Origin of the sequence: Streptomyces sp. NPDC087300 (genome assembly GCF_044744425.1) — a bacterium.
Lineage (GTDB): Bacteria > Actinomycetota > Actinomycetes > Streptomycetales > Streptomycetaceae > Streptomyces.
In genome coordinates this window covers 1-56,735 of record NZ_JBIUYI010000009.1, presented here as the reverse complement: position 1 = coordinate 56,735, position 56,735 = coordinate 1, and the positions used below count along the sequence as shown (strand labels likewise).

Below are 56,735 nucleotides of genomic sequence, written 5' to 3'. Positions count from 1 at the left end.
CTTGAGGAGCATCTCGTCGACCTGGTCGACCATCGCGTCGGTGGACTCGACGTGCGGGCCCAGGAAGGTCTCCACACCCCAGGTGAGGTTGAGCTGGGAGCGGGTGGCCGCGTCCGGGGTGAAGGCGAGCAGCGGGATGGGCGAGCGGTAGCGGGACAGGCGCCGCACGGTGTCGCCGGACTGCGTGAAGGCGACGAGGAACTTGGCGCCGAGGAAGTCGCCCATCTCGGCGGCGGCGCGGGCGACGGCGCCGCCCTGGGTGCGGGGCTTGTTCCGCTCGGTCAGCGGGGGCAGGCCCTTGGCGAGGATGTCCTCCTCGGCCGCCTCGACGATGCGGCCCATGGTGCGGACCGTCTCGATGGGGTACTTGCCGACGCTGGTCTCGCCGGAGAGCATCACGGCGTCGGTGCCGTCGATGACGGCGTTGGCGACGTCGCTGGCCTCGGCCCGGGTGGGGCGGGAGTTGTCGATCATCGAGTCGAGCATCTGGGTGGCGACGATGACCGGCTTCGCGTTGCGCTTGGCGAGCTTGATCGCGCGCTTCTGGACGATCGGGACCTGTTCGAGGGGCATCTCGACGCCGAGGTCGCCGCGGGCAACCATGATCCCGTCGAAGGCGGCGACGATGTCCTCGATGTTGTCGACGGCCTGGGGCTTCTCGACCTTGGCGATGACGGGGAGGCGGCGGCCCTCCTCGTCCATGATGCGGTGGACGTCCTCGATGTCGCGTCCGCTGCGTACGAAGGAGAGGGCGATGACGTCGAATCCTGTACGCAGGGCCCAGCGGAGGTCCGCCTCGTCCTTCTCGGAGAGCGCGGGGACGGACACCGCGACGCCGGGGAGGTTGAGGCCCTTGTGGTCGGAGACCATGCCGCCCTCGATGACGGTGGTGGTGACGCGGGGCCCGTCCACCGCGGTGACCTCAAGGGTCACTTTGCCGTCGTCGACGAGGATGCGCTCGCCCGTGGTGACGTCCTCGGCGAGACCGCTGTAGGTCGTCCCGCAGGTCTGCCGGTCGCCCTGGACGCCCTCTTCGACGGTGATGGTGAACTCGTCGCCCCGTTCAAGGAGTACGGGACCTTCGCTGAAGCGGCCGAGGCGAATCTTCGGGCCTTGAAGGTCGGCGAGGATGCCGAGGCTGCGCCCGGTGTCCTCGGAGGCCTTGCGTACGCGCTGGTAGCGCTCCTCGTGATCGGCGTGGGTGCCGTGGCTGAGGTTGAAGCGGGCTACGTCCATTCCGGCTTCGACCAGTGCCTTGATCTGGTCGTACGAGTCGGTGGCGGGGCCCAGGGTACAAACGATTTTTGCTCGGCGCATGGTTCGACCCTAGGGCTTACCCGTCGGTAGAGAATTGGTCGGGCATGACTACTCAACAACCTTTGCGTGAAGGGTTATTGACAAGTGTTGAATTGTGCGGGTGGCTGCTCCGATGAGCGGCCGGGGGCGTTCTCAGGGTGAGCGGCCGATCTCGTCGAGGCGTGCGTCGAGTGCGGCGAGGCCGGGGTGGTCGAGGATGCGGTCCAGGGTGCGCCGGCGCCGCTCCGCGGAGTACGCGGCGGTGACCTCCTCGGGTGTCACGGCCAGTGCGTGCGCGAGGCCGGTGGTCTGCTCGGGGGTCAGCCCCGCGTCGAGCGCGACGGCCGCGACGCCGATGAGCCGGATGTGGGCGTCGATGTCGTCGGTGTCGTATCCGGCCAGCCGGTAGTGGTGGAGCAGCCAGCGGGCGAAGGCGCCCCTGTCGTCGTCCATTCCGCTCATGCCGTTCGGGTGGCTCATCGCTGGATCCACCAGACGACGAGGCTGGCGAGGCTGGTGCCGAGGCCGTAGCAGGTGCCGCGCAGCAGGTGGGTGACCGCGTCTCGGCGACGGCTCGGCGGGGGTTTCCGTTCGGGCGGGACGGTGGTCGTGCGGGCGCGCTTGCGCCTACGCTTCGGCATGGGAAGTCCTTTGAGGGTGTTCCTGGCGAGGAGCCTGTCGGGGCGGTCGGTGGCCTAGGAACCGGAGACCGCGGGACAGGCTCTTCGCTCGTGTACGGGGCGGGAGTTGGGGTGCCGTCGGTCGCGCCGGGTCAGTGCTCCTGCGCGCAGTGCTGGAGCCGGTCGGCGATCTCCCGTTCGGGGCGGCAGACGAGTACCGCGTCCGTGTCGTCGCGGGCCGCCAGGCGTTCGACCTCCGCGGTGATGCCGGGTTCTCTGGCGCCCTGCGGGGGGAAGTTGCGGCGTACGTAGACGGCGAACTCGCCCATTACCTTGACGAACGCGTCGTCGGGTCCGCCCAGGCAGTGCTGGAGCTGGTCGAGCCAGTGGTCGGCCTCGAAGTTCTCGCCGCGGCCGAGGTGGTGCAGGTAGAGGCAGTAGGCGGCGATGCGGTTTCCGGCGCCGGCGGCCAACTGCCACCAGAACTGGGCACTTTCGGGGTGGTCGGCGAGGTGGAGCATGCAGGCGAAGACCTGGGCGCCGTCCACGTCGAGGTCCTTGAGGGGTGCGCACTTCCCGTCGAGTCCGTCCTCCCCTATCTCCTGGGCGAGGCGTTCGACGTGGACGGCGGCGCCCGTCTGGTTGAGCGCCCAGCGCACCACTACGGAGAGTTGCTGTCGGGCGCGCGAGACGGGCGGCACCTCTTGGGAGGGCGGCACATATCCCGCGTCCTCGGCCAGGCGGCGCAGCCCGGCTCCCACGTCGAACGGCCGGCGCTGGCTGCGCAGTTTCCGTCCTGCCTGTGTCAGTAGCATCTCCACGCTCGTCATTCCCGGTCCCCCTCGGTCTTGATGTGTGTGGCAACGGCGGGCTCCAGCCGCTCCTTCGCCTTGCGGCAGTGGTAGTCGACGGTGCTGGCGGTGACGCCCATGTACCAGCTGATCCGCTTCGTGTCGTACTGCAGGACGTGGCGCAGGACGATCGCGTCGAACTGGCGCGGCGGAAGATTGCCCATGGCCTGGAAGAGGCCTATCTCGCTGCGGAGCAGCACCAGACGTTTGCGGAAGGCCTCCAGGGTCTGGGATATGACGACCCGTCGCAGGATGGCCCAGGTCTGCTGCTGCAGGTTGCTCTCCTCCAGGAGTGCGTCCCAGTGCCGCAGGATCTCCAGGAACGCCCGGTGCACGGCGTCTTCGGCAGCGCCGTTGCTGCCGAGCTGGATGAACGCGTAGGAGTGAAACGCTTCCTGGTTGGCCAGGTACAGCGCCTCGAATTCCAGCGGCAGAGGCAGCACCGCCTCGGCCACCGGACTGCTGCCGTCCTCCGCGTGGAAATCTTCGGTCATGAGTCCTCTTCATGAGGGCTTGATGCGAAGGGCGGCCGTCAATTTCTGTCCCGTCGCCCACTGGTGAGGGTTACTCAATCGGGTGACGGGGGCGAACACGCATGCGCTCGAAATCGAAAATTACGCAGTGATCATTGAATGCTGCACAACGTCACCACATACCGGCGGGTAACGGAGCGTGACCACGGGGTTCGCGAACGCCCCTGAAGTGAGGTCTACGCCAATCACCGAGCATGGAGTGACTCAAGTCACATGCGGGGAACGGCACTTGACTACGCGCCCAGGTCCGGCGGCGTCATGGTGAACCGCGCATTGACCGTCGCGTACACGTGCTGGCGCTGCGGTTCGAGGTCCAGCGGCGGGGCGTCGCCGAGGTCGGGTGCCCCGCCGTACGAGGCGGCGCGCATACCGCCGGCGGGTCCCCCGTAGCCGTACGCCGGGGCGCTCTCCGCGCCGATGTCGGCGAGTTCGACGAGGGAGGCGAGCCCGGTGCCGAGCGCCTGTGCGTACTCACGGGCGCGCTGCACCGCTTCGCGGACGGCCTGCTGCCTGGCCTCGCGATGGACGGGCGAGTCGAGGCGCAGGGACCACCAGGGACCGTCGACGCGGGTGAGGTCGAGGTCGGCGACGCGGGTGGTGAGCTCGCCGAGTGCGGTGAAGTCGGTGAGCTCGACGGTGATGTGGACCCGGCCGTGGTAGGCGCGGACGCGTTCGGTGCGGCCCTGCCGGGTGAGTTCGGGGGTGACGGAGAAGGCGCCGGTCTCGATCCGCTCGACGGCGTCGCCGTAGCTCTTCACGAGGTCGAGGGCCGTGGCGTTGCGGCGGGTGAGGTCGTTGAGGGCGTCGCGACGGTCGGTGCCGCGGGCGCTGACGGTGACGCCGATGCGGGCGATCTCGGGGTCGACTTCGAGGTGGGCCTCACCGCGGACGGCGAGGCGGGGGGCGTCGGGAGTGCCGTAGGGCGTGGGGGTCGTCTCCATGCGGCCACTTTCGCATCGCGCGGACGTACCGGACAGTCACCGGATCGCAACCTGTGGGGTCTGTCGCGGGAATGGCGGTCGGGGCCACAATCTACGCGCGTTACATCGGTCGACTGAGGAGTACGGAAATGCCGCTGAACCGCCGGAAGTTCCTGGGTACGTCTGCCGCCACCGGCGTGGGGGTCGCGCTGACGGGGGCGGCCGCCACGCCCGCCGCCGCGCACGGACACGGCCACGGGCACGGGCACGGGAAGCCGGGCCGGCGCGAGAAGCGGTACTCGTTCACCGTCCTCGGCACGACCGACCTGCACGGCAACGTCTTCAACTGGGACTACTTCACGGACAAGGAGTTCGACGACAAGGACCACAACGACGTGGGCCTGGCGAAGATCTCCACGCTGGTGAACGAGATCCGCGAGGAGAAGGGCCGCCGCAACACGCTCCTGATCGACGCGGGCGACACCATCCAGGGCACGCAGCTGTCGTACTACTACGCCAAGGTCGACCCGATCACCGCATCGCGCGGCCCGGTGCATCCGATGGCGCAGGCGATGAACGCGATCGGCTACGACGCCGCGGCGCTCGGCAACCACGAGTTCAACTACGGCATTCCGGTCCTGCGCAAGTTCGAGGAGCAGTGCGATTTCCCGCTGCTCGGGGCTAACGCGCTGGACGCCAGGACGCAGAAGCCGGCCTTCCCGCCGTACTTCATGAAGCGGCTGCGCACCCCGCACGGCCGCGACGTGAAGGTGGCGGTCCTCGGCCTGACGAACCCGGGCATCGCGATCTGGGACAAGGCGAACGTGCAGGGGAAGATGACGTTCCCCGGTCTTGAGGAGCAGGCCGCGAAGTGGGTGCCGAAGCTGCGTTCGATGGGCGCGGACGTGGTGATCGTGTCGGCGCACTCCGGGTCGAGCGGCACGTCCTCGTACGGCGACCAGTTGCCGTACGTGGAGAACGCGGCGGGTCTGGTGGCCGAGCAGGTGCCGGGGATCGACGCGATCCTGGTCGGGCACGCGCACACGGAGATTCCCGAGTACTTCGTGGAGAACAAGGAGACGGGCCAGAAGGTCGTGCTCTCCGAGCCGCTCAAGTGGGGCCAGCGGCTGACCCTGTTCGACTTCGACCTGGTGTGGGCGAAGGGCCGCTGGACGGTGGCGAAGGCGGGCGCGAAGGTCCTCAACTCCAACACGGCGGCGGAGGACAGGAAGATCACGCGGCTGCTCGCCGACGAGCACAAGAAGGTCGTCGCGTACGTCAACCAGGTCATCGGCACGTCGACGGCGGCGATGAGCACGGCCGAGGGCCCGTACAAGGACGTCCCGATCATCGACCTGATCAACCAGGTGCAGAAGGAGACGGTGGCCGAGGCGCTCAAGGGCGGCGCGTACGCGGCGCTGCCGGTGCTCTCGCAGGCCTCGTGCTTCTCGCGTACGGCGCGGATCCCGGCCGGCGACGTGACGATCAAGGACGCGGCGGGCCTTTACCCGTTCGAGAACACGCTGGAGGCGCGGCTGCTCACGGGTGCGCAGCTCAAGGAGTACCTGGAGTTCTCGGCGCGCTATTACGTGCGGACGCCCGCGGGTGGTCCGGTCGATCCGGCGAAGCTGACCAACGCGGAGAACACCCCGGACTACAACTACGACGCGGTGAGCGGTCTGACGTACGAGATCGATGTCGCCAAGCCGGTGGGGTCGCGGATCGCGAAGCTGGCCTTCGAGGGCAAGGAGCTCGATCCGAAGGCGCAGTTCGTGCTCGCGGTGAACAACTACCGGGCGAGCGGCGGCGGCAATTTCCCGCATGTGGCGGGCGCCAAGCAGGTGTGGGCGAATTCGGAGGAGATCCGGAACACCATCATCGGCTGGGTGAAGGCGAAGGGGACGGTCGACCCGGGCCAGTTCGCGTCGGTGGACTGGAAGCTGACCCGGGACGGTACGCCGGTCTTCTAGGGAGGACCTTTCCGCCGGGCGCGGGCCTCGGTCAGACCTTCAGGTCCAGGAGGTGGACGGAGTCGGCGAGCGCCTGCGCCCCCGCGTCGTTGACGTGCAGTCCGTCGCCGCTGTCGTAGACGTCGTGGATCCGGTCGGGGTCGGCCGGGTCCGCGACGGCGGTGACGAAGTCGGCGTAGGCGTCGAACGGCGATTCGGCGCCGCGGATCCAGTCGCTGACCTCGCGGGCGATCGCGACGCCCTCCGGGGTGGCGTAGCCGTCGTAGAGGGTGTCTTTGTAGGGGCCGACGGTGGCGGCGATCACGGTGAGGCCCGCGGCGTGCAGACGCTCGGCGAGGGTGGTGAAGCCCGCGATGAGGTCGGCGGCCGTGGGGACGGGCGCGGTGGCGGGGTAGGCCTCCTGGCCGGGAATGCCGAGGTCGTTGAGGCCGAAGTGGATCAGTACGTGGGTGACGCCCGGCACGTCGAGCACGTCGCGTTCCAGGCGGGCCAGGGCGTGTTCGCCGATCTCGTCGGTGAGCAGCCGGTTGGCGGAGAGCCCCTGGTTGACGACCCAGTCGACGAGGCCGGTGGTGGCGCTGCTCCCGGCCTCCCGCAGGCGGCGGTTGAGCAGGTCGGGGAAGCGGCGGTCGGTGTCGTTCGTGGTGCCGGTGCCTTCGAACCAGGAGTCGCCGAAGGCGACGGCGACGGCGGTGCCCGCGGGGGCGAGGACGTCGGCGCCGCTGATGAAGTGGCGGGTGACGAGCTCTTCGAGGCCGTCGGCGCCGTCGAAGGCGGTGGCGGAGAGTGCCTCGCCGGGGACGGCCCAGCCGGTGCGCAGGGGCACGGCGGAGTAGGTGGTCAGGCCGGTGTCGGCGGGCAGCCAGAGGCTGACGGCCAGTTCGTCGCCCGCGGCGACGGCCAGTTCGACGGGGTCGGTGATGACGTCCTGGCCCGCGGGGACGGTGAACTCCTCGGCGCCTGCGACGCGTAGCGGGGTGTCGCTGCCGGAGTCGATGCCGCTGCCTTGGGTGCGTCTGGCGAGGCGGGCGCCCCCGATGTGGAGGGGTTCCTTGCCGTAGCGGTTGGTGAGGCGGATGCGGACGGCGCTGCCGCCGCCGTCGAGGCGGAGGACCTGGCGGACGGTCTGGGCGGAGAAGCCGCGGAGCGCGAAGAGCTCGATGTCCTCGTAGGGGCTGATGACGGCGGAGCGGAAGGCGGCGGCCCAGGAGGCCGTGGTGTCTGTGGTCATGGTCGTCTGAACCGGGCGTGCGGGTCGGGTATTTCGCCGCGGCGCCCCTTTTTCGATGGAATATTCGCCGCGGTCAGGGCGCTTGGGGCCGGACATTCCACCTGTTTCCCACCCTCGCCCCGGCCGCTTCCGCCGTCGGCCGGGGCGGGGGTGGCACGCGTCAGGTCTTGAGGCGTACGAGGTTGCCGCGCTGTTCGCCGATGCGCCCGGCGGCGCCCTGCCGGCTCTCGGGGGGCGTCAGGCCGAAGCTGGTGAAGGCGGTGCGGCCGGGCAGCGGGTAGGGGTTCTTGCCGGTGAGGGAGTTGAGGATGGTGGCGCTGCGCCAGGCGGCGAGGCCGAGGTCGGGGGCGCCGACGCCGTGGGTGTGGCGCTCCGCGTTCTGCACGTAGACGGCGCCGGTGACGGAGGGGTCGAGGACGAGGCGGTACTGCTCGTCGACGCGGGGCCTGGCGGACGCGTCCTTGCGGATGTAGGGGTCGAGTCCGGCCAGGAGCTGGTCGAGGGGGCGCTCGCGGTAGCCGGTGGCGAGTACGACGGCGTCGGTGGTGAGCCGGGAGCGGGTGCCCTGCTGGAGGTGTTCCAGGTGGAGTTCGACGCGGGTGTTGGCGACGCGGCCCGCGGTGCGCACGGAGACGCCGGGGGTGAGGACGGCGTCGGGCCAGCCGCCGTGCAGGGTGCCCCGGTAGAGCTCGTCGTGGATGGCGGCGATGGTGTCGGCGTCGATGCCCTTGTGCAGCTGCCACTGGTGGGGGACGAGTCCGTCGCGTACGGCTTCGGGCAGGGCGTGGAAGTAGCGGGTGTAGTCCGGCGTGAAGTGTTCCAGGCCGAGCTTGGAGTACTCCATGGGCGCGAAGGCCTCGGTGCGGGCCAGCCAGTGGATCTTCTCGCGGCCCTCGGGGCGGGCGCGGAGCAGGTCGAGGAAGATCTCGGCGCCGGACTGTCCCGAGCCGATGACGGTGATGTGCTCGGCGTTCAGGAGCAGTTCGCGGTGGTCGAGGTAGTCGGCGGCGTGGAGGACGGGGACCGTGGGGGCCTCGGCGAGGGGCTTGAGGGGTTCGGGGACGTACGGGGCGGTGCCGACGCCGAGGGCGATGTTCCTGGTGTAGGTGCGGCCGAGCGCCTCGGCCTCGCCGTCCGCGTCGAGCTGGGTGAAGTCGACCTCGAACAGGGCGCGTTCGGGGTTCCAGCGCACGGCGTCGACCTGGTGGCCGAAGTGGAGTCCCGGCAGGTTCTCGCTGACCCAGCGGCAGTAGGCGTCGTATTCGGCGCGCTGGATGTGGAAGCGCTCGGCGAAGTAGAAGGGGAAGAGCCGCTCGCGGGTCTTGAGGTAGCTGAGGAAGGACCAGGGGCTCGCGGGGTCGGCGAGGGTCACCAGGTCGGCGAGGAAGGGCACTTGGAGGGTGGCGCCGTCGATGAGGAGGCCGGGGTGCCAGTGGAAGGCGGGCCGCTGTTCGTAGCAGGCGGTGTCGAGTTCGCCCAGGGGCGCGGCGAGGGCGGCGAGGGAGAGGTTGAACGGGCCGATGCCGATGCCGACCAGGTCGCGGGGGTCTTCGGGCGTGGTGAGCGGCGTGGGGTCGGGGTGGTCGGGCGTGCCGGTCATCGGGGGGTGTTTCCTTCCGGGGGTGTGGACTGGGTGTTCGCCGTGGCGGGCGGGACGAGTTCGACGAGTTTGAGGAGTGCGGCCAGGTCACCGGGTGTGGTGTGCGGGTTGAGCAGGGTGGCCTTGAGCCAGCGGCAGCCGTCGAGGTCGGCGCGGCCGAGGACGGCGGTGCCTTCGGCGAGCAGGGTCCTGCGCACGTGGGCGATGTGGTGGTCGTCGGCGTGGGCGGGCCGGAAGAGGACGGTGCTGATGGCGGGGGTGTCGTAGAGCTCGAAGCCGGGGTGGGCCTCGATCAGGTCGGCGAACTCGGCCGCCTGGTCGCAGACTTGGTCGACTAGGGCGCCGAGCCCCTGGCGGCCGAGCGCCTTGAGGGTGACGGCGATCTTGAGGATGTCGGGGCGGCGGGTGGTGCGCAGGGAGCGGCCGAGGAGGTCGGGCAGGCCCGCTTCGGTGTCGTCGTCGGCGTTGAGGTAGTCGGCGCGGTGGGTGAGGGCGTCGAGGTCGCGGCGTTCGCGGACCGCGATGAGTCCGGCCGCCGCGGGCTGCCAGCCGAGTTTGTGCAGGTCGAGGGTGACGGTGTCGGCGCGCTCCAGGCCGCGCAGCAGGTGTTTGCGGGTGTCGCTGAAGAGCAGGCCGCCGCCGTAGGCCGCGTCGACGTGGAGGCGGGCGCCGTGCGCGGCGCACAGGTCGGCGATCTCTTCGAGGGGGTCGATGAGCCCGGCGTCGGTGGTGCCCGCGGTGGCTGCGACCAGGAAGCGCCGTGGCGGGCCGCCGAGTTCGGTGAGCGCCTCGTCGAGCGCGGCGGGGTCGAGGGTGCCGGCCGGGGCGGGTACGGCGACGGGTTCGGGCAGGCCGAGGAGCCAGGCGGCGCGGGCCAGGGAGTGGTGGGCGTTGTCGCCGACGAGGAGCTGGACGGGGCCGCGGACGGGGCCGTGCCCGGTGGCGGCCTCCCGGGCCAGGAGCAGGGCGAGCTGGTTGGCCTCGGTGCCGCCGGTGGTGACGAGGGCGTCGCCCGCGTCGTGGATCAGGGCGGCGACGGCGCGGGTGACCAGGGCTTCGAGCGCGGCGGCCGCGGGCGCCTGGTCCCAGGAGTCCATGGAGGGGTTGAGCGCGGAGGCGGCGAGGTCGGCGGCGGCCGCGACGGCGAGCGGCGGGCAGTGCAGATGGGCCGCGCACAGCGGGTCGGCGGGGTCGGCGGCGCCCGCGGCGACGGCGTGGACGAGGGTGCGCAGGGCGTCGTCGGCCCCGGTGCCCTGCTCGGGCAGGACGGGGTGGGCTGCGGCGTGGACGCGGTCGGTGACGGTGCCGGGTCCGCCGGTGGGGAGGGGGCCGCCGCGTACGGTCGCTCCGTCGTGCAGGGCGTCGAGTGCGACGGCGAGCAACGGGCGGAGTTCTCGCGGGCCTTGGGCGCCTCCGGCGAGCGGCGGCAGGGTGCGCGGGGTGCTCATGGGGCGGGTGTCCTTCGGGTGCGCGCGTACAGGGGCACCAGCCTGTCCGTCGTGCGGGCGGCGCGCCCTGATACCTCAACGATCCGAACCCGAAAGTGGTACTGCCGTGCGGAGAAAGCGTGTTGGGGCGCTCCGGATGCTAGGACCGTCCCCCTGGAGCGGTCCGCGGCGCGTCCGGGTCTGCTTCGCGCGGCCGCACGCGGTCACGCGGCCGCACGCGGTCAGTCGTCGAAGGCGCGCGACCGCGCCCGGCCGGCCCACGAAGAGCGAACCGGCCGGATCTGGCGGGATCCTCAGGCGCGGAAGTCGTCCTTGTGGTCGCGGGCCCACTCCTCGAAGGTGCGGGCGGGGCTGCCGGTGACGTCTTCGACCGTGGTGGTGATCTCGGGCCGGGAGCCGACGGCGGCGGCGAACGAGGCGAGGATGGCGGGCAGCATCTGCGGCGGCACGTGCGGGAAGAGCTCGGGTCCGACCTCCTCGGGCGGTATGTCGACGAACCGCAGGGTCCGGCCGAGCGCGGCGCCGATGGCGTGGATCTGCTCCTCGGTGGTGACGGCGTCGGGTCCGCTGAGGCGGTGGGCCGCGCCGACGTGTCCGTCGTCGAGGAAGGCGCGGGCGGCGACCGCCGCGATGTCGGCCTCGTGGACGGGGGCGGTGACGGCGCCGGCGAAGGGGCCGCGGACCGTGTCGCCCGCGCGGGTCTGGGGCGCCCACTGAAGGGAGTTGGTGGCGAAGGCGCCGGGGCGCAGGAACGTCCAGTCGAAGCCGGCGTCGCGTACGGCCGATTCGAGCGCGCTGTGGGCGATGTGGATGGGGTGACTCTCGTCGGCGCCTTCGCCGATGATGCTGGAGGAGAGGACGACGACGTGCCGGACGCCGCCGGCGCGCGCCGCTTCGAGGAGCGCGGCGGTGTGCCGGCCGCGCTCGCCGACGGCGTGCAGATGGAGGAAGAGGCCGCTCGCGCCGGTGAACAGCGGAGCGAGGGAGGCGGCACCGGCCGCCGGGTCGAGCCGCGCGGTCTCGGCACCCTCGGGGAGGTGGGCGCGGGCGGGGTCGCGGGTCAGACCGCGTACGGGCACGCGCGCGGCGGCGAGTTGGCCGACGAGGGCGCGGCCCACGTTGCCGGTGGCACCGGTCACGACGATCACTGGGGCTCCTGGTGTTCCTGATGCGACGGACCGGCGGACCCGGCCCAGGGCTGTTGTTCGAGCCTAGGCAGGGTCCGCCGGTCGACGGATCGTCGTTTGGGACCAGGGGCGGGGACGGCGGGACCAGGTCCCCGGACCTAGGACCCGCTGCCCTCCCGCACCTTCAACGCGCGCGCCAGGTCGTCGAGTTGGTCGACGAGCTTGCGGCGCAGGGCGGGGGTGGGTGCCGCGTCGCGCAGGCACTCCTCGCCCAGGCGCAGCGTCTCGGCGTCGACGTACGGCGTGGGGAAGGCGTGGCGTCCCGCGGCCTCGGCCATGGCGGGTCCGCGCCGGTCGGCGACGGCCACCGCGTCCCGGTAGAACCGGGGGACGTACTCCCTGGTCAGGTCGGCCTGTTCGGGCTGCCAGAAGCCCTGCGCGGTGGCGGTGAAGAGGTAGTTGGACAGGCCGTCGGAGGCGAACATGGCCTCCCAGGCGGCTGCCTTGGCGGCCGGGTCGGGCAGTGCGGCGCGGCAGCGGGCGGCGCCTTCCTGGCCGGTGGCGCTGGGGTCCCTGTCGAGTTCGGCGGCGATGGCGGCCTCGTCGGTGGCGCCGAGCACGGCGAGCCTGGCGAGGGTGCGCCAGCGCAGCTCGGGGTCGAGTGCGGGGCCGCCGGGCACGGTTCCCTCGGTGAGCCAGGCCTGGAGCGGCTCGGCCTGCGTGGCGACGTCGATGGCGCCGCGCACGGCGGTCAGGCGCAGCCCGGGGTCGGAGCCGTCCTCGGTGCGGCGGATCAGGTCGCGGCAGAGCGCGCCGAGGGTGGCGAGGGCGGCGGGCCGCTCCTCGGGGGTGGTGAAGCGGTCCGCGATGTGGGCGGTGGCGAAGGTGAGGACGCCCTGGACGAGGGCGAGGTCGGTCTCCTCGGGGAGGTGCGCGAGCGCCGTCCGGAGGTAGTCGCCGCCGTCGAGTTCGCCGTCGCGGACCATGTCGCGCAGGCTGTTCCACAGGACGGCGCGGGTCAGTGCGTCGGGGACGCCGGAGAGGCCGCGCAGGGCGGTCTCCAGGGAGGTCTCGTCGAGGCGGACCTTGGCGTAGGTGAGGTCCTGGTCGTTGGGGACGATCAGGGCGGGGCGTCCGCCGTCGCGGGATTCGGCGGCGGCGGTGGGCGCGGGCAGGTCCGTCTCGAAGCGTTCGCGCAGGACGAGGGTGCCCGCGTCGGCGAGGTCGTGGTCGTAGACGCCGACGGCGATGCGGTGCGGACGGCTGCCGGTGCGCTCGACGTCGAGCGTCCAGCCGCGGCCCTCGTGCGCGACGCGCGAGGTGAGGGTGTCGACGCCGGTGGTGCGCAGCCAGTCGGCGGCCCAGGCGTGCACGTCGCGGTCGGTGGCGTGGGCGAGGGACTCGATGAAGTCCGCGAGGGTGGCGTTGGCGAACTTGTGCCGGGCGATGTGGGTGTTGATGCCGGCGAGGAAGTCCTTCTCGCCGAGCCAGGCGACGAGCTGGCGCAGCGCGGAGGCGCCCTTGGCGTAGGAGATGCCGTCGAAGTTGAGCATGGCGGACGCGGTGTCGGGCACGGCGTCCGGGTCGGGTGCCACCGGGTGGGTGGAGGGGCGCTGGTCGGCGTCGTACCCCCAGGACTTGCGGGCGACGCCGAAGTCGGTCCAGGGGTCCTTGAAGCGGGTGGCCTCCGCGGTGGTCTGGAAGCCCATGTACTCGGCGAAGGACTCGTTCAGCCAGATGTCGTCCCACCACCTGAGGGTGACCAGGTCGCCGAACCACATGTGGGCCATCTCGTGGGAGATGACCATGGCGCGGGTCTGGCGCTCGGTGTCGGTGACGGCGGAGCGGTAGATGAACTCGTCGCGGAAGGTGACGAGTCCGGGGTTCTCCATGGCACCGGCGTTGAACTCGGGGACGAACGCCTGGTCGTAGGAGTCGAAGGGGTAGGGCTCCTCGAACTTCTCGTGGTAGCGGTCGTAGCACGCGCGCGTGACGTCGAGGATCTCGTCGGCGTCGGCGTCCATGAAGGGGGCCAGCGAGCGGCGGCAGTGGATGCCGAAGGGCAGCCCGCGGTGTTCGGTGCGCACGGAGTGCCAGGGGCCCGCGGCGACGGCGACGAGGTAGGTGGAGATGAGCGGGGTGGCCGCGGCCTGCCACTGCCCGTCGCCGAGGTGCTCGGTGACGCCGTTGGAGAGGACGGTCCAGCCCTCGGGCGCGGTGACGGAGAGGTCGAAGACCGCCTTCAGGTCGGGCTGGTCGAAGGCGGCGAAGACGCGCTGGACGTCTTCCATGAAGAGCTGGGTGTAGGTGTAGGTCTCGCCGTCGGTGGGGTCGGTGAAGCGGTGCATGCCTTCGCCGGTGCGGGAGTAGCGCATGGTGGCGTCGACGCGCAGCTCGTGTTCGCCCGCGGTGAGGCCGTCGAGCGCGAGACGGTTGTCCGCGAGGCCCGCGACGTCGAGGGGCTGCCCGTCGAGGGTGACGGAGCGCAGCTCGGCGGGCTTGAGCTCGACGAAGGTGGCGCCGTCCGCGCGGGCGCTGAACCGGATGACGGTACGGGAGCCGAAGGTGTCGGCTCCGGGGTCCGCGGCCTGGGTGAGGTCGAGTCGGACCGTGTACCGGTGGACGTCGATGAGCTGGGCTCGGGTCTGCGCTTCGTCGCGCGTCAGTACGGGCATGGGCCCATGCTGCCCGATGGCACCGGCATCGGTGTAGGACCGGGGTCCCGGGGCCGGTGGCGCGCGGGTCGGGCCGCTACGACGACTTGGCGATCGTCTCGTGGTGGCGGATGACCTCGGCGATGATGAAGTTGAGCAGCTTCTCGGCGAACGCGGGATCGAGTCGGGCGTTCCCCGCGAGTTCGCGCAGGCGGGCGATCTGGCGGGCCTCGCGGGCCGGGTCGGCGGGCGGCAGGTGGTGGTTGGCCTTGAGGTGGCCGACCTGCTGGGTGCATTTGAAGCGTTCGGCGAGCATGTGGACGACGGCCGCGTCGATGTTGTCGATGCTCTCGCGCAGGCGGGACAGTTCGGCGCGCACGTCCTCGTCCGGGCCGTCGGGGGCGGCCGCGCCGTTCGTGTCGCTCGTGTGGCTGGTGGTCATGGTCCCTGAGCCTACGTGGCGCCCGCGGTGCCGCCGGTGGCGGATGAGCGCAAAATCGGCGGGTGCTCGGGGTCGGGTATCTGCTGCGACCAGCCGCCGGGTACGGCCCTTCCCTGCTGTTCGCGGAAGCGGACGGGGGCCATGCCGACCCGGCGGGTGAAAAGGCGCGAAAAGTACGCCGGGTCGTCGTAGCCGACGCGGCGGGCGACGGCGGCGACGGGCAGTTCGGTGGCGGCGAGGAGTTCCTTGGCGCGGCCCAGGCGGATGCCGAGGAGGTAGTCCTTGGGGCTGCACCCGGCGCCCCGGCGTACGGCGGTGCGCAGTTCGGCGGGGGTCATGCCGTGCCGTGCGGCGTGCTCGGCGACGGACAGCGGCTGGAAGGCGTCGCGGGCCAGGGCCTGGAGGACGGGGTCGCCGTCGGGGGCGATGTCGGCGCGGGCGCGGCGCAGGGCGACGAGGAGTTCGTGGACGGCGGCGCCGGTCTCGACTTCGAGGAGCGGGTTGCCGCGGCGGGCGGCGCGGGCGATGCGGCCCACGGCGGCGCGGGCGCCCGCGGCGTCGGACAGCGGCACGACGGGGCGGGTGGGCTCGATGTAGCCGAGTTCGGTGTACGTGGCGGTGGCGGGTCCGGTGAAGTCGACGAAGCACTCGTCCCAGCCGGTGTCGGGGTCGGGCCCGTAGTGGTGGCGGACGCCTGGGGTGAGCCAGATCAGGGCGGGCGCGGTCACCGTCGTGCGCCTGCCGTCGGTGCCGCGGAACCAGCCGCCGCCCGCGCTGACGACGACGGCGACGTGGTGGTCGAGGGTGCGCGGGCCCACCGTCGGCAGGAGGCCGTGCTGGAGGCCGACGCCGAGACAGGCCAGGCCGAGCCGGTGGTGGGCCGGGCTGGGAGTGAAATACCGCATCCACGTGTGGTACATCCGCTTCCGCCCCTTTCGTCCGGCCGCTGGTCCGCTCCTTGCGTCCAACCCGACTCGATCTTTGTCCATGGACCGTGCCGCCCGCCAGAGGTGATCGTGGGCGAGCAGTACGTGAGCGAGAGGACACGATGGACGGGTTCAGGGTCGGCGAGGACGATTTCGAGCTGGACGGGCGGCCGGTGCGGCTGCTGTCCGGCGCGCTGCACTACTTCCGGGTGCACGAGGCGCAGTGGGGGCACCGCCTCGCCATGCTGCGGGCCATGGGGCTCAACTGCGTGGAGACGTACGTCCCGTGGAACCTGCACGAACCGCGCCCCGGCACGTTCCACGACGTGGAGGCGCTCGGCCGATTCCTGGACGCGGCGCACGAGGCGGGCCTGTGGGCGATCGTGCGCCCGGGGCCCTACATCTGTGCCGAGTGGGAGAACGGCGGCCTGCCGCACTGGCTGACCGGTGCGGTGGGGGCACGCGCGCGTACCCGCGACGCGGAGTACCTGCGGCATGTGGAGCGCTGGTTCCGCCGGCTCCTTCCGCAGGTGGTGGCGCGCCAGCACGGGCGGGGCGGGGGCTCTGGTCCGGGCGCGGGCGCGGGTGGCGGGCCGGTCATCATGGTGCAGGTCGAGAACGAGTACGGCAGCTACGGCTCGGACCAGGTCTATCTGCGCCACCTCGCCGACCTGCTGCGCGCCGAGGGCGTGACCGTACCGCTGTTCACCTCGGACGGCCCCGAGGACCACATGCTGACCGGCGGTTCGGTGCCGGGCGTCCTCGCGACTGCCAACTTCGGGTCGGGGGCGCGCACGGCGTTCGAGACGCTCCGTGCCCATCGCCCCAAGGGGCCGCTGATGTGCATGGAGTTCTGGTGCGGCTGGTTCGACCACTGGGGCACCGACCACGTCGTACGGGACGCCGACGACGCGGCGGCCGCGCTGCGCGAGATCCTGGAGTGCGGCGCCTCGGTGAACCTCTACATGGCGCACGGCGGCACGAACTTCGCGGGCTGGGCGGGCGCCAACCGGGGCGGGGGCGCGCTGCACGACGGGGAGCTCCAGCCGGATGTGACGTCGTACGACTACGACGCGCCCATCGACGAGTACGGCCGCCCGACGGAGAAGTTCTGGCGCTTCAGGGAGGTCCTGTCCGCGTACGCGACGGGCCCGCTCCCCGACGTCCCCCCGCCCCCGCAGGGCCTCTCCTCCCCGGCCTCCACGGCCCTCACGGACTGGTCCTCCTTGGACACCGTCCTGGAGTCGCTCGGCGGCCCCGAGACGGAGCACGCGGTGCCGCCCACGTTCGAGGAACTGGACGTGGACCGCGGCCTGGTCCGCTACGCGCTGACCGTGCCGGGCCCGCGCCGCCCCTACCCGCTGAGCGTGCGCGGCCTGCGGGACCGGGCGGTGGCGTACATCGACGGGCGGCGGGCCGGCGTCCTGACCGAGGACGCACCGGCCCTGGAGACACCCGTGGCCGGGCACGCGCGCGTGGAGCTGTGGGTGGAGTCCCTGGGGCGGGTCAACTACGGCCCCCGTACGGGCGAGCCCAAGGGGATCACCGGCGGCATCCTGCACGAACGCCAGTACCTGCACGGGGTGCGGGCTCGTGGCCTCCGGCTGGACGCGTTCGACGTGGCGCCGGCCGTACGGGGCGTTCCGGCGACCGGTGCGGCGGAGGGCCTTCCCGGTCTGTACCGGGGCGAGATCGAGGTCGTATCCCCCGGTGACGCTTCCCTCGAACTGCCGGGCTGGACGCGGGGGTTCGTGTGGGTGAACGGGTTCAATCTGGGGCGGTATTGGGCGGTGGGCCCGCAGACGTCACTGTACGTTCCCGGTCCGGTGCTGCGGGCCGGGGCGAACGAGGTGTGGGTGCTTGAGCTGGAGGGGGGCGGGGAGCGGGTGGAGTTGAGCTGAGCTCCATGACCGGGGCTCCGCCCCGGACCCCGCTCCTCAAACGCCGGAGGGGCTGAATTCCCAGCCCCTCCGCCGACCCCTACAGCTCCGTGACGGTGAACCCGTCCAACACGAACTCCGCCGTCCCGTCCTCCCCCACCTTCCGCAGCCCGACCCACGCCTCCCCCTCCGCGGGGGCCGTGAACTCGTAGGACAGCGTGGTGGGCCCGGTCGCCACCGGCAGTTCCTTGCGGTCCAGCTCACGGGGACCCGGCTCATCGACGGCCGAAACCCACACGTACTGGCCCGCCTTCTCGTTCTCGTACCGGAACGCCACCCGGTACCGCTTGCCCGGGGCGAAGCGGACGGTGTGCGGGACCGTGCGGTAGACGAGGCCGGTGTTCTCGCCGCGCGACTTCAGGGAGTTCGACCCGTCGATGACGTCGTCGATCTCCTTGCCGTTCCAGCCGCGCTGGGTGAAGGGCGCGTGGCGCTGCGCGATGTGCGTGCGCGGGTCGGTGACGTCGCCCGCGTCGCCCTTCACGAAGGGGCCCCAGCCCTGGGGCACGTGCTCGAAGTCCTCGCTGACGACGACGGCACGGGGCCGCTTGGCGGGGCGGCCCGCCTCGGTGACGCGGACGTTGTCGAAGCGCACGCGCGCGTCGCCCGCCTCGGCCCGCAGCGTCAGCCGGACCGCGCCGCCGCCCTCCGGGACGGTGAAGAAGGCGGACATGCGCTGGAAGCGGGTGCCGTGCTTGCGGTCGGCCGCGACGTAGTTGGCCGCGGTGGACGTCTCGGTGAAGTTCGCCGCGGTGACGCCGTCGGCGGTGCGCACCTCCAGGGCGGCCCTGCGCCGCTCGCCCGGCTTCTCGCCGACCTCGACCTGCACGGAGGCGACGTAGGAACCGGCCTTGAGCCGGTTCAGGCGCTGCGCGACGGATGCCGCGCCGCCCGCGCCCATGACCAGTTCGTAGTCGCCGAGCTCGCTGCGCCGCACGGTGGCGGGGCCGCTGACCTGCCAGCCCTTGAGGGAACCCGCGTGGAAGCCGGGGTCGTGCAGCGGTGTCGCCTCGCCCCAGCGCGGGTCGGGCAGCGCGGCGGCGCGCTCGCGGTAGACCACGTAGGGCTGCTTCGCGGTGGCCTTGAGGGTGACTTTTCCGCCCGCTACGGAGACGTACGAATCGAAGACGCGCCCCTGGTCGGTGAGCCGGTACAGGGCGACCCGGGACCGGCTCGCCCACGCGCGCGGGAGCTGCCAACTGCTGGTGCCGCCCGCCGGGTTGTAGTGGTACAGCTTGGCGGGGTCGTGGGCCTTGCGGGGCTCCCAGGGCAGCAGATAACGGCCGTCTTCGTAGACGACGCGTCCGTCCGTGGTCACGCGGCGCTTGCCCGAGGCGTCGGAGACCGTCGTCGCCGCTCCGGAGCGGGTGTCTCCGAAGAAGGCGATCTCGTGCTCACCCCACGTCTTGATGGGGTACGCCTGGAGGTACTTGGCGGGCAGCGAGTGGGTCCAGATCAGGTCGTAGAAGTCGTTCCAGTCGGTCTTGCCGACCCAGCCCTCGAAGTTGCCCATGCGGGCGATGCCGAGGAGGGTGGGCCACTTGTCGGCGAAGACGTCCTTCTGGTGGTTGCGCACGAACCGGATCAGACGGGAGTTGATGCCGCGGGACGTGTCGCCCCCGTAGTCGGGCTCGGTGGCCCAGTGCGACCAGATCGCCGAGCGCTCGAAGCCGTGGCCCCACTCCGTGGTGATGGTCCAGCCCTGCTCGCGGAAGGCCCGCTGGAGCCGGTCGGAGGTCCAGCCGGACTCCCGGAACACGTCGATGTAGAGGGTGTTGAGGCCGTCGTCGGTCTGGTCCCGCAGGTCGGCGAAGCGCTTGACGACGTCTCCGGAGACCAGGTCGCGGCGCTGGTCGATGCGGTAGCTCTGGTCCAGCCAGTCCCACTGCTTGTTCGACTTGTCGACGAGCTTCTCGGAGAAGGCGTTCGCCACGGGGTAGGACTCGGTGGTGTTGACGTGCACGCTGAAGTCGCTGTTCCACTTCCTGCCCGCGCGGACCAGGGTGTTGAGGTCCTTCAGGCCGCCCGCCCGCTCGTTGTAGTTGTCCGCGTAGTCCGGGTGGGCGGAGTCGTGGCCCTCGGACTGGTAGCCCTTGAGCAGCGTGTACTGGCGCAGGCCGTCGGTCGCCAGATGGATCCGCTTGACGTTGTCGAGCGTGGCCAGGAAGGGATTGGTGGCCTGCGAGGCGAAGTTGAAGGGGATGTGCGGGACGACCCGCAGATGCTGCTCGTCGGCGCCGAGCGGCGTCACCATGATGTCGCGGAAGGCGATCGCGGCGTCCTGCCAGTCGACCTTGCCGTCGCCGTTCCGGTCCCCGGTGATCACCACGGTGGCGTACGGCAGCGGCTCGGTGGCTCCCACGGGCGCGGTCGCCGCGCGGTACGTCCACTGTCCCGGGGTCAGCCGGGCCTCTACGTAGTCACCCGTTTTCACCGTCTCCCGCCACAGGCGGCCGTTCTCCCAGGTGGTGCCCGCCTCGGTGGTGGGCTTGTCGTAGACGGTGTTCGTCTCGACCGCGCCGCCGAGGCCGTCGTGCGCGACGACGGCGTAGGCACAGCCGGTCGCCGCCTCCGTAGGCGTGTCCTTCGTGGGCCGTACGAGGGTGTCGCCGCTCTTGGCCTTGTCCAGCTGCACCTTGGCGGCGAGCAGGGCCGCGCCCGGCTGGTCGCTGCGGACGGAGAGCAGGGCGAGGCCGGGGACGCGCAGGGTGCCCACGCGCAGCGCGGCGGTGTCCGCGATCTTCGTGACGCGCCAGTGGACCCGCCGCCCCTCGACGGCGATCTCCACCTCGATACGGGTGCCGCCGTCGAAGGCCAGTACGTACGCGACGCGGGACCTGCCCGGTGCCGCGGTGACCTTCGGGGTGTGCTCGGCCTCGTCGATCAGGACCGTGGTGACGGCGTCCGTACGGCCGTGCAGGACCGCGCCGCTCTCGCGGTCGGTGTAGGAGACGACGCGCGGGAAGGCGGTCGCGACGCGCACGTCCAGGTCGGCCGAGCGCAGGACCACCTCGTCGGCCGCGCGGCCCGCGGCGCCCGGCGCGGCGAAGGCGCTGCCGCCCGCCCCGACGGCGACGCCCATCCCGGCGATCGCGCCCGTGGCCACCACGGCCCTGCGGCTCGGTCCGGACGTGTCTGACGGCAGCATGCGGCACTCCTCGATGGAACGGAATTCGTGCCGATCACGATGCGCCGGGCGAGGTGAACGCGCCCATGGACAAAGGAGGGACAGGTGTTGGACTTCCCGCGTACCGGGCCGTGGACACGACGACGCGGGGCGCCTGCCGTCGCAGACGCCCCGCGCCGGGGGCCGTTCAGATGCCGATCGGATGCCGCTCAGATGCGGGCAGCGGGGGCCGTCAGAGCCCGGACGCCGCCTTCTCTATGTCGGCGGCGAAGGTCGACACCTCGGTGTAGACACCGGGGAACTTCGGCCGCGCGCAGCCGTTGCCCCAGCTCACGATGCCGACCTGGATGTACTCGCCGGCCTCGTCCTTGCGGAACATGGGGCCGCCGGAGTCGCCCTGGCAGGTGTCCGTGCCGCCCTCGGCGAGCTTGCCCGCGCACAGCTCCTCGCCGGGCGTCAGGTCGTCGCCGTACGCCGCCTCGCAGTCGGCGTCGTTGACGAACGGGACGGTCGCCTTGAGGAGGTAGCGCTGCTGGTCGCCACCCTCCTTGTCGGCGCCCCAGCCCGCGATGGTGAAGTCACCCTCGTTGAGCTTGTCGTCCTTGGCGATCTTCAGCGTGGGCTGGTCGATCGGCTTCGCGAGCTTGATGAGCGCCCAGTCCTTGCCCTTGCCGTTGTAGCCGGGGGCCTGGAGCACCTTGGTGGACTTCACGCTGATCGCGTCGGGGCTCTCGAGGTCCACGACGCCACCGGTGGCGGTGATGCTGGTGTTGTCGCCCGAGCCGTCCACACAGTGGGCGGCGGTCAGCACGACGTCCTTGGCATACAGAGCGCCGCCACAGCCCATCGACAGACGGACCATGAACGGGAATTCACCCTGCTCGGCAGGGGTGCCGCCGACGACGCGCTCGCCCGGCTGGGGGCCCGGGTGGGGAGCGGCCTGAGCGGCCAGGGGCTGAAGGCTCACGGTGGCGAGAGCGATCGCACCGAGGGTGGCGGCTCTCTTCACTCCACGCAGCTTGGTCTTCAACTGACTTCCCTTCGTGGGGGGTTCGTGGGGGGTCACGTCCGACGGGCCCACTCCATCCCCACGGGGTGCGCGTGGATGGCATGAGCCCGCCAAAGCGTTGTTGCGGATTATGGAGATCGATGTCCGCTCAGGACAAGGGGCGGTTTCCGGCCACGGCGTGTCGCGCCGCCCGCCATGGCGCCCTGGCGACAGGACGGAACCGCCGTACAGTGGAGGCCGGTTGAGCTGATCCGACACGCCATCAGGGGGTACGGACGTGGCTGACAACGGCGGTCCCGTCGTGCACGGCTATCCCCATCTGGACACGGTGCGCGCCGCGCTCACCGCGCTCTACAAACGCCTCTCGTACGACACCGTGCACACCTTCGAGACCAGCGTCGCCCCCGCCGACGTCGCCTTCAGCGACCAGGACGACCTGCACCTCGGCGTCCAGCGCATCGCCCGCGAGATGGTCCGGCACCTGCGCCTGCCCGACGCCCGCATGATCGTCAGTTTCCGCGAGATGGAACACGCCGCGTACGTCGAACTCGCGGCGGGCCCCGAGTACTTCATCGAGCTCAACGACCGCTTCCGCACCCACCGGCGCGACATCGGCGCGGCGCTCGCCCACGAGGTCATGCACGTGTATCTGCACCGGCTCGACCTCTCCTTCCCCGGCACCCGCGACAACGAGATCCTCACCGACACCGCGACCACCTACCTCGGCGCCGGCTGGCTGCTCCTCGACGCCTACCGCGAGGACGGCGTCTCCTCCCAGAAGCTCGGCTACCTCACCCCCGAGGAATTCGGATACGTCCTGGCCAAGCGGGCGTCGGCCTTCGGCGAGGCGCCGGAGACGTGGTTCACCAGCCCGCAGGCCTACAGCGCCTACACGAAGGGCCTCGCCCAGGCCCGGCGCGACGAGCAGCAGCCGCCGCTGACGGCGGCGGGGTGGGCCGGGCGGCGGCGGTACGCCAAGGACCGGCGGTACGCGGCGGAGCATGGCGCGGGGGTGCGGGGTGGGGGCGGCACGGGTGGGAGCGGCGGTGCCGGTGGGAACGGCGGCGCGGGTGGGAACGGGGGTGGAGTCGGGTACTCCTTCTCCACCGACGGGCTCGGCGCGCTCCGGGTGTCGTTCCCCTGTCCCACCTGCCAGCAGCGGATCCGGGTGCCTGCGCGGGGGCGGGTGCGGGCGCGGTGCACGCTGTGCGGGACCGTGCTGGAGTGTGACGCCTAGACCGGCTCGATGTGTCTCTCGGTCAGGACGTGGCGTCCCAGTGGGACGGGCGCGTCAGGGTGTCGGAGAGCTTGGTCCGCTCGTCGCCCTTCGCCGCGTTCGCCTGCGACTGCGTCAGGAACAGCGCGTCGGTGAGGTCGGCTCCCCGCAGGTCCGCGTCGCGGAGGTCCGCGCCGATCAGGTCCGCCGAGCGCAGGTCGGCGCCGTTCAGGTCGGCGCCGATGAGGTACGCGCCGCGCAGGTCGGCGCCGTTGAGGTCGGCGCCCCTGAGCCTGGCTCCGATGAGGTCGGCGCCGCGTCGCTGCTTCTTCTTGCCGCCCTTGATCCCCTGGCGTACGAGCTCGCTGGTGCGCAGCAGCAGTACGTTCACGTCCTGCCGGTGCGCGGCCACGTCGGTCTCCGCGAGCTCGGCGGGCGAGCCGTCGGTGAGCCGCTCCGTCCTGGCGTACGCCTTCTTGAGCTCTGCGGCGATCGGGGCCGTACGGGGGCGGCTCCGTGCGTCCGCCAAGTACCAGAGCAGTTCGTGGAGTTGCCGCATGATCGGGAACACGTCGAACATCTGACGGGCGGTGGCCGGATCCTTGCGCCAGTCGGTGCCGTCGAAGGTGTCCTGGGAGACGTGCTGGCCCGCGCCGAAGCAGTCGTAGACCGTGCAGCCGCGGAAGCCGTTGCTCCTGAGGTCGCTGTGGATGCCGCAGCGGAAATCCGTCCGGAGGTTGGTGCAGGGTGTGCCGGCCTCCTTGTTCACGGCGAAGTCGGTGGACCGGGTGAAGGTCAGCGCCACGCAGCACAGCCCGAAACAGCTGCCGCAGTCGGCACGCAGGGCGGCGCGGTCGTCCTGAAGGAGGGGCAACTCCGGTGGCATCTGGGGGGCTCCTTCGGGCGGGTGCGGGTGCGGGTGGTGCGGGTGGCGTGCGTTGCTGAGTACATTCTCCCGCGCTGGACGGTGCGCGGTCGCCTGGGGTGCGGTTGTGGGGCGGGGCCGCGCCGGTATGTCCGTCCTCGCTATCCCGGTGAGCGGCCACATTTATGCACCTCGGCTCGTGGCTCTCTGTGCTCCGGGCAGACATACCGCCACGTCCCCTCCGGTCTCGCTCGCGGCTGCGGACCGGTGGGGCCGCGCCGTCGGAGGCACTGCTGCTGCGGAACCGTGAGGTCGCACCGCCGGGGGACGCTCCCGCCGCGGAACCGTGAGACCGCACCGTCGGGGGGGCGCTCCCGCCGCGGAAGGGCGAGGCTGCGCCGCCGGAGGGCGCTGCTGCTGTGGGCAATTGTTCCGCACGGCGGAACGGGTGGGCACAGCCCCCGTCGCCGAGTGGCGGTTACGGGGGCGCAAGGGCGTCGCCGAGAGGGATCCGCCCCGTCGCAGCGGAAAGGTCCGGGTGGGCAAGAGCCACCCGGACCGTAGAACCGCTAACGCTTACGCCGCGCGGCGCCCGCCCTGGCCCCCGCTCCGGCGCGCACGACCGGCGCCCCCGGAAGAGGAACGGCCAGCCCCACCCGCGGAGGACGCACGACCCGCGCCGCCGGAAGCGGAACGGCCCGCGCCACCCGTGGCGGAGGAACGGCCCCCGCCACCCGTGGCGGAGGACGAAGAGCCGCCCTGCCCCTGGCGGGGCGCACGCCGCTGGCCCTGGCCACTGCCACCCTGGCCCGCCGCCCGCGGCCGACGCCGCCGCTGCGCAGGCTGCGCCGCCGGCTGCGGCGTCTCGATGACGACCGGCACGCCGGAGGGCTCACGCGCCCCGGTGATCCGCACCAGCTCCTCGTCCGAGGAGGTGATCCGCGCCGTGTTGGGGCGGATCTCCGCGTCGGACATCAGCCTCGTCATGTCCCGCTTCTCCTCGGGGAGTACGAGGGTGACGACGCTGCCGGACTCCCCCGCCCGCGCGGTGCGCCCGCCGCGGTGGAGGTAGTCCTTGTGGTCGGTGGGCGGGTCCACGTTCACGACCAGGTCGAGGTCGTCGACGTGGATGCCGCGCGCCGCGACGTTCGTGGCGACCAGGGCGGTGACCTGCCCGGTCTTGAACTGGTCGAGCGTCCGGTTGCGCTGCGGCTGCGAACGGCCGCCGTGCAGGCCGGAGGCCCGTACACCGTTGGCGAGCAGCCGCTTGGTGAAGCGGTCCACGGCACGCTTGGTGTCCAGGAACATGATCACGCGGCCTTCGCGGGCGGCGATCCGCATCGCGACGGCCTTCTTGTCCGTCTCGTCCGCGACGTAGAGGACGTGGTGCTCCATCGTCGTGACCGCGCCCGCGGACGGGTCCACGGAGTGCACGACGGGGTCGGTGAGGAACATCCGCACCAGGCGGTCGATGTTCTTGTCCAGCGTCGCCGAGAACAGCATGGTCTGGCCGCCCTGCTCGACCTGCTTGAGCAACGCCGTGACCTGCGGCATGAAGCCCATGTCGGCCATCTGGTCGGCCTCGTCGAGAACCGTCGTACGCACCCGCGAGAGATCGCAGTCGCCGCGCTCGATCAGGTCCTTGAGGCGGCCGGGGGTGGCCACGAGGATCTCGGCGCCGCGGCGGAGCGTGCCCGACTGCTTGGTGATCGACAGGCCGCCGACGACCGTCGCCAGACGCAGGTTCACCGACGTCGCGTACGGCGTGAGGGCGTCCGTCACCTGCTGGGCGAGCTCGCGCGTGGGGACCAGGACCATGGCGAGCGGCGACTTCGACTCGGCGCGCTGACCGGATGTTCGGGCCAGCATCGCGAGGCCGAAGGCCAGCGTCTTGCCGGAGCCGGTACGGCCGCGGCCGAGGATGTCGCGGCCCGCGAGGGAGTTGGGGAGCGTGGCCGCCTGGATCGGGAACGGGGCCGTGACGCCCTGGGCCGCCAGCGTCTTCAGGAGTGCTTCCGGCATGTCCAGGTCGCCGAACGCCTCGACGGAGGGCAGCGCGGGCGTGATGCTCTCGGGCAGTGCGAACTCGCCGCCCTGCGCCGGCTTCGGCTTACGGCTGCCGGGCTTCTTCGCGGAATACCCGGCGCCCTTCGCCTGGCCGTTCGGACGTCCCTTTCCAGCTGCGTTCGTGGGGCGCTTGCGGGCGGGGCGTGCCGGGCGTTCGGAGCGGTTCATGCAGTAATGCCTTCCTGGTCGCTGGACTTCCGGACCTCTGAGCCTGTGCGGCTCTGGGCCCGGTTGGGCCCGATGACAGCGCAAGCCGAGGCCCGCACCTTCCGGTGCGGGCCTCGGCTGTGAGGTTCGCGCGCTGTGGCGATCAGGCAGGAACGATGTTCTCGGCCTGCAGGCCCTTCTGGCCCTGGGTCACCTCGAAGGAGACCTTCTGGCCCTCGAGGAGCTCACGGAAGCCCGAGGACGCGATGTTCGAGTAGTGGGCGAAGACGTCGGGGCCGCCGCCGTCCTGCTCGATGAAGCCGAAGCCCTTTTCCGAGTTGAACCACTTAACGGTGCCGGTTGCCATGTCAATCTCCTCAACAGGGGCAGAGTATGGAGAACCACGGAATTGTGAGCCTCCAGCGCTGCAATGACCCCCATCCGGAGAGAACCGGAAAAAACAATAATGCGCCCTCGGAGCATTCCCGTCAGGCGCACATAAAGTTCATGGGTACCAAAACTGCAACACATAACTTTAACATGCCGCAGGGACCCCGTGTTCCCGGGTCCCCGCGAGACGTACGCCACCGTACGGCATGCCCGCGCCGCCCTCACCGGTCGCCGGTCACCGCCCGCCGGGGCAGGGCCAGGCACAGCACCGCGCAGAGGCCGAAGCCCGCCGCCACCCACGGCATCGCCACGGAGAGCGCGTCCGTCAGGCCGGTCGAGGCGTGACCGAAGAAGACCGTGCCGATCACCGCCGCACCCAGCGCCCCGCCGAACTGCTGGGCCGTCGAGAAGATCCCCGAGGCCCCGCCCGCCATCTCCGCGGGCACCGCGGACAGGACCACGTTGACCAGCGGCACGACCAGGAAGCCGAGTCCGGCCCCCGCGACCAGGAGTCCTGGCGCCAGCGGCCACGCCCCGGTGTGCCGCGCGGACGAGTCGGCGACCGCGGACCAGACCCAGAGGAAGCCGCCCGCCATGAGCAGCGAACCGGCGACCAGGACGAGCCGCCCGTACGCGGCGGCCAGCCGGTCGGCGACGGGCGCGGTCAGGAAACCGCCCACGGAGAAGGCGACGGTCACGACACCCGCCTGCATGGGGGTGTAGCCCTCGCTGCCCTGCAACCAGATCGCGAAGACCAGGAAGAAGCCCTGCATCCCGAGTGAGAAGAGCAGCTGGACCACGACGCCCACGGAGAACGCGGGCAGCTTGAAGGCGCGGGCGGGCAGCAGCGGCACGGTCGCACCCGGGCGCCGCCGCCCCTCGACCACGGCGAGGCCCACGAGCCCGAGCACCCCGGCGGCCAGACAGCCCCAGCCCCACAGCGGCCAACCGTTGGCACGGCCCTGGACGAGGGGAAGGACCACGGCGACCAGCGCCGCGGCGAGGACGAGGCTGCCGAGGACGTCGGGGCGACCTGCGGACCGCTCCTTGGTGGCCGGTACGAGGAGGAGTCCCGCCACGAAGGTCGCCGCGGCCACCGGCAGGTTCACCAGGAACACCGAGCGCCAGCCCCAGCCGAAGAGGTCCGCGCCGGTGAGCACGCCGCCGAGCAGCAGCCCGACGGCGGAGGCGAAGCCGGCCACCGCCCCGTACATCCCGAAGGCCGCGCCCCGCTCCTTGCCCTGGAAGAGGGTCCGGAACGAGCCGAGCACCTGCGGCATGAGCAGCGCCGCCATGACGCCCTGGACGGCGCGCGCCGCGACGAGCTGTCCTGGCGACTGCGCGATGCCGCACGCCAGGCTCGCGACCCCGAATCCGGCGGTGCCCGCGAGGAAGAGCGCCTTGCGGCCGTAGCGGTCGCCGAGGTGGCCGGAGACGATCAGCGTCGCGGCGAAGCCGAGGAGGTAGGCGGAGACGATCCACTGCAGCGCGCTCTCGGAGGCGCCGAGCTCGCGGCCGATCGACGGGATCGCGACATTGACGATGGTGACGTCGAGCAGGTCCATGAGCGCGGCGACCATCATGACGGCGGCCGCGGCCCAGCGGCGGGGATGCGGGTGACCGGCGCCGCCAGGGGTGGATGGGGCGTGTGCTGCGGGTGTGGCGTGTGGTGCGGCGGTGGTGTGTGACGCGGATGTGGTGCGCGTGGTGGGCATGGCGCCTCCAAGGGCCTCTCGGGCGGCGGCCGGAACCGAATCCGATGTATTTCGTTCGGCCGAACGAAAGAGTTACACGAGCCCACCCCTGATCACAAGTCTTTCGTTCGGCCGAACGAAATATGAGCTAGGGTTCCCGCATGGCCAGCGACCCCCGCGATCAGCCCCGCACCCGCCCCCGGCGGCAGCCGAAGTCGCAGCAGCGCCCGCAGCCTCGGCAGGCCGAGCCGGACGTCCGCGCCGAGTGGCGGCGCGCCGAAGTCCTCGAGCAGCTCACCGCCGCCGGGCGCGAGAACAGCGCCGTCACCGTGATGTTCCACTCCGCCGTCGCCGCCCGGCAGGGGCTCGGCGCCACCGAGACCAAGACGCTCGACCTGCTCCAGCGCGGCGGCCCGCTCACCGCCAAGGAACTCGCCGAGCGCACCGCGCTCGCGCCCGCCTCGGTGACCGGCCTCGTCGACCGCCTGGAGAGCAAGGGCTTCGTGCGCCGGGTCAAGCACCCCACCGACAAGCGGCGCGTGCTGATCGAGATCCGGCAGGAGCGGCTCACCGACCTGGAGGAGATCTTCGAGGACTGGGCCCGCGAAGTCGGCGAGCTCTACGAGGAGTTCAGTACGGACGAGCTGGAGACCGTCACGCGATTCCTGGAAGGTGCGTCCGAGCGCCAGCGTCGCGCGGCGGCCCGCCTCTCGAAGGACTGAGCCCCGGGCACGCGCCGACAGCCGCCTCAGGACCGCACGGCCTCATGGCCTACCGCACGACATCAAGACATCAAGACCTCAAGACCTCCCCAAAGGGAGGCTCTCGCTCCTCAACTCCGGCCGCCATAGCCCTAGTTGACGATTCGTCAATATCTGACGCGCGCCCCTTCCTCCCGCACGGACCCCTCGCTACCTTCTGCCAAACAATCGCTTGGTTGGGACACCGGCGATCCCTTGGAAGGCGGCCCGATGCGCATCTCTCATCCCCGTACGGCAGCCGGACTGGCCATCTCCGCGCTCGCCCTCGGCACCCTGCCCGCCTGGGCGGCCCCCACCGACCCCCTCGCGTCGACGACCAGAACCACATCCGCGTCCGTGTCTGCGCCCGCACCCACACCCGCGAAGACGTCCACACCCCTCGCGTACCAGAACCAGATCCCGCTCCAGGGCGCGGTCAACGTCCGCGACGTGGGCGGCTATCGGACCTACGACGGGGAGCGGGTCCGCACGGGCCAGGTCTTCCGCGCCGACGCGCTCAACAAGCTCACCGACGCCGACCTCGGCACCGTCTCCCGGCTCGGGCTCAAGAAGGTGATCGACTTCCGGGTGCCCGCCGAGGTCCAGTACGACGGCGCGGACCGGCTGCCCGGCGGACTCACGCCGACCTCACGGGCGATCACCGACAACGGCCTGTTCACCCAGCTCCTCACCGCGATCGGCTCCAAGGACCCGGTCAAGCAGGAGGAGATGCTCGGCAACGGCAAGGCCGCCGCGTTCATGCGGGACGTCTACCGGACCTTCGTCACCGACGCGACCAACCGCGCGCAGTTCGCGGCCACCCTGCGCGACATCGCGGGCAGCCGTTCGCCGCTGCTCTACCACTGCACGTCGGGCAAGGACCGCACCGGCTGGACGACGTATCTGCTCCTTCGGCTCGTCGGGGTGCCCGACACGACCGCCGTGGGCGACTACCTGGCCTCCAACACCTACCGCGCCGCGTACGACGCGAAGCTGCGCGAGGCGCTCAAGCAGGGCGGGCTCATGCAGAACCCGGACCTGATCATCCCGCTCCAGGAGGTCCGCACCGACTACCTCGGCACGGCGCTCGACGAGGCCACCAAGCGGTACGGCGGGCTACAGGGCTATCTGACCAAGGGGCTCGGACTCGACGCGGGCACGATCCTGAAGCTGCGCCAGCGCATGGTCGACTAGTACTGGTACTAGGGCTGAGCCACGATCCCGCTCGCCCGCGCCGCCGCGAGCCACGCGGGGAACTCCCCCACCAACTGGTCGTACAGCCGCTCGTCCGGCACCTTCAGGGGGTCGTTCCCCGCGTGGAAGAAGCCCGCGTTGTCGACCGCGCGCTTGGCGGGCACGGCGAGTTCGTCGAGTTTGCGGAGATAGTCGAACTGCTTGCTCGTCGGATCGCCGAAGCCGATGAACTGCCAGAACAGCGGCAGCTTCGCCGCCTTGCAGAGATAGCGCTCGGCGGCGAGCTTGTTGATGGGGCCGCCGTCGGTCTGGAAGATCACCAGGGCGGGCGCGGTGGAGCCGCTGTCGACGTAGTGGTCGATGACGGCGTCCATCGCCAGGTGGTAGCTGGTCTTGCCCATGTGCCCGAGCCCGGCGACGATCTCGTCGATCCTGCCGTGGTGGTTGTCGAGCGCGATGTCCGTCACCGCGTCGATGTCCGTGGAGAAGAAGACGGTGGGCACGGTCCCGTCGTCGTCGAGGTGCGCGGACAGGCCGAGAACCCGGTCGGCGAGCGCCTGCACGCTGCCGTCCTTGTAGTACGGCCGCATGGACCCGGAGTAGTCGACGACGAGGTAGACCGCGGCCCGCGCGCCCACCAGGCCGTGCTTGCGCAGCGAGACCCCGGCGCTCTTGTACAGGCTGACCAGCGCGGGCGCCGAGTCCTCCACCTTGCGCAGACTGATCGCGGACTCCATGCGCCACCGCTCCGTTCCTCGTCGTTCCCCGGCGCCTGATCGCTCCGGCGCCGGTCCGTCAGCGGCCGAGGGTACGCGTCCCGCGCGGGCGCGGGGCCGCCGCGGACGGCCGTTCCCGTGCGCCGGTCCGCCACGGCAGCCACCCCTGGGTCGCGGCGAGCACAGCGCCCGCCAGCAGGACGAGCGCGCCGATCGCCTGTACGGATCCGAAGGACTCCCCGAGGAACAGCGTCCCGCAGACGGTGTTGACGACCGGGACGGTGAACATCATCAGCGACGCCGACGCGGGACCGACGGCGGCCACTCCCCGGTAGTAGAGGAGGTTGGCGACGGCGGCGGCGCCGAGCGCCAGGTAGCAGACATTGAGCCAGACGCCGGGGGGCAGTTCGCCCCACGGCACGTCGCCGAGGTCGGGCACGGCGACCGCGGCGAGGAGCAGGGCGCCCGCGCACGTGGCGTACGTGGTGGCGCGCAGCGGGTCGACGCCCGCGAGCACCCGGGGGCCCGCCAGGGTGTACGCCGCCCAGCACACCGCGCTGAGCAGGAACAGGGCGTCACCGGCGAGTCGCGAGGCGCCGCCGGCCGCGCTGCCGCCCGCGCCGAGGAAGAAGACCAGGGCTCCGGCGAGCCCGAGGCCGAGTCCGGCGAGCCGTGCGCCGGACGCCCGTTCGCGGCCCGTGACCACCAGGAAGAAGCTGGTGAGCACCGGGCTCATGACCGGGATGAGGATCCCCGCGTCCAGGGACGGCGCGAGGGAGAGTCCCCAGAAGAACGCGCTGTTGTAGGCGAAGACACCGAGGACACCGGCGAGCGCCGCGACTCCGACGGCCCGGCGCGTGGGCCTGGCGGGACGGCCACCGCGATCACCGCGATCACCGCGATCACGGCGGTCACGGCGGTCACCGCGATCACTGTGATCACCGCGGTCACCGCGACCGGCGCGGCCGCCGAACACGGCGACGGCCGTCAGGAGCGCGAGCGCGGCCCCGCCGAAGCGCAGCAGCGCGGCCACCGAGTGCGGGACGTGCTCGACCACCGACTTGGAGCTGGAGAAGGCACTTCCCCACAGCACCATCGTGATCGTGAGCAGGAGATACGGGCTGCTCAGACCCTTCTTCGTGGACATGCAGCCCACTCTCGCGCCCCGCACAGGACCACGTATTGAACGCTGGTGCGCTCCCTCTGGGCAGCGGGCCATACTGGCGTTCATGGCCACGCCCGAGTCCCCCGACACCTGGGTGCGCTACTGGCGGGACGCCGCTCGTCCGCTCGAAGCCATGCACGCGCACTTCCTGGATCACGTGTATCCGCCGCACAGCCACGACACGTACTCCTTCGGCATCACCGACGCGGGCGCCCAGCGCTTCCGCTGCCGGGGCGCGAGCCACACCAGCGGCGCCGGGATGGTGATGGCCCTCAATCCGGACGAGGCGCACGACGGGCAGGCCGCCGCCGAGGTGGGGTACCAGTACCGGATCGTGCACATCGGCCCTTCCGTGGTGCGGGAGGTCGTCGCCGACGCGACCCAGGGGCGCTCGGCCGCGCTGCCGCTGTTCGTTCAGCCGGTGCTCACCGACCCCGTGCTCACCTCCGCGCTCGCCGCGCTGCACGCCGCGCTGGCCGGTGGCGCCGACCCGCTGGTCCGCGACGAGCGGCTCGTCGCCGCCGTCACCGCGCTGACCCGGCGCGGCGCGGCGTCCGCGCTCCCCGCCGCGCGGGAGCTGACGCCGACCGACCACGCCCGTGGCCAGGCCGCGCGCCGGGCCCGCGCGCTGCTGGACGAGACGTACCGGGAGCCGGTCTCCGCCGAGCGGCTCGCCGAGGCGGCGGGGTGCAGCAGGTTCGCCCTGTACCGCGCCTTCCGCGCCACCTACGGGCTCGCCCCCAGCGAGTACCAGCGCCAGCTCAGGCTGCGCCGCGCCCGCGCGCTGCTGCGCACCGGCAGCACGCCCGCCGACGCGGCGGCCGATGCGGGCTTCGCCGACCAGGCCCACTTCGGCCGCTGGTTCCACCGCGTCTACGGCATCACCCCCGGCGCGTTCCGCAGCGCCTGACCCGCTCACCTGTCGCCGCCCCTTCCTGCCCCTTCCTGTCCCTTCCTGTCCCTTCTCTCTCTCGCACCTGACTGCTAGAGATATGCCGTTCAGTCATACGGCGGACAGGAGACTCGGCATGGACTCCCGGGAGATCTCGTACGGCCTGGCGGGCAGGACGGTGCTGATCACCGGCGCCGGGCGCGGCCAAGGAGCCGTGGAGGCACGGCTGTTCGCGGCCGCGGGGGCGCGGGTCGTGCTCACCGATGTGCGCGAGGAGGAGGGCCGCGAGGTCGCCGGTTCCCTCGGGGAGCAGGGGCTCTTCGTCCGCCACGACGTCACGGACGCCGACAGCTGGGCGTCGGCCGTGGCCGCGGCCGTCGGGACGTTCGGACGGCTCGACGTCCTGGTGAACAACGCCGCGCTGTGGCGCACGGCGTCCGTCGAGGACGAGACGTACGAGAACTTCGAGGCCCTGCTCCGGGTCAATCTGCTCGGCCCCTTCCTCGGCGTCCAGGCGGTGCTGCCCGCGCTGAAGGAGGCGGGCGGCGGCTCGATCGTCAACGTCTCGTCGACGGCCGGCCTGGTCGGCATTCCGGGCCACGCGGCGTACGGCTCTTCGAAGTTCGGGCTGCGGGGGCTGACCCGGTCCGCGGCGCTCGACCTGGCGAAGTACCGGGTCCGGGTCAACTCCGTTCATCCCGGGGCGATCGACACCCCGATGGTCGCCGCGGCCTCCGCCGGGCGGGACTGGTCGCATCTGCCGCTGGGCAGGATGGGCCGCCCGGAGGAGGTCGGCGAGCTGGTGCTGTTCCTGGCGTCGGACGCGTCGTCGTACGTCACCGGGGCGGAGTTCACCGTGGACGGCGGTTCGACGACGGGGTGAGCCGCCTGTCGGCTCAGTGGCGGTCGGTGAAGTACACCGAGCGCAGCTTGAGGCGGTCCGTGGCGGGGTGTCCGTGCGGTCGGAGCGTCCAGGAGTCGCCGTTGCACTCCGGCTCGGTGAACACCATCACCCAGGTGTCGGTGTCGTTGTGCGGGGCGAACGCGGGCTCGGAGGCGTCCGGGTCGGCGACCTCGGCGAGCGTGACGCAGCCGGGGCTCTCCGGGTCGTGCAGGGTGACCGACTGCGGCGTGCCGTTGAGACCGACGTACTTGTAGGAGAAGTCGCCGGTGGCGGCGGTCGCCGAGGTCGGCAGGGTGACGACCAGGGCGAGCGCGCCGAGGGCGGCGGCGAAGGTGGTGCGGAGGCGCATGAAGTCCTTTTCCGTTGCGGGAGCTGATGGATCCGCCTGCGCACTGCCCCGTGCGTGCCTTCGGGATGCCGCATGTCCCCCGTACGGGCCTGCCGCATCGATCCTGCGTGCGCCATGTGGGTGAGCCCCGGTAGGGGCGCGGGGAACCGCGCGCTCAGCGCGCGAAGAGCCGCGGTCGCGTCTGCCGGGATCCCGGCACACGCGACTGCGGCTCCTTCGTGGTTGCTCGCGCGGTTCCGCGCGCCCCTACGGGCCCGGCTGACCCGCCTGCTCCTGGAACGCGGGCAGTTCGAAGATCCTGGTCTTGGCCTCGTCGTCCATCAGCTCGACCAGCGGCATGACCAGTTCCCACAGGTCCCGCTTGTCGACCTCAAGGGCCATCGCGTCCAGGGCGGCCGCAGGCAACGCGCCCGCCGTGTCGGCGACGGTCTTGCGGGAGTCCGCGGGGAGCGCCTCGACCAGGGGCAGGAACTCCGCCCACAGGCCCGTCGCCACCACCGCCCGCACGACCCCGCCGAGGACGTCCCCGCCCCGCAGCGACGGCAGCGCGGCGACCGCCCTGCGCTCGTCCTCGGTGAGCAGCGCGACCAGCGGGAGCAGCGACTCCCAGAGGTTCTGCGCGGCCACCGTCGTCACCAGGGAGTCGAGCCGGTCCTGCGGCTGGGCCGCGGCGAGCGAGGCGATGCGGCCGCGCTGTTCGCCGGTCACCATGCTGGCCACGGCGAGCGCCTCGGGCCACAGGCCCTCGCCCGCCGCCGACGCGATCACCGAGGCGAGCCGCTCCGGACCCATCAACTCGATGATCTGGCCGAGGCGTTCGGGCACGTCGATGGCGAACCCGGTCCTGAGGACGGCCGCGTCGTCGACCTGCGGCAGGATGCGGCGCAGCGCGGAGTCCGGCAGATGGCCGACGAAGCGGCCCATCGTCAGATGGTCGCCCCGTTCGGCGAGGGCCACCGCGATGCGTACGACGAGGTTCTCGTCGAGCCGGCCGACGATGCCCTCGATCCGGCGTGGGTCGAGGTGTCCGCACGACTCGGCGGTGAACGCCACCGGCAGCTTCTCGATGATGTCGGCGGCGCGGGCCGGCTCCAGGCGTCCCGCGACGGCTGCGGCGAGGCGCGGGCCGAGCGCCTTCTGCGAGATGGCGGCCGCGACCCCGGCCGGCACCAGCTTGGTGGCGGCGGCGATGCGGTCGAGCATCTCGGGGGCCCGGTCGAACAGGGCCGCCACGCTCTGTTCGCGGAAGCGGCGTACGTCGTCGACGGGCAGGGTCCGCAGGAACGCGAGCGTGTCCGGCTCGACGTCCAGGAGGCGGGCGATCTTCAGGATCTCGGCCCTGGCGCGCAGCTCGTCCCCGCTGCCTCGACCGTCTCCGCTCCCGGAGCCGTCCGGACCGCCCGTGCCGTCCGCGCTGTGGGTGATGGGGGCGCTGTTCATGGTTCGCTCCTCGCTCCCCTCGGCTATCGGAAGAGGATCCGGCGGACGGGTCCGCGGGCCAGCGCGGGCACCAGCTTCAGTGCCTCCTCGGCCGCCTCGTTGAGCCCGGCGGCCCTGCTCTCGCGCTGCCGGGCGAGCGCGTCGGTCAGCGTCGCCAGCTGCTGCGGCGTCAACTGCCCGAAGGAGTCGGCCGGTTCGTCGCGCAGCTCCGCGCTCAGCCGCTCCTTCTGTTCCCCTGCTTCGGTGCTCATACGGCCTCCCAGGGCGCCGTCCGGGCTGGGTGAGGACCCGAGACTGACGCCGAATTGACTTTTAGTCAATAGAGCGCGTTCCGGAAGGCGCGCTACCGCGCGGGCGCCCGTAATCTTGTCCGAATGAAACGTGCCGGCCTGCTCCTCCTCGTCGCCGTCGCCCCGGTCGCCACCGTGGCCGCCTACCTCATGGGCGGGGAATCGGACGCGGGCGAGGCCGCGAACGGCGGGGCGGCCCGTGGCACCCAGCACCCGTACGACGAGGGGAAGTCGGCGGCCGAGCGCAAGGCCGACGACGAGCTGATCGCGGACCTGCCGCCGGGCCTCGCCGCACCCGCGAAGAAGGAGCTCGCCCAGCAGCTGGTGGCGAGCGCGGAGAATTCGACGCTCGACTGGCGCGGCCAGTACGGCTACGTCGAGGACATCGACGACGGCCACGGCTACACCGCGGGCATCATCGGCTTCTGCACCGGCACCCACGACCTGCTGACCCTGGTCGAGCGCTACACCAAGGCCCACCCGGACAACGGCCTGGCCCGCTATCTGCCCGCCCTGCGCGAGGTCGACGGCAGCGCATCGCACAAGGGGCTCGACCCCGGATTCACCAAGGCGTGGCGGGCGGAGGCCCGCGAGCCCGCCTTCCGCGAGGCCCAGAACAGCGCGCGCGACCGCGTCTACTTCGACCCCGCGGTGCGCCTGGCCAAGCTCGACGGACTGGGCACGCTGGGCCAGTTCATCTACTACGACGCGATGGTCCTGCACGGCCCCGGCACCGGCCCGCGCGGCTTCTACGGCCTGCGCGAGGCGGCCCTGAAGGAGGCGGACACGCCCTCCCAGGGCGGCAAGGAGAAGGCCTACCTCGACATCTTCCTGGACATCCGCCGCAAGGCGATGAAGCAGGAGAAGGCGCACCGCGACACCACGCGTGTGGACACGGCCCAGCGCCGGTTCCTCTACGACGGCAACCTGGACCTGCGCACGCCGCTGACCTGGCAGGTGTACGGGGAGACGTTCAAGGTGCCGTGACCGGCCCCGAACGCCTCCCCGTGGAGGTAAGGCACAGCGGGCTCAGCCCTTGACGGCACCCGCCGCGAGGCCGGAGCCGAGCTTGCGGTGGATGACCACGAAGAAGATCATCACCGGCACCGTGACCAGCGTGGAGCTGGCCATGACCGGTCCCCAGGCCGTCGAGTTCTCACCGAAGAACTGGTAGATGCCCACGGCGGCCGTGTACTTGTCGCTGCCCTTCATGAACGTGTACGCGAAGACGAACTCGTTCCACGCCGTGATGAACGCGAAGATCGACGTGGCCACCAGGCCCGGCGCGACCAGCGGGAGCAGCACCGACCAGAACATCCGGAACCAGGAAGCCCCGTCGATGTACGCGGCCTCCTCGATCTCCTTGGGGATGGTGGCGACGAAGCCGCGCAGCGTCCAGATCGCGAAGGGCAGCGAGAGCGCGATGTAGACGATGCTCAGGCCCAGCAGGGAGTTGAGCATGTCGTAGTCCCGCATCTGGATGAAGAGCGGGATGACGAGGGCTTCGAGCGGCACCATCTGCACGATCAGGATCATGATCAGTACGGAGGTGCGGAAGCGGAACTTGAAGCGCGCCACCGCGATGGCGGCGAAGAGCGAGAGCACGCCCGCGGCGACGATCGTGGCGAGACCCACGAGCGCCGAATTCAGCAGGTAGGTACCGAAGTTGCCCTTCTGGAATACATACGTGAAGTGCTCGAAGCTGATGCCGCTCGGCAGCACGTCCGAGCCGCGCAGCGACGCCTTCGGGTCGAGCGCCGTGGAGATCATCCAGTAGACGGGGAAGAGCGTGAAGACCAGGAGCGCGGCGACCGCGACCGGCAGGCCGACGCGCGAGGCGAGTGTGGTGCGGCGTGTACTCACAGGTCCTCCTCCCCCTGGCGGAACAGCGTGCGGATGTAGACGACGGTGATGAGCAGGAGCAGCACGGTGAGCAGCACCGCGGCCGCGGCGCCCGTGCCGTAGTCGTTCTTGGCGAAGGCCTGGATGTAGGAGAAGACGCCGAGGTTGTAGACGTCCTCGTTGGAGCCGTCGCCGCCGGGTTGCAGATAGATCTGGGTGAAGACCTTGAAGTCCCAGATGGTGGAGAGGATGGTCACCACGAGGAAGACGGGCTTGATCGTCGGCACCGTGATGTTCCAGAACCGCTGCCAGGCGTTGGCGCCGTCCAACTCCCCCGCCTCGTACAGCTCCTTGGGGATCGTCATGAGCCCCGCGAGGACGGTGATGGCGACGAACGGGAAGCCGTGATGGATCACGTTCAGCGTCGCGATCGCGTAGAACGGCCCGCGCTCGGTGAACCAGTTGGTGGTCTCCGGGTCGATCAGGCCGAGCGATCCGGCGATCTGGCTGACCATGCCGTCCTGCGGCTGGAAGAGCCAGATCCAGACGTAGGTGCCGGTGACCGCGGGCATCGCCCAGGCGGCGAGGATCGCGATCGAGCAGATCAGCCGCCAGAAGTGGCCGAGGCGGTTGAGGAGCAGGGCGACGAGCGTGCCGAGCGCGACGGTCAGGCCGACGCAGGCGATGGCGAAGAAGACGGTGTTGGGCAGGACCGTCTTCCACAGCAGGCTGCTGGAGAGCAGATCGGTGTAGTGGTCGAGGCCGGTGAACGTCCCCACGCCGCCGCCGAACTTCACCTCGTAGTCCTGCATCGAGAGCTTGCCGACCTGGATCAGCGGCCAGAGCAGCAGGCCCGCGAGGACCAGCAGGGACGGTGCGAGCAGGAGCCAGGGGCGGGTGACGGTGAGGAGCTTCTTGCGGCGGCGGGCCGCTTCGGCTCCGCCGTCGGACTTCAGGGGGCCGCGGCGGGCCGGAGCTTCCGGCCCGCCGTCGACGAGCGTCTCTTTCACGGTGCCGTGTCTTTCACAGTGGGGTTCACAGTGTCCTTCACGTGCCGAACTCGCCCCCGGCTACTTGTCCTTGGCGAAGATCGCGTCCATGTCCTTGGCCGCCTTGTCCGCCGCGTCCTTGACGGAGGACTTGCCGGTGAGGATCGACTGGACCATGCCGGGGATGACCTTGGAGGCCTGGATCTCGCCGTACGCCTTGGTCTTGGGGACGGTCGCGCCGGCCTCCAGCATCTGCTTGGCGAACGGCTCGACCAGCGGGTCCTTCTTCGCCTCGATCTTCTTCAGCTCGGAGTTCTGACCGGGGAAGTAGTTCGTCTGCTCGGCCCACTTGGCGGCGAACTCGCCGGTGGTCAGCATCTTCACGAACTCCCAGGCGAGGTCCTTCTTGTCCGTGTTGAAGGTGGACAGGTAGGAGCCGCCGAGGAAGGACTTGCTCATGCCGCCGTTCTCGCCGGGGATCGGGACGGCGCCGAGCTTGCCCTTGAGGTCCTTGTTGGCGTCGACGATGGCCTTCGGGGTCCAGTTGCCGCCGACCGACATCGCGATCTCGCCCTTGTTCCAGGCGTCGCCGACCTCCTTCTCCGTCCAGGTGTTGACCTTGGCGGGAGAGACCTTGTCCTTGGTGGCGAGGCCCGTGTAGTACTCGATGCCCTTGATGGCCTCCGGCGAGTTGAGGCCGGACTTCCACTTGCCGCCGGACTCGGTGGCGAGTTCACCGCCCGCGCCCCAGATGAAGGGGGCCGCGAACATCTCGGCGCCGCCCGCCACCGGGAAGGAGACCATCTTCGGCTCCTTCTCCTTGAGCGTCTTGGCGGTCGCCTCCAGCTCCTTCCACGTGGTCGGGGCCTTCAGGCCGTGCTTCTCGAAGATGTCCTTGCGGTAGACGATGGAGCGGACGCCCGCGTACCACGGCATGCCGTACTGCTTGCCGTCGAGCGTGCCCGCGTCCTTGAGGCCCGGGACGAGGTCGTCGTTCAGGCCCGACTTCTTGACGTCGTCGGTGACGTCGACGAGGGCGCCGGTCTCCGCGAACTGCGGCACCCAGGTCGTGCCGACCTCGGCCACGTCGGGCACCTGGTCCTCGCCGCCCTCGATGGCGGTGGTGAACTTCTTCTGCGCCGTGGCCCACTGCTGGTACTCGACGTGGATCTTGGCGCCGGTCTTCTTCTCGAAGGCCTTCCCGGCCTCCGCGAAGAACGGCCGCGCGTCGGGGTTGGTCCCCTCCATGATCCATACGGTGAGGGTCTTGCCCTTGCCGTCCGTGGCCTTGTCACCCGAGTCGCCGTCATCCCCACCGCACGCCGTGGCGGTCAGTCCGAGACTCATGGCGATACAACCAGCGGCGATGACACGTCGATTCATGCCGGCCCCCTCCAGGTTCCGTTAGGTGGGAGCGATTGTGGTCACAGCTGACCGAGGCGGTCTAGACCCATTGGGATAAGCGGCCGAACCGTAATGAGGGTTGCGGGTGACGCAACATGCGCTCATGCCATTGCGCACCACGCAACGCGTACGTCACGTGGGCGGGGTGCGCGGGTCCGGCGCGCACCGGCGGGAACGGGCCGAAACGCGACGACGCCCGCCTCCGTCCGGTCGGGGACAAAGCGGGCGCCGCGTCAGTTCCGCACACCGTTGTGCGGGACGAATGAGGGGTCGTACGGAGGAAGACCGTACGGGAGGAACCGTACGGGCTAGACCGTCAGGGCACGGTCCGTCGGACGGATCGGGGCCGGAAGATCACTCGCACCGGTGAGGAAACTGTCCACGCCGCGCGCCGCCGAGCGGCCCTCGGCGATCGCCCAGACGATGAGCGACTGGCCGCGGCCCGCGTCGCCGGCCACGAAGACGCCGGGGACGTTCGTCTGGAATTCGGCGTCGCGCGCCACGTTGCCGCGCTCGTCGAGCTCCAGGGCGAACTGGTCCACCAGACCGTTCTCGCGGTCGGTGCCGGTGAAGCCCATCGCGAGCGTGACCAGCTGGGCGGGGATCTTGCGCTCGGTGCCCGGCTTCTGGGTCAGCTTGCCGTCGACGAACTCCACCTCGACCAGGTGCAGGAACTGGACGTTGCCGTCCTCGTCGCCCTCGAAGTGCGTGGTCGAGACGGAGTAGACCCGCTCGCCGCCCTCCTCGTGCGCGGAGGTCACCTTGTAGAGCATCGGGAAGGTCGGCCAGGGCTGGCCGGCGGCCCGCTCGTCGCCCGGCTTCGGCATGATCTCCAGCTGCGTCACGGAGGCCGCGCCCTGGCGGTGGGCGGTGCCCACGCAGTCCGCGCCCGTGTCGCCGCCGCCGATGACGACGACGTGCTTGCCCTCGGCGGTGATGGGGGGCGCCACGAAGTCGCCCTCCTGCACCTTGTTGGCGAGCGGCAGGTACTCCATGGCGAAGTGGATGCCGGTCAGCTCGCGGCCGGGCACCGGCAGGTCGCGGGAGATGGTCGAGCCCGCGGCGATGACCACGGCGTCGTAGCGCTTGCGCAGCTTGGCGGCGTCGATGTCGCGGCCGATCTCCACGCCCGTACGGAACTTGGTGCCCTCCGCGCGCATCTGCTCGATGCGGCGGTTGATGTGCCGCTTCTCCATCTTGAACTCGGGGATGCCGTAGCGCAGCAGGCCGCCGATGCGGTCGGCGCGCTCGTAGACGGCCACCGTGTGGCCCGCCCGGGTCAGCTGCTGGGCCGCGGCCAGGCCCGCGGGGCCCGAGCCGATGACGGCGACGGTCTTGCCGGAGAGCCGCTCGGGCGCCTGCGGGGCGACGTCGCCGGTGTCCCAGGCCTTGTCGATGATGGAGACTTCGACGTTCTTGATGGTGACGGCCGGCTGGTTGATGCCGAGCACGCACGCCGCCTCGCACGGGGCCGGGCAGAGCCGCCCCGTGAACTCCGGGAAGTTGTTGGTGGCGTGCAGCCGCTCCTGCGCGGCCTGCCAGTCCTCGCGGTAGGCGTAGTCGTTCCACTCGGGGATCAGGTTCCCCAGCGGACAGCCGTTGTGGCAGAACGGGATGCCGCAGTCCATGCAGCGCGAGGCCTGCTTGGAGATGATCGGGAGGAGCGATCCTGGAACGTAGACCTCGTTCCAGTCCTGGACGCGCTCGCCGACCGGGCGGGTCTGCGCGACCTCGCGGCCGTGATTCAGAAAGCCCTTGGGATCAGCCATTGGTCGCCGCCTCCATCATCTTCTCGGTGATCTCGGTCTCGGAGAGACCGGCTCGCTCGGCGGCGTCCTTGGCGGCGAGCACTGCCTTGTACGTGCTGGGGATGATCTTGCTGAAGCGGTCCACGGCGACGGCCCACTCGGCGAGCAGCTTCCCGGCGACGGTCGAGCCCGTCTCCTCCTGGTGGCGGCGCACGGCGTCGTGCAGCCACTGCTTGTCGCTCTCGTCGAGGGCCTCGACGGCCGCCTGGTTCCCGGCGTTGACGTTGTCGCGGTCGAGGTCGATCACGTACGCGATGCCGCCCGACATGCCGGCCGCGAAGTTGCGGCCCGTCTCGCCGAGGACCACCGCGTGGCCGCCGGTCATGTACTCGCAGCCGTGGTCGCCCACGCCCTCGGAGACGACGGTCGCGCCGGAGTTGCGGACGCAGAAGCGCTCGCCGGTGCGGCCGCGCAGGAACAGCTCGCCGCCGGTCGCGCCGTAGGCGATGGTGTTGCCCGCGATCGTCGAGTACTCGGCGAGGTGGTCGGCGCCCCGGTCGGGACGGACCACGATGCGGCCGCCCGAAAGGCCCTTGCCCACGTAGTCGTTGGCGTCGCCCTCCAGGCGCAGCGTCACACCGCGCGGCACGAACGCGCCGAAGGACTGGCCCGCGGAGCCGGTGAAGGTGATGTCGATGGTGTCGTCGGGCAGGCCCGCGCCGCCGAACTTCTTCGTCACCTCGTGGCCGAGCATGGTGCCGACCGTGCGGTTGATGTTGCGGATGGCGACCTGGGCGCGCACCGGGTGCGCCTCCGTGGCGCTGGAGGCGGCGAGGGCGTCGGCGGCGAGCTTGATCAGCTCGTTGTCGAGCGCCTTCTCCAGGCCGTGGTCCTGGACGGTGATCTGGTGCCGGACGGCGCCCGCGGGCAGCGAAGGCACGTGGAACAGCGGAGCCAGGTCCAGGCCCTGCGCCTTCCAGTGCGAGACGGCCTTCTCCGTGTCGAGCAGCTCGGCGTGGCCGACGGCCTCCTCGATGGTGCGGAAGCCCAGCTCGGCGAGGATCTCGCGGACCTCTTCGGCGATGAACTCGAAGAAGTTGACGATGAATTCGGGCTTGCCGGAGAACCGGTCGCGCAGCGCCGGGTTCTGCGTGGCGATGCCGACCGGGCAGGTGTCCAGGTGGCAGACGCGCATCATGACGCAGCCGGAGACGACGAGCGGCGCGGTGGCGAAGCCGAACTCCTCGGCTCCGAGCAGCGCGGCGATGATGACGTCGCGGCCGGTCTTCAGCTGGCCGTCGGTCTGCACCACGATGCGGTCGCGCAGGCCGTTGAGCAGCAGGGTCTGCTGGGTCTCGGCGAGGCCGAGCTCCCAGGGGCCGCCCGCGTGCTTGAGGCTCGTCAGCGGGGACGCGCCGGTGCCGCCGTCGTGGCCGGAGACGAGCACCACGTCCGCGTGCGCCTTGGAGACACCCGCGGCGACCGTGCCGACACCGACCTCGGAGACCAGCTTCACGTGGATCCGCGCCTGCGGGTTCGCGTTCTTCAGGTCGTGGATCAGCTGGGCCAGATCCTCGATGGAGTAGATGTCGTGGTGCGGCGGCGGCGAGATGAGGCCGACGCCGGGCGTCGAGTGCCGCGTCTTGGCGACCCACGGGTACACCTTGTGGCCGGGCAGCTGGCCGCCCTCGCCGGGCTTGGCGCCCTGCGCCATCTTGATCTGGATGTCGTCGGCGTTGACGAGGTACTCGCTGGTGACGCCGAAGCGGCCGGAGGCGACCTGCTTGATGGAGGAGCGCCGGGCCGGGTCGTACAGACGCTCCGCGTCCTCGCCGCCCTCACCGGTGTTGGACTTGCCGCCCAGCTGGTTCATGGCGATGGCGAGCGTCTCGTGCGCCTCGCGGGAGATCGAGCCGTACGACATGGCGCCGGTGGAGAAGCGCTTGACGATCTCGGAGACCGGCTCGACCTCGTCGATCGAGATCGGCTTGCGGTCGGCCGACTTGAAGCCGAACAGGCCGCGCAGCGTCATCAGGCGCTCGGACTGCTCGTTCACGCGGCCCGTGTACTGCTTGAAGATGTCGTAGCGGCGGCTGCGCGTGGAGTGCTGGAGGCGGAAGACCGTGTCCGGGTCGAACAGGTGCGGCTCGCCCTCGCGGCGCCACTGGTACTCGCCGCCGATCTCCAGGGCGCGGTGCGCCGAGGGGATGCCGGACGCCGGGTACGCCTTGGCGTGCCGGGCGGCGACCTCCTTGGCGATGACGTCGAGACCGGCGCCGCCGATCTTCGTGGTCGTGCCGCTGAAGTACCGCTCCACGAAGGACGCGTCGAGGCCGACGGCCTCGAAGACCTGGGCGCCGCGGTAGGAGGCGACCGTGGAGATGCCCATCTTGGACATGACCTTCAGGACGCCCTTGCCGAGGGCGTAGATCAGGTTGCGGATGGCCTGCTCGGCCCCGCCGTCCTCGGCCTGGAGGAAGGTGCCCGCGCGGACCAGGTCCTCGACGGACTCCATCGCGAGGTAGGGGTTGACGGCGGCGGCGCCGTAGCCGATGAGGAGGGCCACGTGGTGGACCTCGCGCACGTCGCCCGCCTCGACGAGCAGGCCCACCTCGCTGCGCTGCTTCGTACGGATGAGGTGGTGGTGGACGGCCGCGGTGAGCAGCAGCGAGGGGATCGGCGCGTGCTCGGCGTCGGAGTGCCGGTCGGAGAGCACGATGAGGCGGGCGCCCGCCTCTATGGCGGCGTCGGTCTCGGAGCAGATCTCGTCGATGCGGGCGGCGAGCGCGTCGCCACCGCCGCCGACGCGGTAGAGGCCGGAGAGCGTCGCGGCCTTCATGCCGGGCATGTCGCCGTCGGCGTTGATGTGGATGAGCTTGGCCAGCTCGTCGTTGTCGATCACCGGGAAGGGCAGCGTGACGCTGCGACAGGACGCGGCGGTCGGGTCGAGCAGGTTGCCCTGCGGGCCGAGCGAGCTGTGCAGCGAGGTGACGAGCTCCTCGCGGATGGCGTCCAGCGGCGGGTTGGTGACCTGCGCGAACAGCTGAGTGAAGTAGTCGAAGATCAGCCGCGGGCGCTCGGAGAGGGCGGCGATCGGGGTGTCCGTGCCCATGGAACCGAGCGGCTCGCCGCCGGTCCTGGCCATCGGCGCGAGGATGACGCGCAGCTCTTCCTCGGTGTAGCCGAAGGTCTGCTGGCGGCGCGTGACGGAGGCGTGCGTGTGCACGATGTGCTCGCGCTCGGGCAGGTCGGAGAGCTCGATCTCGCCGGCTTCCAGCCACTCCTGGTACGGGTTCTCGGCGGCGAGGGCGGCCTTGATCTCGTCGTCCTCGACGATGCGGTGCTCGGCGGTGTCGACGAGGAACATGCGGCCGGGCTGCAGCCGGCCCTTGCGGACGACCTTCGCGGGGTCGATGTCCAGGACGCCGACCTCGGAGCCGAGGACGACGAGGCCGTCGTCGGTGACCCAGTAGCGTCCCGGGCGCAGGCCGTTGCGGTCGAGAACGGCGCCCACCTGCGTACCGTCGGTGAAGGTGACGCACGCCGGGCCGTCCCAGGGCTCCATCATCGCGGAGTGGTACTGGTAGAAGGCGCGTCGGGCCGGGTCCATGGAGGCGTGGTTCTCCCAGGCCTCCGGGATCATCATCAGCACGCTGTGCGGCAGCGAACGTCCACCGAGGTGCAGGAGTTCGAGCACCTCGTCGAAGGACGCGGAGTCGGAGGCGTCGGGCGTGCAGATCGGGAAGATCCGGTCGAGCCGCTCATCTCCGAAGAGACCCGAGGCGAGCTGCGACTCACGGGCACGCATCCAGTTGCGGTTGCCCTTGACGGTGTTGATCTCACCGTTGTGGGCGACGAAGCGGTACGGGTGCGCGAGCGGCCAGCTCGGGAACGTGTTCGTCGAGAAGCGCGAGTGGACCAGGGCGACGGCCGTGGCGAAACGGCGGTCGGAGAGGTCGGGGAAGAAGGGCTCCAGCTGTCCCGTGGTCAGCATGCCCTTGTAGACGATCGTGCGGGCGGAGAGCGAGGGGAAGTACGTCGCCGCCTCGCGCTCGGCGCGCTTGCGCAGTACGAACGCCTTGCGGTCCAGCTCAAGACCCTGGGTGTCACCGTCGGCGACGAAGATCTGCCGGAACACGGGCATCGTCGAGCGGGCCGTGGCACCGAGCAGCTCGGGGGCGACGGGGACGTCGCGCCAGCCGAGGACGGTCAGGCCCTCCTCGGAAGCGATCGTCTCGATCTGCGAGACGGCGGCATCGGTGGTGCCCGCGGTGTCGACCGGCAGGAAGGCGATGCCGACGGCGTAGGCGCCGGCCTCGGGGAGCTGGAATCCGGCCACCTCGCGCAGGAAGGCGTCCGGCACCTGGAGCAGGATGCCCGCGCCGTCGCCGGAGTCCGGCTCGGACCCGGTGGCGCCGCGGTGCTCGAGGTTGCGCAGTACCGTCAGCGCCTGTTCGACCAGCTCATGGCTGGCAACACCGGTGAGGGTGGCCACGAACCCGACACCACAGGCGTCGTGTTCGTTACGGGGGTCGTACATCCCCTGGGGGGCGGGGCGACCGTCCATGGGCGACCAGGCGTGGGTACGCATCGGCACTCCCGTCGTCGTCGTGGCATATGCAATGAGCGAGGGACGACGTTGGCCCTGGCAAAATTTCGTGCAGGTTACATGATGGAACGCTTCTCGGAAAGCGGATAGCTCATTCCACCATGTGGACACCGCCCGCTGAGGTGGGGAGCGGCGGAGTGGGGACCTTTGCGGACAGATCGATGACCGGAGGCCCGGCGCGACACAGGCCTCATTGCCCGCAGCGCTTACGGCTCATGCCCGGTGTTCAAGGAATCGAAACCGCTGAGTAACGGCTACTTATGCAGTCCCTTGCATAAGTCCGCGTCGCCTCATCCTACGGCCGTACCGAACAGACTGCCCAGGACGTACGTCACACCCGCCGCCGCGCCGCCGAGCGCGAGCTGGCGCAGACCGCTGAACCACCACGACCTCGCCGTCACCTTGGCCACCACGGCGCCACAGCCGAAGAGCCCGATCAGCGCGAGCAGCAGCGCGGGCCACAGCACGGTGGCCCCGAGCAGATAGGGCAGCAGCGGAAGCAGCGCGCCCAGCGCGAACGCGCCGAAGGACGAGACCGCGGCGACGACCGGCGAGGGCAGGTCACCCGGGTCGATGCCGAGCTCCTCGCGGGCGTGGATCTCCAGGGCCTGCTCGGGGTCCTTGGACAGCTGCCGGGCGACCTCGCGGGCCAGCTCGGGCTCGACGCCGCGGGACTCGTACAGCTCGGCGAGCTCCTTCTCCTCGTCGGCGGGGTGCTTGCGCAGCTCCCTGCGCTCGACGTCCAGCTCGGCCTCGACGAGCTCGCGCTGCGAGGCGACGGAGGTGTACTCGCCCGCGGCCATCGAGAAGGCGCCCGCGGCGAGCCCCACGAGGCCGGTGATGACGATGGTCTCCCGCGAGACCGACCCGCCCGCGACGCCGGTCATCAGGGCCAGGTTCGAGACGAGACCGTCCATCGCGCCGAAGACCGCGGGGCGCAGCCAGCCACCGTTCACGTCCCGGTGGGTGTGGTTGTCGCGGTGTGCCTCGTGCAGAGTCGCTTCGGTCTCGATGATCGCCATGGTGGGCCCCCTCTTGCGTGCTTGGATGCTGTCGAAAGTACGCGCGAAAAAAATCTCCCGCCAGCAAGGAAGGCCGTACTTACCTGCGAAAACGCGCCGCCCGGAGCGCCCCCGCGACCCCCTGGAGGAAGCCTGCGGAAGCGACCTCGCGGCGGGCGAATGAGTGATCTGAGCTCAGGTGCGCTCGTGTGAGCACCCCGCGTGGCAGAGATGCAGCAAGCACCCGCGGCAGCACGGCACGCGCGGCAAGCACGGCACGGACGGCACGCACGGCACGCACGGCACTCGCGGCAAGCACGACGAAGCACATAGGGAGGCACGGCATGGCGGCCACCGCATGCGTTCCCTCGGTCCCGCAGCCCGGCGACGCGGACGACCTCCGCGAGCGGGCACGCGGCGCACTGCTCGGCCTGGCGGTCGGCGACGCGCTCGGCGCACCCGCCGAGAACATGAAGCCGTCCGAGATCCGCCGCCGCTGGGGCCGCATCACCGGATACGTCGCCGAACACCCGGCCGGCACGGACGACACCGAGTACGCGATCTTCTCCGGCCTGCTGCTCGCCCGGCACGGCTCAGCCCTGACCGTCGCGCACGTCGAGACCGCCTGGCACCAGTGGATCGCGGACCTGGACGAGGGCCCGTTCCGCGGCGCCGGGTTCAGCGAACGCGGCACCCTGGAGAACCTGCGCAGGGGCCTCGCGGCGCCGATCTCCGCCCAGCACCGGCACGCCTGGAGCGACGGGCTCGCGATGCGGGCCGCGCCCTTCGGCGTCTTCGCTGCGGGCCGGCCGCACGAGGCGGCCCGCCTCGTCGCGATCGACGGCTCGGTCAGCCACGACGGCGAGGGCATCTACGGCGGCCAGGCGGTGGCCGCCGGTGTCGCTGCGGCCATGGCGGGCGCACGGGTGGACGCCGTGGTCGCGGCGGCGCTCGACGCGATCCCCGACGACTGCTGGACGTCGCGTTCGCTGCGCCGCGCGGTGGCGGTCGCCGGACGGGGCGAACGCGCGGTCCGCTCCGCGGTGGTGATCGGCGGCTACCCCTGGACCGACCTCGCCCCCGAGGCGGTGGGCCTCGCCTTCGGGGCGTACGCGGTGGCCCGCGGCGACTTCGCCACGGCCGTCCTGACCGCGGTCAACATGGGCCGCGACGCGGACACGACGGCGGCGGTGGCGGGCGCGCTGGCGGGCGCCACGTGCGGCGCCTCGGCGATCCCCCCGCCCTGGTCGGCCGAGATCGGCCCGGCCAGGGGCAGCTGCCTCCCCTCGATGCGGGGCCACCACGTACTGGACATCGCGGAGTTGCTGACACCGGACGCGGACGAAGGGAGGGCGGCGAGATGACTCCTGTGGGCAATCGTGCCGCGGGGCGGCGCGGGTGGGCACAGGCCCCGGTACCGAGCACCGCTCAAGGGGGCACCAAGGCGTCGCAGACAGAGGGCCTCCTACTGGGCCTGGCCGCAGGCGACGCCGCCGGTTGGCCGGCCGCCAGGCACAGAGCCGCCCGCATGCCCGAGTGGACCCGCAGACTGACCCGCGAACTCGACACCTTCGCGGAGCAGAACGCCACGACCACGCTCCCCGTCCCCATCGCCCTGAACCAGCCACCCGAGCCGCTGCGCCTGGGCCCGTCCGACGACGCGGAGTGGGCCGCCTTCACGGCCGAGTCCCTGCTCCGCGCAGCGGACGGCACCCTCGGCGACGAACTGAGCCCGGACCGCCGCACGCGCGCGACCCTGGACCTCGCCTGGAACACCCTCGCCGCCGAGGTCGCCGCGGCGGCGGCCCGCGCTCCCGAGGTCGAATCCGCGGTGCTTCCGCTGCGCGCCCGCATCTCCGTACGCGCGGGCCTCGGCAATCTCGCCGCGGGCCTGCGCCCGCCCGCCACCGGCCACGACAACCCGCACTACTTCGACGACGCCGCCTGCGTACGCGCCTGTGTGCTGGCCCTCGTCCACCCCGGCCACCCCGAACGGGCCGCCGCGCTCGCGGAGTTCGACGCCCGCTACACCCAGGACGGCGACGGGGTGCACGGCGCCCGCGCGATGGCCGCGGCGATCGCGGCCGCGCTCGGCGGCGCCGACGTCGAGGCGACGGTGGACGCCGCGCTCGAACAGCTCCCCGAACACACGGAGATCGGCCGCAACGCGCGGCACGCCGTGAAGCTCGCCCGCGCCGAGGCGCCCCAGGACGACGGCGGCGCCTTCGCCCTCGTACCGCTCCTCGAACATCAGATCGTCGACCACGTCTACAGCTACGGCATCGCCGCCGCCGAGACCGTCCCCGTCGCACTCGCCCTGACGACCGCGGCGCGCGGCCGGATCCGCGAGGCGGTGCCCGCCGCCGCCTGTCTGTCCCGCGTCGCCGACTCCGCGCCCGCCCTCGCCGGGGCACTGACCGGCGCGCTCGGCACGGCCGTCGCGCTCCCCGAGAGCTGGCGGGAGGCCTGCCGCACCCTGTCCGGCTGCGCGCTCCCCCACCTCGCGGGCACCGACCTGGTGGAACTCGCCGGGCAGTTGAGCCGCGCGGAACCCACGGAACTGGCCACTCCAGGTGGACAATTCCGACATGACGCCCACACATAGCATCTCGGAGCCCGGCACTTCAGAACCCGGCACTTCGGAGCCCGGCACCCCGGATCTGGCGGACCGCATCACCGGCAGCCTCGTCGGAGCGGCGGTCGGCGACGCGCTCGGCGGTCCCGTCGAGGGGTACGCCCCCGAGCAGATCGCCGAGCGGCACGGCGGCCGCATCGTGGGCGTCGTCGGCCCCTGGAACGGCGACCTGTGGCGCACCGCCAGGCCCATCGCGCCGTACCACAAGGGCGACGGGCACGTCACCGACGACACCTTGATGACGCACGCGCTCGTCCGCGTCTACGGGACCGTCCGCGATCACCTCGACGCGTACGCGGTCGCCGACCACCTGGTCCCCGACCTGATGACGACGCCCCGCTGGATCCCCGAACTGGAGGCGGAGGCGATCCCCCTCCAGCGGATCTTCCTCGCCGAGAAGTGGCTCGCCGCCCGCCTCCACTACGGTCACGTCGACCCGCGCGAGGCGGGCACCGGCAACATCGTCAACTGCGGTGCGGCGATGTACATGGCGCCGGTCGGCCTGGTCAACGCGGCGAACCCGGCGGCCGCCTACGCCGAGGCGCTCGACGTCGCGGGCGCCCACCAGTCGTCGTACGGCCGCGAGGCCGCCGGCGTCTTCGCGGCGGCGGTCGCGGCGGCCTGCGCACCCGGCGCGACCCCGGATTCGGTGCTCGGGACCTGTCTCGACCTCGCCAAGGACGGGACGCGCGCTGCGATCGATGCGGTGGCCCAAGTGGCCCGCGAACACCGGGACTTCGAGACGGCGCTCGCCCCGCTGCGGGCCGCCGTCGCCCCCTTCGACACGGTGGGTCCCGACTACCGCGCCCCCTCCCTCGGCGCCCGCCGCCCCTCGCGGCTGCACGCCATCGAGGAACTCCCCGTCGCCCTCGGCATGCTCCTGGTCGGCGAGGCGGACTACCGCCGCACGGTCCTCGGCTCCGTCAACTACGGCAGGGACTGCGACTCCATCGCGACGATGAGCGGCGCGATCGTGGGCGCGCTGCGCGGCGAGTCGGCGATCCCCCGCGACTGGTCCAAGACGGTGGCCGAGGCGAGCCGCCTGGACCTGCACGCCCCGGCGCGGGTCCTCACGGAGGTGGCGCAGGAGATCTTCACCCGCGACGTACGCCACCGACGCACCCACGAGTCCGCCTTCGCGTCCCTCACGGCCACGCCATGATCCGCCTGACCTGGGTCCAGCCGGAGGACCTGATCGGCCACGAACTCCACCAGGCGGAACTGGAGGGCCGCGACGTCTCCGCCTTCCGCTCCCGCTGGCTGGCAGCAGGCGGCCACGAGGCCCCACCCCGTGCGGGCGCGACCCCGACACCGGCCCCGGCCCACCTCCGCGCCTTGGCGGAACAACTCCTGGACGAGCTGTCTACGCCGTTGTGGGCAGGCGTTCCGCACGGCGAGTGGGGTCTCCCCTGCTCGAGCGAAGCCGAGAGCTTGGGGAAGGGTGGGCACAACCCCCGGTACCGAGTACCGATCACCGAGGCACCCACCACGAACGGCCTACTCCCACGCCTACACGCCGCCTGGCTCGGCAGAGCCGCGGGCTGCCTCCTCGGCAAGCCGGTCGAGAAACTCGACCTGCCCGGCATCCGCCAACTCGCGAAGGCCACCGGTAACTGGCCCTTGAGCACATGGTTCACGGAAGAAGGCGTCCCACCCGCGCTGAGGGAGGCGTATCCCTGGAACAAACGCTCCGCGAGAACCTCCCTCGCCGAGAACATCGACGGCATGCCCGAGGACGACGACCTCAACTACCCCCTCCTCAACCTCGTCCTCCTCCAGCGCCACGGAAAGACCTTCACCACCACGGACGTGGCGCGACTCTGGCTGGACGAGCTCCCCGCGGGCCGCACCTTCACCGCCGAACGCATCGCCTACCGCAACCTCCTCGACGGCATCGAACCCCCGCACACGGCCACCCACCGCAACCCCTTCCGCGAGTGGATCGGCGCCCTGATCCGCGCCGACGTGCACGGCTGGACCAACCCCGGCGCCCCACGCGCGGCGGCCGAACAGGCCCGCCGCGACGCGACGTTGACCCACACGGCGAACGGCGTGCACGGCGCGGAGTTCGCGGCGGCGACGATCGCCGAGGCGGCGGGCGGACGCGGCGACGTGCACCACTGCCTGCGGGTCGGACTCGACGTCGTACCGCCGGACTCACGGCTCGCCCGCGCCGTCCGGCACGGCATCCAACTGGCCGAAGGCGAAAGGGACTTCGACCGCGTGGTCGACCGGCTGCACGCCGCGCACGCCGGCCACCACTGGGTGCACGTCATCCCCAACGCCGCCCTGCTCGCCGCCGCACTCACCCACGCCGACGGCGACTTCACCGGATCCATCACCCGCGCGGTCTCCGGCGGCTGGGACACCGACTCCAACGGCGCGACCGCGGGGTCCGTCGCGGGCCTGCTGGCCGGCAGCGCGGACCGTGTCCCCGACCAGTGGACGACCCCGCTCAAGAACCGACTGGCCACGTCCGTCGGCGACTTCGACGGCATCGGCTTCGACACGCTCGCAGAACTCACCGCCCGGGAGGCACACCGCTCATGACCCCCACGCCCCACATCGCCGTCCTCGGCAGCGCCAACATGGACCTCGTCGCGTACGTCGCGAAGGCCCCGCAGCGCGGGGAGACCGTGACGGGACGCGAGTTCCGTACGGTCCCCGGCGGCAAGGGCGCCAACCAGGCCGTCGCCGCGGCCCGCGCGGGCGCCACCGTCTCGATGATCGGCGCCGTCGGCACCGACGCCTACGGCGCCCAGCTGCGCGCCGCTCTTGAGCACTCCGGCGTCGACACCGACCTGCTGCGCACCGTCGAGGCGGCGACCGGCACCGCGCACATCGTGGTCGACGACGACGGCGGCAACTCGATCGTCGTCATCCCCGGCGCCAACGGCACCCTGACCGCGCTCGCCCCCGGCGACGAGGGCCTGATCGCCTCCGCCGACACGCTCCTGCTCCAGCTGGAGGTCCCCGTCGAAGCCGTGCTCGCCGCCGCGCAGGCCGCCCGCAGACACGGCGTACGCACGGTCCTCACCCCGGCACCCGCCAGACCCCTGCCGCCCGAACTCCTCGCGGCCATCGACCTGTTGCTGCCCAACGAGCACGAGGCCGCAGCGCTCACCGGCATCGCCGACGACCCCCGGGCGGCGGCCGGAGCGCTGCTCTCCCAGGTCCCCGAGGTCGTGATCACGCTGGGCTCGCGCGGCAGTCTGTACGCGGCCCGGGGCGCCGAGCCCGTCATGGTGCCCGCGCGCCGGGTCACCGCCGTCGACACGACGGGCGCGGGCGACACCTTCGCGGGCACCCTCGCCGTGGCGCTCGCCGAGGGCAACTCCGTGACGGACGCGCTTGGTTGGGCCTCCTCGGCGGCCGCGCTCTCCGTCCAGCGGACCGGCGCATCGGCCTCCATGCCGTACCGCACCGAGATCGACGGCGCAGCGGACCGCGCCTCATGACGCCCCCGCTGACCGGCCTGCGCGTCCTCGATCTGGCCACCCTCTTCGCGGGCCCGCTCGCCGCCACCATGCTCGGCGACTTCGGCGCGGAGGTCATCAAGGTCGAGCACCCCACCCGGCCCGACCCCTCGCGCGGCCACGGCCCCGCCAAGGACGGCGTCGGCCTGTGGTGGAAGCTGCTCGGCCGCAACAAACGCACGATGACGCTCGACCTGTCGACGCCCGGCGGCCGCGACACGCTGCTGCGCCTGGCCGCCACCGCCGACGTGGTCGTCGAGAACTTCCGCCCCGGCACCCTGGAGAAATGGGACCTCGGCTGGCCCGAGCTGAGCGCGGCCAACCCCCGGGTCGTCCTTGCCCGCGTCACCGGCTTCGGCCAGTTCGGCCCGTACGCGCGCCGCCCCGGCTTCGGCACGCTCGCCGAGGCGATGAGCGGTTTCGCCGCGATCACCGGCGAACTCGAAGGCCCGCCGACGCTCCCGCCGTTCGGCCTCGCCGACTCGATCGCGGGCCTCGCGACGGCGTACGCGGTGATGACGGCGCTCGCGGCCCGCGACCGCACGGGCCGCGGCCAGGTCGTCGACATGGCGATCATCGAGCCGATCCTCACCGTCCTCGGCCCCCAGCCGCTCTGGTACGACCAGTTGGGCCACGTACAGGCCCGCACCGGCAACCGCTCCGCCAACAACGCGCCCCGCAACACCTACCGCACGGCGGACGGCACCTGGGTCGCCGTCTCCACCTCGGCCCAGTCGATCGCGGAACGCGTCATGCGGCTGGTGGGCCGCCCCGAGCTGATCGCCGAGCCGTGGTTCGCCTCGGGCGCCGACCGCGCACGGCACGCGGACGTCCTCGACGAGGCCGTGGGCTCCTGGATCGCCCGGCGCACCCGCGCCGAGGTGATCGACGCCTTCGAGAAGGCCGAAGCGGCGGTCGCCCCGATCCAGGACGTACGCGACGTCATGACGGACCCCCAGTACGCGGCCCTGGACACCCTCACCACGGTCGACGACCCGGAACTCGGCACCCTGCGCATGCAGAACGTCCTCTTCCGCCTCTCCGAGACCCCCGGCGCGATCACCTGGGCGGGCCGCCCGCACGGCGCGGACACCGACGCGGTCCTCACCGAACTCGGCCTGACGGAACGGGAGATCACCACCCTGCGCAAGGAGGGCGCCCTGTGACCGCCCCGCACCCCCTGACCTGGCTGTACGTTCCCGGGGACCGGCCCGGCGTGGTGGCCAAGGCGCTCCTCGCGGGCGCCGACGCGGTGATCGTCGACCTGGAGGACGCGGTCGCCCCCGACCGCAAGGAGTACGCCAGGTCGGCCACCGCCGAACTCCTCGCGCGGCCCCAGCCGGTGCCCGTGCACGTCCGCGTGAACGCCCTGGACACCCCGCTCGCCCAGGCCGACCTGCACGCGATCGCCGCGCTCCCCGGCCTCGCGGGGCTGCGGCTGCCCAAGGTCACCTCGCGCGCCGACGTCATCCGGGTCGCCGAACACGCGGCCCCCGCCGACGGCGGCGCCCCGGCCCTGCACGCCCTCGTCGAGTCGGCGCTCGGCCTGGAGCACGCCTTCGCCATCGCCACCGCGCACCCCGCCCTGCACGGCCTCTCCATCGGCGAGGCGGACCTCCGCGCCGACCTCGGCGTACGCGAGGAGGCGGGCCTGGACTGGGCGCGCTCACGGGTGGTGGTCGCGGCCCGTGCGGCCGGTCTCGCCCCGCCCGCCCAGTCGGTCCACCCGGACGTCCGCGACCTCGAAGGGCTCGCCGCGTCCTGCGCCCGGGGCCGCGCGCTCGGCTTCCTGGGCCGCGCGGCGATCCACCCCCGCCAGCTCCCCGTGATCGAACGGGCCTATCTGCCCACCGCCGAGGAGATCGAGCGCGCGGAGGAGATCACCAAGGCGGCACCCACGGACGAGGGAGCCCTCGCCCTGCCGGACGGCCGCTTCGTGGACCGGGCGGTGGTGGAGGGCGCGCGGCGGGTCCTGGCGCTGTCCCGCCGGGGGTAGCGCCGCTCCCCCACGCGCGAAGGGGCCGCCGGATCGGATGATCCAGCGGCCCCTTCGACGTACGGCCCGTGCCCGTCAGCTCTTCTTGGCCGACCCGGCCTCGTCCGCCTTGGCCACGGTCTTGGCCTCCGCGTTGGCCTTCGCCTTGGCGTCCGGCTCGTCCTTCTCCCGCGCGGCTTCCGCGGCCTTCGCTCCGCCGCCGGTCTCAGCGGAGGCATCGTCGCCGTCAACCTCGCCGGAGGCGATCGCGGCCGGTTCGACGATCTCTTCGCGCCCGGGGCGGGTCTTCGCCGAGATCACCAGGTAGACGACCGCGAGGACGAAGACCACGATCGCGGTCCACACGTTGAGGCGCAGCCCCAGGACGTGGTGGGCGTCGTCGACGCGCATGTACTCGATCCAGCCGCGGCCCGCGCAGTACGAGGCGACGTACAGCGCGAACGCCCGTCCGTGCCCGAGCTTGAAGCGGCGGTCGGCCCAGATGACGAGCAGGGCGACGCCGATGCACCACAGCGACTCGTACAGGAACGTGGGGTGGTACGTGCCGGGGACCCGGCCGTCCTCCGCCGAAGTGATCTTCAGGGCCCACGGCAGGTCCGTGGGCTTGCCGTACAGCTCCTGGTTGAACCAGTTGCCCCAGCGGCCGATCGCCTGGGCGAGCGCGATGCCGGGGGCCAGCGCGTCGGCCCAGGCCGGCAGCGGAATGCCGCGCCGGCGACAGCCGATCCACGCGCCGACCGCGCCGAGCGCGATCGCGCCCCAGATGCCGAGGCCGCCCTCCCAGATCTTGAAGGCGTCCACCCAGTCACGGCCGTCGCTGAAGTACAGCTGGTAGTCCGTGATCACGTGGTAGAGCCGACCGCCGACGAGGCCGAAGGGCACGGCCCACACGGCGATGTCGGCCACGGTGCCGGACTGGCCTCCGCGGGCGACCCACCGCTTGTTGCCGAGCCAGACGGCCACGAAGACGCCGATGATGATGCAGAACGCGTAGCCGCGCAACGGAATGGGGCCGAGATCGACCACACCGCGCGACGGACTGGGAATGAAGGCAAGGTCCATGGCAGGTCCGACGCTACCGTGCCGAGCGGCGGGGACGACAACCAGCCCGGCTACGGGTCCATAACAGGAGCGCCCGTCACGGGCCCGCGCTCCGGGCCCGTGACGGCGGCGCCGCTAGGGTCTTTCGTTTGGATCAGGCTGGATCAGGGAGCGGGGTCTGGTGCGTGCGATCGCAAGGCGGAGGAGGGCGGCAACGCGGAGCGTTGGCAA

The 56,735-nt window shown here is 71.6% G+C and carries 46 protein-coding genes (1 of these 46 running past the window's edge); 15 read left to right on the top strand and 31 right to left on the bottom strand.

Annotation, left to right across the window (positions count from 1 at the left end; genetic code table 11):
• The 6 genes from pyk to ACIO9J_RS33280 all read right to left on the bottom strand — a co-directional run.
• Positions 1-1,317 carry the 5' portion of a pyruvate kinase gene (gene pyk / locus ACIO9J_RS33305; RefSeq protein ID WP_402007803.1) on the bottom strand. It extends 120 nt beyond the left edge of the window, so 1,317 of the gene's 1,437 nt are visible here — the first part of the coding sequence; the start codon lies at positions 1,315-1,317; the stop codon falls past the left edge of the window.
• Positions 1,318-1,449: 132 nt separating this feature from the next.
• Complete coding sequence (locus ACIO9J_RS33300; protein ID WP_402007801.1) at positions 1,450-1,776, bottom strand: hypothetical protein; 327 nt, start codon at positions 1,774-1,776, stop codon at positions 1,450-1,452.
• The gene (locus ACIO9J_RS33295; RefSeq protein WP_402007799.1) at positions 1,773-1,937 is read right to left on the bottom strand and encodes a hypothetical protein; all 165 of its coding nucleotides are present in this window, start codon (positions 1,935-1,937) and stop codon (positions 1,773-1,775) included. Before ACIO9J_RS33295 ends, ACIO9J_RS33300 begins: the two co-directional genes overlap by 4 nt.
• A gap of 131 nt (positions 1,938-2,068) precedes the next feature.
• Positions 2,069-2,731 (bottom strand): hypothetical protein, encoded by a 663-nt coding sequence (locus ACIO9J_RS33290; RefSeq protein WP_402008332.1) that lies wholly within the window; start codon positions 2,729-2,731, stop codon positions 2,069-2,071.
• A gap of 11 nt (positions 2,732-2,742) precedes the next feature.
• Positions 2,743-3,261, bottom strand: a complete 519-nt coding sequence (locus ACIO9J_RS33285) for an RNA polymerase sigma factor (protein WP_402007797.1) — start codon at positions 3,259-3,261, stop codon at positions 2,743-2,745.
• Between the two features lie 272 nt (positions 3,262-3,533).
• Entirely contained in the window at positions 3,534-4,241 is a 708-nt protein-coding gene (locus ACIO9J_RS33280; RefSeq protein WP_402007795.1) for an SIMPL domain-containing protein, read from the bottom strand.
• A 128-nt stretch (positions 4,242-4,369) separates the two neighbouring features.
• Here ACIO9J_RS33280 and ACIO9J_RS33275 point away from each other — a divergent pair, with 128 nt between their 5' ends.
• Positions 4,370-6,190, top strand: a complete 1,821-nt coding sequence (locus ACIO9J_RS33275; protein WP_402007793.1) for a bifunctional metallophosphatase/5'-nucleotidase — start codon at positions 4,370-4,372, stop codon at positions 6,188-6,190.
• Between the two features lie 31 nt (positions 6,191-6,221).
• Here ACIO9J_RS33275 and ACIO9J_RS33270 read toward each other — a convergent pair whose 3' ends face one another.
• The 7 genes from ACIO9J_RS33270 to ACIO9J_RS33240 form a co-directional block, all read right to left on the bottom strand.
• Entirely contained in the window at positions 6,222-7,421 is a 1,200-nt protein-coding gene (locus tag ACIO9J_RS33270) for a GDSL-type esterase/lipase family protein (RefSeq protein WP_402007791.1), read from the bottom strand.
• 160 nt (positions 7,422-7,581) lie between these two features.
• Positions 7,582-9,021 carry a lysine N(6)-hydroxylase/L-ornithine N(5)-oxygenase family protein gene (locus ACIO9J_RS33265; protein WP_402007789.1) on the bottom strand — a complete coding sequence of 480 codons (1,440 nt, stop codon included), beginning with the start codon at positions 9,019-9,021 and terminating at the stop codon, positions 7,582-7,584.
• A complete protein-coding gene (locus tag ACIO9J_RS33260) occupies positions 9,018-10,469 on the bottom strand; it encodes a pyridoxal phosphate-dependent decarboxylase family protein (protein ID WP_402007787.1) in 1,452 nt (483 codons plus the stop codon). The genes ACIO9J_RS33265 and ACIO9J_RS33260 overlap by 4 nt, the downstream gene beginning before the upstream one ends.
• Before the next feature lie 293 nt (positions 10,470-10,762).
• On the bottom strand, positions 10,763-11,617 hold the full coding sequence (locus ACIO9J_RS33255) for an NAD(P)H-binding protein (protein WP_402007785.1): 855 nt from the start codon (positions 11,615-11,617) through the stop codon (positions 10,763-10,765).
• Between the two features lie 137 nt (positions 11,618-11,754).
• The gene (pepN, locus tag ACIO9J_RS33250; protein ID WP_402007783.1) at positions 11,755-14,271 is read right to left on the bottom strand and encodes an aminopeptidase N; all 2,517 of its coding nucleotides are present in this window, start codon (positions 14,269-14,271) and stop codon (positions 11,755-11,757) included.
• 76 nt (positions 14,272-14,347) lie between these two features.
• Positions 14,348-14,692, bottom strand: a complete 345-nt coding sequence (locus tag ACIO9J_RS33245; protein ID WP_402007781.1) for a chorismate mutase — start codon at positions 14,690-14,692, stop codon at positions 14,348-14,350.
• An 11-nt stretch (positions 14,693-14,703) separates the two neighbouring features.
• Positions 14,704-15,612: an AraC family transcriptional regulator gene (locus ACIO9J_RS33240; RefSeq protein WP_402007779.1), complete on the bottom strand. Its 909-nt coding sequence runs from the start codon at positions 15,610-15,612 to the stop codon at positions 14,704-14,706.
• Between the two features lie 128 nt (positions 15,613-15,740).
• Here ACIO9J_RS33240 and ACIO9J_RS33235 point away from each other — a divergent pair, with 128 nt between their 5' ends.
• Positions 15,741-17,519, top strand: coding sequence for a beta-galactosidase family protein (locus tag ACIO9J_RS33235; protein WP_402007777.1), 1,779 nt, complete (start codon positions 15,741-15,743; stop codon positions 17,517-17,519).
• A 79-nt stretch (positions 17,520-17,598) separates the two neighbouring features.
• Here ACIO9J_RS33235 and ACIO9J_RS33230 read toward each other — a convergent pair whose 3' ends face one another.
• Complete coding sequence (locus ACIO9J_RS33230) at positions 17,599-20,706, bottom strand: endo-alpha-N-acetylgalactosaminidase family protein (protein WP_402007775.1); 3,108 nt, start codon at positions 20,704-20,706, stop codon at positions 17,599-17,601.
• A gap of 211 nt (positions 20,707-20,917) precedes the next feature.
• The gene (locus ACIO9J_RS33225; RefSeq protein ID WP_402007773.1) at positions 20,918-21,715 is read right to left on the bottom strand and encodes a S1 family peptidase; all 798 of its coding nucleotides are present in this window, start codon (positions 21,713-21,715) and stop codon (positions 20,918-20,920) included.
• A gap of 256 nt (positions 21,716-21,971) precedes the next feature.
• On the opposite strand from ACIO9J_RS33225, the gene ACIO9J_RS33220 reads away from it, so the two are divergent.
• Positions 21,972-22,931, top strand: a complete 960-nt coding sequence (locus ACIO9J_RS33220; protein WP_402007771.1) for a hypothetical protein — start codon at positions 21,972-21,974, stop codon at positions 22,929-22,931.
• 22 nt (positions 22,932-22,953) lie between these two features.
• Here the strand turns inward: ACIO9J_RS33220 and ACIO9J_RS33215 are convergent, their stop codons facing one another.
• The 4 genes from ACIO9J_RS33215 to ACIO9J_RS33200 all read right to left on the bottom strand — a co-directional run bounded on the left by ACIO9J_RS33215 (position 22,954) and on the right by ACIO9J_RS33200 (position 28,094).
• Positions 22,954-23,796, bottom strand: coding sequence for a pentapeptide repeat-containing protein (locus ACIO9J_RS33215; RefSeq protein WP_402007769.1), 843 nt, complete (start codon positions 23,794-23,796; stop codon positions 22,954-22,956).
• A gap of 555 nt (positions 23,797-24,351) precedes the next feature.
• Positions 24,352-26,010, bottom strand: a complete 1,659-nt coding sequence (locus ACIO9J_RS33210) for a DEAD/DEAH box helicase (protein WP_402007767.1) — start codon at positions 26,008-26,010, stop codon at positions 24,352-24,354.
• 142 nt (positions 26,011-26,152) lie between these two features.
• Complete coding sequence (locus ACIO9J_RS33205) at positions 26,153-26,356, bottom strand: cold-shock protein (protein WP_030362889.1); 204 nt, start codon at positions 26,354-26,356, stop codon at positions 26,153-26,155.
• Between the two features lie 244 nt (positions 26,357-26,600).
• The gene (locus tag ACIO9J_RS33200) at positions 26,601-28,094 is read right to left on the bottom strand and encodes an MFS transporter (RefSeq protein WP_402007765.1); all 1,494 of its coding nucleotides are present in this window, start codon (positions 28,092-28,094) and stop codon (positions 26,601-26,603) included.
• Positions 28,095-28,234: 140 nt separating this feature from the next.
• Between ACIO9J_RS33200 and ACIO9J_RS33195 the strand changes: the two genes are divergently transcribed.
• Both ACIO9J_RS33195 and ACIO9J_RS33190 read left to right on the top strand, forming a co-directional pair.
• Positions 28,235-28,795, top strand: a complete 561-nt coding sequence (locus ACIO9J_RS33195) for a MarR family winged helix-turn-helix transcriptional regulator (RefSeq protein WP_402007763.1) — start codon at positions 28,235-28,237, stop codon at positions 28,793-28,795.
• 249 nt (positions 28,796-29,044) lie between these two features.
• Positions 29,045-30,007: a tyrosine-protein phosphatase gene (locus tag ACIO9J_RS33190; RefSeq protein ID WP_402007761.1), complete on the top strand. Its 963-nt coding sequence runs from the start codon at positions 29,045-29,047 to the stop codon at positions 30,005-30,007.
• Between the two features lie 8 nt (positions 30,008-30,015).
• Here the strand turns inward: ACIO9J_RS33190 and ACIO9J_RS33185 are convergent, their stop codons facing one another.
• Together ACIO9J_RS33185 and ACIO9J_RS33180 are read right to left on the bottom strand one after the other, a co-directional pair.
• Entirely contained in the window at positions 30,016-30,744 is a 729-nt protein-coding gene (locus ACIO9J_RS33185) for a vWA domain-containing protein (protein ID WP_402007759.1), read from the bottom strand.
• A 58-nt stretch (positions 30,745-30,802) separates the two neighbouring features.
• Positions 30,803-31,870: a DMT family transporter gene (locus tag ACIO9J_RS33180; RefSeq protein WP_402007757.1), complete on the bottom strand. Its 1,068-nt coding sequence runs from the start codon at positions 31,868-31,870 to the stop codon at positions 30,803-30,805.
• 82 nt (positions 31,871-31,952) lie between these two features.
• Between ACIO9J_RS33180 and ACIO9J_RS33175 the strand changes: the two genes are divergently transcribed.
• Entirely contained in the window at positions 31,953-32,798 is an 846-nt protein-coding gene (locus ACIO9J_RS33175; protein ID WP_402007755.1) for an AraC family ligand binding domain-containing protein, read from the top strand.
• Positions 32,799-32,916: 118 nt separating this feature from the next.
• Positions 32,917-33,663: an SDR family NAD(P)-dependent oxidoreductase gene (locus ACIO9J_RS33170; protein WP_402007753.1), complete on the top strand. Its 747-nt coding sequence runs from the start codon at positions 32,917-32,919 to the stop codon at positions 33,661-33,663.
• 13 nt (positions 33,664-33,676) lie between these two features.
• Here ACIO9J_RS33170 and ACIO9J_RS33165 read toward each other — a convergent pair whose 3' ends face one another.
• The 3 genes from ACIO9J_RS33165 to ACIO9J_RS33155 form a co-directional block, all read right to left on the bottom strand.
• On the bottom strand, positions 33,677-34,033 hold the full coding sequence (locus ACIO9J_RS33165) for a hypothetical protein (RefSeq protein ID WP_402007751.1): 357 nt from the start codon (positions 34,031-34,033) through the stop codon (positions 33,677-33,679).
• 246 nt (positions 34,034-34,279) lie between these two features.
• Positions 34,280-35,473, bottom strand: a complete 1,194-nt coding sequence (locus ACIO9J_RS33160; protein WP_402007749.1) for a hypothetical protein — start codon at positions 35,471-35,473, stop codon at positions 34,280-34,282.
• Between the two features lie 23 nt (positions 35,474-35,496).
• Positions 35,497-35,724, bottom strand: a complete 228-nt coding sequence (locus tag ACIO9J_RS33155; protein ID WP_402007747.1) for a hypothetical protein — start codon at positions 35,722-35,724, stop codon at positions 35,497-35,499.
• A 123-nt stretch (positions 35,725-35,847) separates the two neighbouring features.
• Between ACIO9J_RS33155 and ACIO9J_RS33150 the strand changes: the two genes are divergently transcribed.
• Positions 35,848-36,750 (top strand): chitosanase, encoded by a 903-nt coding sequence (locus ACIO9J_RS33150; RefSeq protein WP_402007745.1) that lies wholly within the window; start codon positions 35,848-35,850, stop codon positions 36,748-36,750.
• 42 nt (positions 36,751-36,792) lie between these two features.
• On the opposite strand, the gene ACIO9J_RS33145 is transcribed toward ACIO9J_RS33150, so the two are convergent.
• From ACIO9J_RS33145 to ACIO9J_RS33120, 6 genes are all read right to left on the bottom strand, one after another.
• Positions 36,793-37,626 carry a carbohydrate ABC transporter permease gene (locus tag ACIO9J_RS33145; protein WP_402007743.1) on the bottom strand — a complete coding sequence of 278 codons (834 nt, stop codon included), beginning with the start codon at positions 37,624-37,626 and terminating at the stop codon, positions 36,793-36,795.
• Entirely contained in the window at positions 37,623-38,615 is a 993-nt protein-coding gene (locus ACIO9J_RS33140) for a carbohydrate ABC transporter permease (RefSeq protein ID WP_402007741.1), read from the bottom strand. The genes ACIO9J_RS33145 and ACIO9J_RS33140 overlap by 4 nt, the downstream gene beginning before the upstream one ends.
• A gap of 60 nt (positions 38,616-38,675) precedes the next feature.
• Positions 38,676-39,977 (bottom strand): sugar ABC transporter substrate-binding protein, encoded by a 1,302-nt coding sequence (locus tag ACIO9J_RS33135; protein WP_402007739.1) that lies wholly within the window; start codon positions 39,975-39,977, stop codon positions 38,676-38,678.
• 329 nt (positions 39,978-40,306) lie between these two features.
• Positions 40,307-41,767 carry a glutamate synthase subunit beta gene (locus tag ACIO9J_RS33130; protein ID WP_402007737.1) on the bottom strand — a complete coding sequence of 487 codons (1,461 nt, stop codon included), beginning with the start codon at positions 41,765-41,767 and terminating at the stop codon, positions 40,307-40,309.
• Positions 41,760-46,337 (bottom strand): glutamate synthase large subunit, encoded by a 4,578-nt coding sequence (gene gltB / locus ACIO9J_RS33125; protein WP_402007735.1) that lies wholly within the window; start codon positions 46,335-46,337, stop codon positions 41,760-41,762. The genes ACIO9J_RS33130 and gltB overlap by 8 nt, the downstream gene beginning before the upstream one ends.
• Before the next feature lie 308 nt (positions 46,338-46,645).
• Positions 46,646-47,377 (bottom strand): VIT1/CCC1 transporter family protein, encoded by a 732-nt coding sequence (locus tag ACIO9J_RS33120; RefSeq protein WP_402007733.1) that lies wholly within the window; start codon positions 47,375-47,377, stop codon positions 46,646-46,648.
• Between the two features lie 323 nt (positions 47,378-47,700).
• Here ACIO9J_RS33120 and ACIO9J_RS33115 point away from each other — a divergent pair, with 323 nt between their 5' ends.
• Genes ACIO9J_RS33115 through ACIO9J_RS33085 form a run of 7 tightly spaced genes read left to right on the top strand, consistent with a single transcriptional unit; the run spans position 47,701 to position 55,463 of the window.
• Complete coding sequence (locus ACIO9J_RS33115; protein ID WP_402007731.1) at positions 47,701-48,720, top strand: ADP-ribosylglycohydrolase family protein; 1,020 nt, start codon at positions 47,701-47,703, stop codon at positions 48,718-48,720.
• Positions 48,717-49,961 carry an ADP-ribosylglycohydrolase family protein gene (locus ACIO9J_RS33110; RefSeq protein WP_402007729.1) on the top strand — a complete coding sequence of 415 codons (1,245 nt, stop codon included), beginning with the start codon at positions 48,717-48,719 and terminating at the stop codon, positions 49,959-49,961. Before ACIO9J_RS33115 ends, ACIO9J_RS33110 begins: the two co-directional genes overlap by 4 nt.
• Entirely contained in the window at positions 49,945-51,153 is a 1,209-nt protein-coding gene (locus ACIO9J_RS33105) for an ADP-ribosylglycohydrolase family protein (RefSeq protein ID WP_402007727.1), read from the top strand. The genes ACIO9J_RS33110 and ACIO9J_RS33105 overlap by 17 nt, the downstream gene beginning before the upstream one ends.
• Positions 51,150-52,541 carry an ADP-ribosylglycohydrolase family protein gene (locus ACIO9J_RS33100; protein WP_402007725.1) on the top strand — a complete coding sequence of 464 codons (1,392 nt, stop codon included), beginning with the start codon at positions 51,150-51,152 and terminating at the stop codon, positions 52,539-52,541. The genes ACIO9J_RS33105 and ACIO9J_RS33100 overlap by 4 nt, the downstream gene beginning before the upstream one ends.
• On the top strand, positions 52,538-53,449 hold the full coding sequence (gene rbsK / locus ACIO9J_RS33095; RefSeq protein ID WP_402007723.1) for a ribokinase: 912 nt from the start codon (positions 52,538-52,540) through the stop codon (positions 53,447-53,449). The genes ACIO9J_RS33100 and rbsK overlap by 4 nt, the downstream gene beginning before the upstream one ends.
• Positions 53,446-54,633, top strand: coding sequence for a CaiB/BaiF CoA transferase family protein (locus tag ACIO9J_RS33090; protein ID WP_402007721.1), 1,188 nt, complete (start codon positions 53,446-53,448; stop codon positions 54,631-54,633). Before rbsK ends, ACIO9J_RS33090 begins: the two co-directional genes overlap by 4 nt.
• Entirely contained in the window at positions 54,630-55,463 is an 834-nt protein-coding gene (locus ACIO9J_RS33085) for an HpcH/HpaI aldolase/citrate lyase family protein (RefSeq protein ID WP_402007719.1), read from the top strand. The genes ACIO9J_RS33090 and ACIO9J_RS33085 overlap by 4 nt, the downstream gene beginning before the upstream one ends.
• 75 nt (positions 55,464-55,538) lie before the next feature.
• Here ACIO9J_RS33085 and lgt read toward each other — a convergent pair whose 3' ends face one another.
• Positions 55,539-56,525 carry a prolipoprotein diacylglyceryl transferase gene (lgt, locus tag ACIO9J_RS33080; RefSeq protein WP_402007717.1) on the bottom strand — a complete coding sequence of 329 codons (987 nt, stop codon included), beginning with the start codon at positions 56,523-56,525 and terminating at the stop codon, positions 55,539-55,541.
• Between the last annotated feature and the right edge of the window lie 210 nt (positions 56,526-56,735).

Excerpts from the sequence above, each read along its gene's own strand:
- ACIO9J_RS33190 (WP_402007761.1), top strand. The coding sequence starts at position 29,045 with ATGCGCATCTCTCATCCCCGTACGGCAGCCGGACTGGCCATCTCCGCG.
- ACIO9J_RS33210 (WP_402007767.1), bottom strand. The coding sequence starts at position 26,010 with ATGAACCGCTCCGAACGCCCGGCACGCCCCGCCCGCAAGCGCCCCACG.
- ACIO9J_RS33110 (WP_402007729.1), top strand. The coding sequence starts at position 48,717 with ATGACTCCTGTGGGCAATCGTGCCGCGGGGCGGCGCGGGTGGGCACAG.
- ACIO9J_RS33260 (WP_402007787.1), bottom strand. The coding sequence starts at position 10,469 with ATGAGCACCCCGCGCACCCTGCCGCCGCTCGCCGGAGGCGCCCAAGGC.
- ACIO9J_RS33240 (WP_402007779.1), bottom strand. The coding sequence starts at position 15,612 with ATGTACCACACGTGGATGCGGTATTTCACTCCCAGCCCGGCCCACCAC.
- ACIO9J_RS33290 (WP_402008332.1), bottom strand. The coding sequence starts at position 2,731 with ATGCTACTGACACAGGCAGGACGGAAACTGCGCAGCCAGCGCCGGCCG.
- ACIO9J_RS33100 (WP_402007725.1), top strand. The coding sequence starts at position 51,150 with ATGATCCGCCTGACCTGGGTCCAGCCGGAGGACCTGATCGGCCACGAA.
- ACIO9J_RS33280 (WP_402007795.1), bottom strand. The coding sequence starts at position 4,241 with ATGGAGACGACCCCCACGCCCTACGGCACTCCCGACGCCCCCCGCCTC.
- ACIO9J_RS33115 (WP_402007731.1), top strand. The coding sequence starts at position 47,701 with ATGGCGGCCACCGCATGCGTTCCCTCGGTCCCGCAGCCCGGCGACGCG.
- ACIO9J_RS33205 (WP_030362889.1), bottom strand. The coding sequence starts at position 26,356 with ATGGCAACCGGCACCGTTAAGTGGTTCAACTCGGAAAAGGGCTTCGGC.
- lgt (WP_402007717.1), bottom strand. The coding sequence starts at position 56,525 with ATGGACCTTGCCTTCATTCCCAGTCCGTCGCGCGGTGTGGTCGATCTC.
- ACIO9J_RS33265 (WP_402007789.1), bottom strand. The coding sequence starts at position 9,021 with ATGACCGGCACGCCCGACCACCCCGACCCCACGCCGCTCACCACGCCC.
- ACIO9J_RS33135 (WP_402007739.1), bottom strand. The coding sequence starts at position 39,977 with ATGAATCGACGTGTCATCGCCGCTGGTTGTATCGCCATGAGTCTCGGA.
- ACIO9J_RS33275 (WP_402007793.1), top strand. The coding sequence starts at position 4,370 with ATGCCGCTGAACCGCCGGAAGTTCCTGGGTACGTCTGCCGCCACCGGC.
- ACIO9J_RS33215 (WP_402007769.1), bottom strand. The coding sequence starts at position 23,796 with ATGCCACCGGAGTTGCCCCTCCTTCAGGACGACCGCGCCGCCCTGCGT.
- pepN (WP_402007783.1), bottom strand. The coding sequence starts at position 14,271 with ATGCCCGTACTGACGCGCGACGAAGCGCAGACCCGAGCCCAGCTCATC.
- ACIO9J_RS33245 (WP_402007781.1), bottom strand. The coding sequence starts at position 14,692 with ATGACCACCAGCCACACGAGCGACACGAACGGCGCGGCCGCCCCCGAC.
- ACIO9J_RS33165 (WP_402007751.1), bottom strand. The coding sequence starts at position 34,033 with ATGCGCCTCCGCACCACCTTCGCCGCCGCCCTCGGCGCGCTCGCCCTG.
- ACIO9J_RS33230 (WP_402007775.1), bottom strand. The coding sequence starts at position 20,706 with ATGCTGCCGTCAGACACGTCCGGACCGAGCCGCAGGGCCGTGGTGGCC.
- rbsK (WP_402007723.1), top strand. The coding sequence starts at position 52,538 with ATGACCCCCACGCCCCACATCGCCGTCCTCGGCAGCGCCAACATGGAC.
- ACIO9J_RS33170 (WP_402007753.1), top strand. The coding sequence starts at position 32,917 with ATGGACTCCCGGGAGATCTCGTACGGCCTGGCGGGCAGGACGGTGCTG.
- ACIO9J_RS33160 (WP_402007749.1), bottom strand. The coding sequence starts at position 35,473 with ATGAACAGCGCCCCCATCACCCACAGCGCGGACGGCACGGGCGGTCCG.
- ACIO9J_RS33200 (WP_402007765.1), bottom strand. The coding sequence starts at position 28,094 with ATGCCCACCACGCGCACCACATCCGCGTCACACACCACCGCCGCACCA.
- ACIO9J_RS33300 (WP_402007801.1), bottom strand. The coding sequence starts at position 1,776 with ATGAGCCACCCGAACGGCATGAGCGGAATGGACGACGACAGGGGCGCC.
- ACIO9J_RS33120 (WP_402007733.1), bottom strand. The coding sequence starts at position 47,377 with ATGGCGATCATCGAGACCGAAGCGACTCTGCACGAGGCACACCGCGAC.
- ACIO9J_RS33195 (WP_402007763.1), top strand. The coding sequence starts at position 28,235 with ATGGCCAGCGACCCCCGCGATCAGCCCCGCACCCGCCCCCGGCGGCAG.
- ACIO9J_RS33235 (WP_402007777.1), top strand. The coding sequence starts at position 15,741 with ATGGACGGGTTCAGGGTCGGCGAGGACGATTTCGAGCTGGACGGGCGG.
- ACIO9J_RS33295 (WP_402007799.1), bottom strand. The coding sequence starts at position 1,937 with ATGCCGAAGCGTAGGCGCAAGCGCGCCCGCACGACCACCGTCCCGCCC.
- ACIO9J_RS33180 (WP_402007757.1), bottom strand. The coding sequence starts at position 31,870 with ATGTCCACGAAGAAGGGTCTGAGCAGCCCGTATCTCCTGCTCACGATC.
- ACIO9J_RS33130 (WP_402007737.1), bottom strand. The coding sequence starts at position 41,767 with ATGGCTGATCCCAAGGGCTTTCTGAATCACGGCCGCGAGGTCGCGCAG.
- ACIO9J_RS33105 (WP_402007727.1), top strand. The coding sequence starts at position 49,945 with ATGACGCCCACACATAGCATCTCGGAGCCCGGCACTTCAGAACCCGGC.
- gltB (WP_402007735.1), bottom strand. The coding sequence starts at position 46,337 with ATGCGTACCCACGCCTGGTCGCCCATGGACGGTCGCCCCGCCCCCCAG.
- ACIO9J_RS33175 (WP_402007755.1), top strand. The coding sequence starts at position 31,953 with ATGGCCACGCCCGAGTCCCCCGACACCTGGGTGCGCTACTGGCGGGAC.
- ACIO9J_RS33150 (WP_402007745.1), top strand. The coding sequence starts at position 35,848 with ATGAAACGTGCCGGCCTGCTCCTCCTCGTCGCCGTCGCCCCGGTCGCC.
- ACIO9J_RS33185 (WP_402007759.1), bottom strand. The coding sequence starts at position 30,744 with ATGGAGTCCGCGATCAGTCTGCGCAAGGTGGAGGACTCGGCGCCCGCG.
- ACIO9J_RS33285 (WP_402007797.1), bottom strand. The coding sequence starts at position 3,261 with ATGACCGAAGATTTCCACGCGGAGGACGGCAGCAGTCCGGTGGCCGAG.
- ACIO9J_RS33270 (WP_402007791.1), bottom strand. The coding sequence starts at position 7,421 with ATGACCACAGACACCACGGCCTCCTGGGCCGCCGCCTTCCGCTCCGCC.
- ACIO9J_RS33090 (WP_402007721.1), top strand. The coding sequence starts at position 53,446 with ATGACGCCCCCGCTGACCGGCCTGCGCGTCCTCGATCTGGCCACCCTC.
- ACIO9J_RS33155 (WP_402007747.1), bottom strand. The coding sequence starts at position 35,724 with ATGAGCACCGAAGCAGGGGAACAGAAGGAGCGGCTGAGCGCGGAGCTG.